Source organism: Pedobacter sp. AK013 (assembly GCF_014205835.1).
Classification (GTDB): Bacteria; Bacteroidota; Bacteroidia; order Sphingobacteriales; family Sphingobacteriaceae; genus Pedobacter.
In genome coordinates, this window is sequence record NZ_JACHCQ010000005.1 from 150,818 (window position 1) to 208,488 (window position 57,671).

At 38.6% G+C, this 57,671-nt stretch carries 46 protein-coding genes (1 of these 46 cut by a window edge); 26 read left to right on the forward strand and 20 right to left on the reverse strand.

Going from position 1 to position 57,671, the window contains the following annotated elements; translation table 11 throughout:
* From HDC90_RS25680 to HDC90_RS05525, 5 genes are all read right to left on the reverse strand, one after another.
* Positions 1-363, reverse strand: a 363-nt coding sequence (locus HDC90_RS25680) for a DUF4573 domain-containing protein (RefSeq protein ID WP_184464773.1), incomplete at its 3' end; no start/stop codon positions are given.
* A 470-nt stretch (positions 364-833) separates the two neighbouring features.
* The gene (locus HDC90_RS05510) at positions 834-1,217 is read right to left on the reverse strand and encodes a hypothetical protein (protein ID WP_184464657.1); all 384 of its coding nucleotides are present in this window, start codon (positions 1,215-1,217) and stop codon (positions 834-836) included.
* Between the two features lie 447 nt (positions 1,218-1,664).
* The gene (locus HDC90_RS05515; RefSeq protein ID WP_184464659.1) at positions 1,665-1,886 is read right to left on the reverse strand and encodes a hypothetical protein; all 222 of its coding nucleotides are present in this window, start codon (positions 1,884-1,886) and stop codon (positions 1,665-1,667) included.
* A gap of 196 nt (positions 1,887-2,082) precedes the next feature.
* On the reverse strand, positions 2,083-2,334 hold the full coding sequence (locus HDC90_RS05520) for a hypothetical protein (protein ID WP_184464661.1): 252 nt from the start codon (positions 2,332-2,334) through the stop codon (positions 2,083-2,085).
* Between the two features lie 2 nt (positions 2,335-2,336).
* A complete protein-coding gene (locus HDC90_RS05525; protein ID WP_184464663.1) occupies positions 2,337-2,888 on the reverse strand; it encodes a response regulator transcription factor in 552 nt (183 codons plus the stop codon).
* Between the two features lie 165 nt (positions 2,889-3,053).
* Here HDC90_RS05525 and HDC90_RS05530 point away from each other — a divergent pair, with 165 nt between their 5' ends.
* From HDC90_RS05530 to HDC90_RS05565, 8 genes are all read left to right on the forward strand, one after another.
* Entirely contained in the window at positions 3,054-3,800 is a 747-nt protein-coding gene (locus tag HDC90_RS05530) for a hypothetical protein (RefSeq protein ID WP_184464685.1), read from the forward strand.
* A 26-nt stretch (positions 3,801-3,826) separates the two neighbouring features.
* Positions 3,827-4,153: a hypothetical protein gene (locus HDC90_RS05535; RefSeq protein ID WP_184464687.1), complete on the forward strand. Its 327-nt coding sequence runs from the start codon at positions 3,827-3,829 to the stop codon at positions 4,151-4,153.
* 14 nt (positions 4,154-4,167) lie between these two features.
* A complete protein-coding gene (locus HDC90_RS05540; RefSeq protein ID WP_184464690.1) occupies positions 4,168-4,527 on the forward strand; it encodes a helix-turn-helix transcriptional regulator in 360 nt (119 codons plus the stop codon).
* Positions 4,528-4,686: 159 nt separating this feature from the next.
* Positions 4,687-5,253 (forward strand): UbiX family flavin prenyltransferase, encoded by a 567-nt coding sequence (locus tag HDC90_RS05545; RefSeq protein WP_184464692.1) that lies wholly within the window; start codon positions 4,687-4,689, stop codon positions 5,251-5,253.
* A gap of 49 nt (positions 5,254-5,302) precedes the next feature.
* Positions 5,303-5,851 (forward strand): hypothetical protein, encoded by a 549-nt coding sequence (locus HDC90_RS05550; protein ID WP_184464694.1) that lies wholly within the window; start codon positions 5,303-5,305, stop codon positions 5,849-5,851.
* Positions 5,852-6,074: 223 nt separating this feature from the next.
* Positions 6,075-7,397, forward strand: coding sequence for a tRNA (N(6)-L-threonylcarbamoyladenosine(37)-C(2))-methylthiotransferase MtaB (gene mtaB, locus HDC90_RS05555; protein ID WP_184464696.1), 1,323 nt, complete (start codon positions 6,075-6,077; stop codon positions 7,395-7,397).
* Positions 7,398-7,947: 550 nt separating this feature from the next.
* Positions 7,948-9,099 carry a prolipoprotein diacylglyceryl transferase gene (locus tag HDC90_RS05560; protein ID WP_184464698.1) on the forward strand — a complete coding sequence of 384 codons (1,152 nt, stop codon included), beginning with the start codon at positions 7,948-7,950 and terminating at the stop codon, positions 9,097-9,099.
* Positions 9,100-9,149: 50 nt separating this feature from the next.
* A complete protein-coding gene (locus tag HDC90_RS05565; protein ID WP_184464700.1) occupies positions 9,150-9,938 on the forward strand; it encodes an inositol monophosphatase family protein in 789 nt (262 codons plus the stop codon).
* A 183-nt stretch (positions 9,939-10,121) separates the two neighbouring features.
* On the opposite strand, the gene HDC90_RS05570 is transcribed toward HDC90_RS05565, so the two are convergent.
* The 6 genes from HDC90_RS05570 to HDC90_RS05595 all read right to left on the reverse strand — a co-directional run bounded on the left by HDC90_RS05570 (position 10,122) and on the right by HDC90_RS05595 (position 13,510).
* Entirely contained in the window at positions 10,122-10,673 is a 552-nt protein-coding gene (locus HDC90_RS05570; protein ID WP_184464702.1) for a NifU family protein, read from the reverse strand.
* A gap of 87 nt (positions 10,674-10,760) precedes the next feature.
* Positions 10,761-12,107 (reverse strand): adenylosuccinate lyase, encoded by a 1,347-nt coding sequence (gene purB, locus HDC90_RS05575; protein ID WP_184464704.1) that lies wholly within the window; start codon positions 12,105-12,107, stop codon positions 10,761-10,763.
* 126 nt (positions 12,108-12,233) lie between these two features.
* Positions 12,234-12,431 (reverse strand): hypothetical protein, encoded by a 198-nt coding sequence (locus HDC90_RS05580; protein WP_184464705.1) that lies wholly within the window; start codon positions 12,429-12,431, stop codon positions 12,234-12,236.
* A 140-nt stretch (positions 12,432-12,571) separates the two neighbouring features.
* Positions 12,572-12,793 carry a hypothetical protein gene (locus HDC90_RS05585; RefSeq protein ID WP_184464706.1) on the reverse strand — a complete coding sequence of 74 codons (222 nt, stop codon included), beginning with the start codon at positions 12,791-12,793 and terminating at the stop codon, positions 12,572-12,574.
* A gap of 132 nt (positions 12,794-12,925) precedes the next feature.
* Positions 12,926-13,144, reverse strand: a complete 219-nt coding sequence (locus HDC90_RS05590; RefSeq protein ID WP_184464707.1) for a hypothetical protein — start codon at positions 13,142-13,144, stop codon at positions 12,926-12,928.
* Positions 13,145-13,291: 147 nt separating this feature from the next.
* Positions 13,292-13,510: a hypothetical protein gene (locus HDC90_RS05595; protein ID WP_167293929.1), complete on the reverse strand. Its 219-nt coding sequence runs from the start codon at positions 13,508-13,510 to the stop codon at positions 13,292-13,294.
* 202 nt (positions 13,511-13,712) lie between these two features.
* Here HDC90_RS05595 and HDC90_RS05600 point away from each other — a divergent pair, with 202 nt between their 5' ends.
* The 4 genes from HDC90_RS05600 to HDC90_RS05615 all read left to right on the forward strand — a co-directional run bounded on the left by HDC90_RS05600 (position 13,713) and on the right by HDC90_RS05615 (position 16,588).
* The gene (locus HDC90_RS05600; RefSeq protein WP_057934273.1) at positions 13,713-14,279 is read left to right on the forward strand and encodes an RNA polymerase sigma factor; all 567 of its coding nucleotides are present in this window, start codon (positions 13,713-13,715) and stop codon (positions 14,277-14,279) included.
* A gap of 6 nt (positions 14,280-14,285) precedes the next feature.
* A complete protein-coding gene (locus tag HDC90_RS05605) occupies positions 14,286-15,383 on the forward strand; it encodes a S1C family serine protease (RefSeq protein WP_184464708.1) in 1,098 nt (365 codons plus the stop codon).
* 164 nt (positions 15,384-15,547) lie between these two features.
* Positions 15,548-16,183 carry a peroxiredoxin gene (locus HDC90_RS05610; RefSeq protein WP_169502136.1) on the forward strand — a complete coding sequence of 212 codons (636 nt, stop codon included), beginning with the start codon at positions 15,548-15,550 and terminating at the stop codon, positions 16,181-16,183.
* A gap of 207 nt (positions 16,184-16,390) precedes the next feature.
* Positions 16,391-16,588 carry a cold-shock protein gene (locus HDC90_RS05615; protein ID WP_029276380.1) on the forward strand — a complete coding sequence of 66 codons (198 nt, stop codon included), beginning with the start codon at positions 16,391-16,393 and terminating at the stop codon, positions 16,586-16,588.
* Positions 16,589-16,765: 177 nt separating this feature from the next.
* Here the strand turns inward: HDC90_RS05615 and HDC90_RS05620 are convergent, their stop codons facing one another.
* From HDC90_RS05620 to HDC90_RS05635, 4 genes are all read right to left on the reverse strand, one after another.
* Positions 16,766-17,953 carry a class I SAM-dependent methyltransferase gene (locus HDC90_RS05620; RefSeq protein WP_184464709.1) on the reverse strand — a complete coding sequence of 396 codons (1,188 nt, stop codon included), beginning with the start codon at positions 17,951-17,953 and terminating at the stop codon, positions 16,766-16,768.
* Positions 17,954-18,042: 89 nt separating this feature from the next.
* Positions 18,043-19,305: an aspartate kinase gene (locus HDC90_RS05625; RefSeq protein ID WP_184464710.1), complete on the reverse strand. Its 1,263-nt coding sequence runs from the start codon at positions 19,303-19,305 to the stop codon at positions 18,043-18,045.
* A gap of 1 nt (position 19,306) precedes the next feature.
* Positions 19,307-19,774 (reverse strand): GNAT family N-acetyltransferase, encoded by a 468-nt coding sequence (locus HDC90_RS05630; RefSeq protein ID WP_184464711.1) that lies wholly within the window; start codon positions 19,772-19,774, stop codon positions 19,307-19,309.
* Between the two features lies 1 nt (position 19,775).
* The gene (locus HDC90_RS05635; RefSeq protein WP_184464713.1) at positions 19,776-20,477 is read right to left on the reverse strand and encodes a YggS family pyridoxal phosphate-dependent enzyme; all 702 of its coding nucleotides are present in this window, start codon (positions 20,475-20,477) and stop codon (positions 19,776-19,778) included.
* 69 nt (positions 20,478-20,546) lie between these two features.
* Here HDC90_RS05635 and HDC90_RS05640 point away from each other — a divergent pair, with 69 nt between their 5' ends.
* From HDC90_RS05640 to HDC90_RS05665, 6 genes are all read left to right on the forward strand, one after another.
* Positions 20,547-21,104, forward strand: coding sequence for a DUF4296 domain-containing protein (locus HDC90_RS05640; RefSeq protein ID WP_184464715.1), 558 nt, complete (start codon positions 20,547-20,549; stop codon positions 21,102-21,104).
* Position 21,105: 1 nt separating this feature from the next.
* Positions 21,106-23,484, forward strand: a complete 2,379-nt coding sequence (locus tag HDC90_RS05645) for an endonuclease MutS2 (RefSeq protein WP_184464717.1) — start codon at positions 21,106-21,108, stop codon at positions 23,482-23,484.
* A gap of 235 nt (positions 23,485-23,719) precedes the next feature.
* Complete coding sequence (locus HDC90_RS05650; RefSeq protein ID WP_184464719.1) at positions 23,720-24,811, forward strand: sorbosone dehydrogenase family protein; 1,092 nt, start codon at positions 23,720-23,722, stop codon at positions 24,809-24,811.
* 298 nt (positions 24,812-25,109) lie between these two features.
* Complete coding sequence (locus HDC90_RS05655; RefSeq protein ID WP_184464720.1) at positions 25,110-25,811, forward strand: CoA transferase subunit A; 702 nt, start codon at positions 25,110-25,112, stop codon at positions 25,809-25,811.
* Positions 25,811-26,167, forward strand: a complete 357-nt coding sequence (locus HDC90_RS05660; protein WP_184464721.1) for a DUF4260 domain-containing protein — start codon at positions 25,811-25,813, stop codon at positions 26,165-26,167. Before HDC90_RS05655 ends, HDC90_RS05660 begins: the two co-directional genes overlap by 1 nt.
* On the forward strand, positions 26,167-26,829 hold the full coding sequence (locus HDC90_RS05665; RefSeq protein ID WP_184464724.1) for a CoA transferase subunit B: 663 nt from the start codon (positions 26,167-26,169) through the stop codon (positions 26,827-26,829). The genes HDC90_RS05660 and HDC90_RS05665 overlap by 1 nt, the downstream gene beginning before the upstream one ends.
* 140 nt (positions 26,830-26,969) lie before the next feature.
* On the opposite strand, the gene HDC90_RS05670 is transcribed toward HDC90_RS05665, so the two are convergent.
* Together HDC90_RS05670 and HDC90_RS05675 are read right to left on the reverse strand one after the other, a co-directional pair.
* Positions 26,970-27,620: a uridine kinase gene (locus HDC90_RS05670; protein WP_184464726.1), complete on the reverse strand. Its 651-nt coding sequence runs from the start codon at positions 27,618-27,620 to the stop codon at positions 26,970-26,972.
* Positions 27,617-29,131, reverse strand: a complete 1,515-nt coding sequence (locus tag HDC90_RS05675; protein ID WP_184464728.1) for a LysM peptidoglycan-binding domain-containing protein — start codon at positions 29,129-29,131, stop codon at positions 27,617-27,619. The genes HDC90_RS05670 and HDC90_RS05675 overlap by 4 nt, the downstream gene beginning before the upstream one ends.
* 286 nt (positions 29,132-29,417) lie before the next feature.
* Here HDC90_RS05675 and HDC90_RS05680 point away from each other — a divergent pair, with 286 nt between their 5' ends.
* Both HDC90_RS05680 and HDC90_RS05685 read left to right on the forward strand, forming a co-directional pair.
* Positions 29,418-29,897, forward strand: coding sequence for a Dps family protein (locus HDC90_RS05680; RefSeq protein WP_184464730.1), 480 nt, complete (start codon positions 29,418-29,420; stop codon positions 29,895-29,897).
* A gap of 105 nt (positions 29,898-30,002) precedes the next feature.
* A complete protein-coding gene (locus HDC90_RS05685) occupies positions 30,003-31,838 on the forward strand; it encodes a UbiD family decarboxylase (protein WP_184464732.1) in 1,836 nt (611 codons plus the stop codon).
* 99 nt (positions 31,839-31,937) lie between these two features.
* On the opposite strand, the gene HDC90_RS05690 is transcribed toward HDC90_RS05685, so the two are convergent.
* Positions 31,938-33,467, reverse strand: a complete 1,530-nt coding sequence (locus HDC90_RS05690; protein ID WP_184464734.1) for an OmpP1/FadL family transporter — start codon at positions 33,465-33,467, stop codon at positions 31,938-31,940.
* A 20-nt stretch (positions 33,468-33,487) separates the two neighbouring features.
* Positions 33,488-34,486, reverse strand: a complete 999-nt coding sequence (locus tag HDC90_RS05695; protein ID WP_184464736.1) for a hypothetical protein — start codon at positions 34,484-34,486, stop codon at positions 33,488-33,490.
* A gap of 198 nt (positions 34,487-34,684) precedes the next feature.
* Here HDC90_RS05695 and proS point away from each other — a divergent pair, with 198 nt between their 5' ends.
* The 5 genes from proS (at position 34,685) to HDC90_RS05720 (ending at position 40,415) form a co-directional block, all read left to right on the forward strand.
* The gene (proS, locus tag HDC90_RS05700; protein WP_184464738.1) at positions 34,685-36,157 is read left to right on the forward strand and encodes a proline--tRNA ligase; all 1,473 of its coding nucleotides are present in this window, start codon (positions 34,685-34,687) and stop codon (positions 36,155-36,157) included.
* 95 nt (positions 36,158-36,252) lie between these two features.
* Positions 36,253-37,392 carry a cystathionine gamma-synthase gene (locus HDC90_RS05705; RefSeq protein ID WP_057934296.1) on the forward strand — a complete coding sequence of 380 codons (1,140 nt, stop codon included), beginning with the start codon at positions 36,253-36,255 and terminating at the stop codon, positions 37,390-37,392.
* Between the two features lie 148 nt (positions 37,393-37,540).
* Entirely contained in the window at positions 37,541-38,392 is an 852-nt protein-coding gene (locus HDC90_RS05710; RefSeq protein WP_184464740.1) for a TIGR02757 family protein, read from the forward strand.
* A gap of 116 nt (positions 38,393-38,508) precedes the next feature.
* Positions 38,509-39,123: a Crp/Fnr family transcriptional regulator gene (locus HDC90_RS05715; RefSeq protein ID WP_184464742.1), complete on the forward strand. Its 615-nt coding sequence runs from the start codon at positions 38,509-38,511 to the stop codon at positions 39,121-39,123.
* Positions 39,124-39,767: 644 nt separating this feature from the next.
* Positions 39,768-40,415 carry a response regulator transcription factor gene (locus HDC90_RS05720; protein ID WP_184464744.1) on the forward strand — a complete coding sequence of 216 codons (648 nt, stop codon included), beginning with the start codon at positions 39,768-39,770 and terminating at the stop codon, positions 40,413-40,415.
* 28 nt (positions 40,416-40,443) lie between these two features.
* Here HDC90_RS05720 and HDC90_RS05725 read toward each other — a convergent pair whose 3' ends face one another.
* A complete protein-coding gene (locus HDC90_RS05725; protein WP_184464746.1) occupies positions 40,444-40,629 on the reverse strand; it encodes a hypothetical protein in 186 nt (61 codons plus the stop codon).
* 512 nt (positions 40,630-41,141) lie between these two features.
* Between HDC90_RS05725 and HDC90_RS05730 the strand changes: the two genes are divergently transcribed.
* The coding region annotated (locus tag HDC90_RS05730; RefSeq protein ID WP_184464748.1) for an S-layer family protein crosses the window boundary (this coding region is incomplete at its 3' end): on the forward strand, positions 41,142-57,671 show 16,530 of its 17,300 nt. 770 nt of the annotated region lie beyond the right edge of the window.

The following is a 57,671-nucleotide window of genomic DNA, read 5'->3' on the forward strand; positions in this document are numbered from 1 at the left end:
ATCCGGCTGTATTGGCGTGAGCTTCTGATCCGGCTGTATTGGCGTGAGCTTTGTATCCGGCTGTATTGGCGTGAGCTTTGTATCCGGCTGTATTGGCGTGAGCTTCTGATCCGGCTGTATTGGCGTGAGCATAGTTACCGGCTGTATTGGCGTGAGCTTTGTATCCGGCTGTATTGGCGTGAGCTTCTGATCCGGCTGTATTGGCGTGAGCTTCTGATCCGGCTGTATTGGCGTGAGCTTTGTATCCGGCTGTATTGGCGTGAGCTTTGTATCCGGCTGTATTGGCGTGAGCATAGTTACCGGCTGTATTGGCGTGAGCTTCTGATCCGGCTGTATTGGCGTGAGCTTCTGATCCGGCTGTATTGGCGTGAGCTTTGTATCCGGCTGTGGTTACCGTTTCCTCGGATGCCGCAACCTCCTTTTTCACTTTATCGTAAACGATATCAAAGTGTGCTTTAAACAAATTGCCTAAAGATATTTTGCCTTTAATGGAAAGCTTATTGGTACAGGTTTTATCTTCTTTTTTATCAATCGTGCCAACCGCAGCAACCTCGGTATATTCTGAACCAATTTTAGGAGGATAATAATTGAAAACATTTAAAGGTAATTCGCAAAAATGAAACCCCCGGTTACATGCTGATGGTGTAACTTCCTCTGAGAAGGTTTTGTTCACTTCAAATTTAAACCCTCTGCAGGTTAACCCCGCATCATATCCTTTAAACCCGGGGATTTCAGGTGTTTTTTCTTCTTTTTTCAAAGCAGGGGCTTTCTTCACCTTTGCAGGCGGCGTGGTAACTTTTTTAGTAGGCATAACAATATTGTTTTAAAGTTGGTTATATAAAAATGTTCATTTGCTGAACAGCTTTTTTAGGTGCGCTTTCACGCGTTCTCTTGTGTAGTTTTTCGTAGTTGCCGTAAATGTTGGCAACCCTGTTTAATTCCTGTAATATGAAATCTGCCTGCTCCTTAGCATCAACCGTTAACCAGTACCCATTACCAGACCTGCTCATTATAAATGCCGGGGCCAAAAGATCCTCTTTCCTGATGTGTGCAATCAAATGCCTAAGCAGTCTTTCGCTCATCTCATCAATATGGTAATTGCTGGCTAAATGGTTAAGTATATCAGGTACGCTCCCGGAGTTAAACTTTCCGTTAAACCTTTCTGTAAAGCATTTTTTTATTGCTTGTACATGTTCTGGGTTGATGGTAATTTCCATATTTCAGTTATTTCAATGTTTGAAATTAATTTCCTAATACACACCAGATAAATAAGATTAAAAACATTATCCAGGCGCAGAATAAACCCTTAGCAATTAAGGTTACAACCCGAAACTTTCTCGATCTTTTGATCTTTTGAATTGCCAGGTAGGATATTTTTGAATGTAATACCATAATACAAGATTAAAAAGGTTAAAATAAGAGCGAAAATCGCAGCTAATGTGTTTTTTACTTGTCGCATACGGGTTTGGTATGCTATTTCCATCTCCATTAAACGGAGCGACCTTCTGTAGTTAAGGTCTTTCTGGTTGTCATACATGACCCATCACCCTTTCCAAACAGACCAACACCGTGAAGGTGAGCAGCCCCATCAATCCTATAATGAGAACCTTGTTCCCTAAGGATAATTTTTTCCAGTCTTTTAACATTGTATTGTGGTTTTTAGGTTAAATTCTTTTGCCAGACCGTTTTTTAAGTGCTGCCAGCTCACTTTTCATTGCATTTAGTTCCGATATCTCATCAGCAAACATTTCGTCCGCCTCAATATCGTCCTTCGCCGTTCTGAATTCAATTAGGGATAACGCCGCCTCATGTATCAGATCCTTTTTGCTCGCTGCTTTTTGCTTACGAGTAGGCTCGCTGTTTACCGAGTAGGCAACCCTGAGCATAATAATCCAACTTTACGCAATGCCCTAAATGTGCTTTCGCTAGGGTTATTCATTAATAATTCGAATTTCGCATCAACAACAACCTTATATATAGCCTCCACAGCTGGCTTATAACCGCCGTAAACCTTATAGTTGCTTTTCATCTTTGAAACCATATCGTTCAAAGTGCTGTCCAATTCAATGATAGCCTTTAGTTTCATACCGCAGCAGTTTCTAATTGTTCAGAACCGTCATTTAGACAGGTAACCTCTAAAAATCTTTTGCCCTTACCATCTTTCATAACCTTTGTTGTGAAAGACATGCCCTCCTCAGTATACGCTAGCTTTCTACTGATGGCCTGCCTTACGGCATCCGCACACTCAAGCGATACAGGCATAGTTCCTCCGGCTTTCATCTCTTTAAGCCTGTCAACCCATGATTTACGTTTGTCGGTAGTTAAAATTTTCATTATTAGTTAAGATTAAATCCAGAGAAGTGCATTATAAGCTCCTTTTTGTTTCGCTTACCGGTAACTTTTTGGATGGATTGTATGTGTGTTTGTATAGTAAATACCGAAAGACAAAGTTTGTCGGCAATTTCCCTATTACTTAAGTGTATTAATGGTAATACCCTTTGTTGAGCAGGAGAAAGTTTTGCCGAATTATCAACCCTAGCTAAACAACCCTCTCCCTCGAACGAACATACTCCACGTTTATGGCATTCCACGAATTCCGGAACCAAACCCCCTTTCTCATCCACATCGGGAGTATTATCAAAAATAGCAAACATGCAGCTGATGCATTTGTATATCTTTGAATTTAAATCTTTTCCAACCATTTTTTCATAAGCATTATCCGCAGCAGGATTCATTTTGAAAAATGAAACAAACTTGTTTCTTAGGTAAGGAGGGAAGTTTTCAACTGAAAGGAATTCTCTTTGGTATAACGCCAAGTTTTCGTCTCCATTCGAGAAAAACTCAGCACCACGTCCGTTAATTCCAGCAGGCAAAATAGTCGCGTTCATTTTGGTACTTATTAAGTATTTGTTAACAGTAAATTTTAATTAACTTTGTTTGTGTAATACAAATATAATTCATTAATACTGAATTATACAAGTGTAAAATACAGTATTTATGTATTTTAACTGTAAATAATTGATGTTCAATTAATTAAATTTCAATAATACTGAATGATGACCGCAAAAGAAAGGTTGAAATTCATTGTGGAGCATACAGAAATGTCTTATAACTCTCTCGCAAAGCACATTGGTATGAAGAGAAGTCAGGCGCTTTATGATATTCGTGATGAAAAAATAAAAAGTATAAGCCTAGAGACTGCCTCGTTAATTAATCGAGCTTTTCCTGAAATAGATATCAACTGGATGCGAACAGGCACAGGTGTAGCGATTATTCCCGCTAGAAATTATACAGAAAAACATCAAATTGAGGGCGAACTAAATATACCTTTCAATTTTATGGCACAAATACTATCGCTCATTAATCCGAAGGACAGAGCCACGCTTAGAGTAACACCCGGATACAATCAACAACTTGAAACAGATAAAGTATCATCTCTTTCAGCAAAACAAATCACTCCCGACATTTTAGTTTTAAATGGGCCACTTAATGATTGCGACTTAGTGATCAAACAATCAGACCCGGCTATCCACGGGTACATAGAGCCTAAATCATTTATAGGCCTTAAGAGAATAGAGGAGGCTAAATATCGCAAGATGATTGTACCTGGCAAGTTATACGTTATAGTTATGGAAGATTACAACGTGGAAAGGTTTGTGTTTAACGGGATCAAAAAAGATTTTCTTTTAAGATCGGCAAACCCAGACAAACACCCAGACTTTGAAATATCATTTGATGATATCGTTGAAATGTGGCTGGTAAAAGCTTGGGTGAGATCATTTGAAGTAGAAACAGTATAAACAATTATAACCTAAAATTTAAATTAATGCAAAATCAGCAACAACCAACTAGAGGAAGCAAAACAGTAGCGGTAATTATTTCTGCAGTAGTAGTAATTGGACTTGTATGGTTCTTTTTTGGCGGAGGGGCTGAAAAACAAGCGGCAAACCAGATGGCGACAATTGAAAACCAGGTAGCGGAAGACGCTGTAAAACAATACGAAATAGCAAAATCTGGAGGCGATAAGACAGAAATATATGTTCACGCAGGACTAGTTTCTGCAGCGTATCTACAGGCGAAAGATTCGGTAAACTACAAAAAATGGAAAGAGATTGAAAAAGCCGACGCAAAAGCAGCTGGGGTAACAAAATAGCAAAAACAAATAAAATGAAAACATTAGCAGAAGAGGAGGGGCTTAGGCTCAAGGCTTTGCTCGACAGGCTTGATCTAACACAGACTGAGTTTGCCGAGCAGCTTGGTCGTAAGCTTAGTATAGTGAATAAATATTGTAAAGGAAAACTCCGGATACCAACAGAGGCAATCCGGTTCCTTTACGATAAATACGATATGAATATCAGTTGGTTTTATTTAGGGACTGGTAAAATGATTAATCATGAGAAAGCTCAGAAAACTACTGTGACTGACGTAAAGCAGCTTAAGCAAGATATGGAACACTTAAACCTTAAGCTGTTAAAATATATTGAAATAACCGATAAACTCGTTAGAAAGGTCTATTCTAAAGAATAATAGAGACACATTAGGGACACAAAAACGGTCTATTTTAAAACCGGCTCCCCGCAGCAAACCAATTTAAACACACTTTGATGAAAAATAAAAAAGAAAAAGCGGAAACATTGTTCTGGCCCTTTTTTGTTTTAATGGATTTAGAAAAACTATTTTTGTGTTATGATGAAAAAGAAAGTGATTGTTGCGGTTACTGGTGCCAGCGGTTCTATTTATGCAAAGGTTTTATTCGATCAGTTATTAAAATTAAAAGATCAGATCGAGACCGTTGGTATAGTGATGAGCGATAACGCAAAGGCAGTTTGGCAATTCGAACTGGGAAACCAGGACTATAATCATTTTAAAGATTTTACCTTTTACAGTAAAAACGATTTTAATGCCCCTTTTGCATCGGGGTCGGCAAAATATGATACGATGATTATCATCCCATGTTCTATGGGAACTTTGGGTAGGGTAGCGCATGGAATATCTAACGATTTGATTTCGAGGGCCGCAGATGTAGTGTTAAAGGAGCGTAGAAAATTAATAGCCGTAGTTAGGGATACCCCGTTTAACCTGATTCACATTAACAATATGAAAACGGTAACTGAAGCGGGAGGAATCATCTGTCCAGCCAATCCATCTTTTTACAGTTTACCCCAAACAATAGAAGAAGTTGCTGGAACAGTAATTAGCAGGGTATTGGATTTAGCAGGTTTCGGACAGGAAAGTTACCGGTGGAATGAATAATTGATATTTTGCTGAACTTTAAATATTTTTGCCGCAAATAAACCATTATATGAAACTATTTTTACGCTCCATTTTATGCAGTGCAGTACTATGCACTTTTTTTTCTCATGTTAACGCTCAACAGGATTTTCTGGTTAATTCAAAAAACGATACTTTAAAAGGTGAAATAAAAAAACAATTTATTGGTTTTTATCGGTTCAAGCCGGAAGGAAGCACCAGTTTTAATAAGATTCCACTCCGCGAGACGAAAGAATTTTATAAAGCAGAAAAAGAGATAAATTATCTTGTTAAAGTACGGCCAGATAAAAGGAGCCCGGATTTTTTACAAAGGTTAGTTAAAGGCAAAATAGATTTGTTCGAATACTATAGGCAAAGTGGTAATAATCAGGTTGATATTGTTTGGTATGCCAGTAAAGAAAATGGAGAACTGCTTGAAGTGAAAAGCAACCATATTTTTGGTTCCCGCAGTGATCGACAGGATAGATTGTACAGTTTAATCAGTGATAAGCCCGAACTGTTAGCGAAATTTAAGAAAGATGATAGTTATAGCTTCGAAGCTGTAAAGGAATGCATTAAATTATATAACTCAACTAAATAGTCAATTCTCATGCTGAAATTAAGCTTTTTCGTAGTTATTTTGTTGGTTTCAACTATATGTTTGTGTGGCTGTGAAAAAAAAGCCTGCCCTGAAGGAATGCACGAGTTGCGTTTAAAGGATGGCACTACCATATGCGTTCCAAACAATTTATAGTCTGTTATTTGTCAGTTCTCAAAACTCAAAACCAACAACTCCGAACAAATTTCCTATCTTTGCAGCCTCAATGAAAAAGGTCGCATTTTATACATTAGGTTGTAAACTCAATTTCTCCGAAACATCAACAATCGGTCGTTTATTTACCGATGCAGGCTATGCCGTAGTAGAATTTCAGGATCAGGCTGATGTTTATGTGATCAATACCTGCTCTGTTACTGAGCATGCTGATAAAAAATGCCGTAAAGTTGTTAAAGAAGCTTTAAAGTATTCTCCAAACGCCTTTGTAACCATTGTAGGCTGTTATGCCCAATTAAAACCACAGGAAATTGCCGAAATAGAAGGTGTTGATATGGTTTTAGGTGCTGCAGAAAAATTCAGAATCGTTGAATATATCACTGACTTAACGAAACAGCCAAAAGCACTCGTTCATCAGCAAAATATAGAGAAAGTTAATCATAACTTTATTGCTTCTTATTCAATTGGCGATAGAACACGTACTTTTTTGAAAGTACAGGATGGTTGCGATTACCCTTGTACTTACTGTACCATTCCTTTAGCGCGCGGTGCAAGCCGTAGCGATACCATTGAAAATGTGGTGAACCGTGCAAAAATGATTGCAGAAAGCGGTGTTAAAGAAATTGTATTAACTGGTGTAAACCTTGGCGATTTCGGAATCAGAAATGGCCAACGCGAAGACAAATTTTTTGACTTGGTTAAAGCTTTGGATAAAGTAGAAGGAATTGAAAGAATCCGTATTTCATCTATTGAGCCAAATCTGTTAAGCAATGAGATTATTCAGTTTGTATCCACTTCGAAAAGATTTGTTCCGCATTTTCATATTCCACTACAATCAGGTTCCGATAAAATTTTGGGTTTGATGCGCCGTCGTTACCGTAGCGATTTGTATGTAGAGCGTGTGGCCAAAATTAAGGAAGTAATGCCACACTGTTGTATAGGTGTGGATGTAATTGTGGGGTTCCCTGGCGAAACGAAAGAAGATTTTTTGGATACCTATCAGTTTTTAAACCAACTTGATATTTCTTATTTACACGTATTTACTTACTCTGAGCGCGAATTAACAGCCGCAGCCGAAATGAAGGGGGTTGTGGCAGGAAGTGAGCGTAATGAGCGTAGTAAGATGCTCCATATCTTATCTGATAAAAAACGTAGAGCTTTCTACGAATCTCAAATTGGTGCTGAAGCTGAAGTACTTTTCGAAGCTGATCAGAAATCGGGTTACATGCATGGTTTTACAAAAAACTATGTAAAAGTACGCGCCAAATACGATCCGGTTATGGTAAATGAATTGAAAGCAGTTAAGCTTTTAGAAATTACTGCCGATGGAGAAGTAGAAGTGGCCGAATTGGAAACCACTCCCATACATCATTAGTTTAGTCTGGAGTCTTCAGCCTGAAGTTTTCAGTCAAATTGCCTTTACTGTCATTCTGAATGTAGTGAAGAATCTTTTACCTATTAAAGGTTAAACCGTTGAAAGGGTTTATATAATAAAATATTTACCATCACAATATAGATCCTTCAGTGCGTTCAGGATGACAAATGGGTGAAAAAGGAATACTGGTTTTGGAATCTGTCATTTTAATACTTAATAATTCCCCAAGAACTTCTGCAATAAGTTAATTAAACCTGATCGGAGCGGGCACGAATCCCGATTTAAGCACTGCTTTTTGCTTTTTTATGGTGTGCTTGCTTGTTTCACAGGTTTTCAATCGGGAGAGTAAAGCGGAGAGCAGGGCTGAAATAACCGATGAAACATGGTACTATGCTTTTCAAAAACAAAAAAAGAGTTTTTTTTAACTTTCAATTATCTATTTTGGTTATTCAGCTGGGAGTTTGAAGCCTTTCCTCTTTAGTCTTTAAGCTTTGGTTTTAAATCTTTCAGCTTTGGTCTTTCTTTCCTATCTTCGCAACAAACTATTTGTATGTTTCCTACCGTTTCACATTTTTTAGAATACTTATTCGGTATTAATTTACCGCTTCCATTTAATACTTTTGGCGTTTTTGTAGCACTGGCATTTGTTGCTGGTTACTGGGCTTTTACCAAAGAGCTTAAGCGTAAGGAAGCTTTGGGCATACTCCACCCAATTAAAAAGACAATTGTGGTTGGTAAACCAGCTACTACATCAGAGTTGATCATGAATGGTCTTTTTGGTTTTGTTATTGGCTATAAATTGGTTTATGCACTATTAAACTATAAACTTTTTGTAAATGATGCACAGTCGATTTTAATGTCGACCAAAGGAAACATAATTGGTGGTTTATTGTTTGCCGGTTTGTTCGCCTATTGGGATTATACCGAAAAGAATAAACATAAATTAGATAAACCAAAAGAAACACAGGTAACCATTCACCCATACCAAACGATGAGTAATTTGATTGTTTGGGCGGCTATTTGGGGCTTTTTAGGGGCAAAATTCTTCGATAATTTAGAGTATTGGGATGATTTTGTTCAACACCCTATCGAGCGGTTATTATCGTTTAGTGGTTTAACTTTTTATGGTGGTTTAATTTGTGGCGGCGCGGCCGTATTAATTATCGCTAAAAGAAATGGAATTAAGCCTTTGCATATGCTTGACGTTGGTGGGCCTGGAATGATGCTGGCTTATGCGGTAGGTCGAATCGGTTGCCACTTAGCTGGCGATGGAGACTGGGGTATTGTAAATTCAAATCCAAAACCATTTTCCTGGCTTCCAGATTGGTTGTGGTCTTATAAATACCCGAACAACGTAGTAGGTGAAGGTATTCCGATTCCTGGTTGTACCGGTAAGTTTTGTAACGAATTGGCACAAGGCGTATACCCAACACCGATTTACGAAGTAATTATCTGTTTAATCCTTTTTGCCTTTTTATGGCGCATCAGAGATAAAATAAAAGCACCAGGTTTAATGTTTGGGATTTACATGATCTTAAACGGTATTGAGCGTTTCTGTATCGAATTAATCCGTGTAAACTCAAAATATCATGTTTTTGGCTTACCACCTTTTACGCAGGCAGAAATGATATCTACTTTTCTTGTTGTAGGTGGCATCGCACTAAGTGCCTATGCTTTAAGGAACAAGAATCAACTGGCTTAAACTTTAATAAGTTCATTTTTAATCCAATACGCCTCGTTTGTTAAATAGCTATGAATTACGAATTATTATGCAATAAGATAATCTCTATTGTTAAACTCACCGGAAATTTTATCCGCAAAGAGTCGATGCAATTCGATGCCCAAAAAATTGAATATAAAGGGTTAAATGATATGGTTTCTTATGTTGATAAAACAGCAGAACAGAAACTGGTTCAAAACCTCGAGAAATTAATTCCCGATGCAGGTTTTATAACTGAAGAGAAAACCATCAATAGAACAGGCAAAACTTATACCTGGATCATTGATCCCTTAGACGGTACCACTAATTTTATCCACGGTATTCCAACCTACGGCATTAGCGTGGCGCTTTATGAAGATGGATTACCTGTAATTGGTGTGGTTTACGAATTAAATAGGGGAGAAATGTTTTATTCGTATAAAGGAGGACCTGCGCTTATGAATAAAAAAGAAATTAGGGTTTCTATCAATCCTGATCTAAAGTCGAGTTTATTGGCTACAGGTTTTCCATATTATCAGTTTGATAAACAGCCTCAATATTTAAAATTATTGACGGAAATGATGCAGAAAAGCCATGGCGTGCGTAGAATTGGTGCGGCGGCAATAGATCTGGTATATACAGCCTGTGGACGTTTTGATGCCTTTTTTGAGTATAATCTGCAGCAATGGGATTTTGCAGCTGGATGCTTTATTGTTCAGCAGGCAGGTGGAGAAGTGTATGATTTTTCGGGTGGAAATGATTATTTTACGAAAAGGGAGATATTGGCCACCAATGGTAAACTAACTGCTGAAATGTTGGAAGCGATTAAAAAGTATTTTTGATAATCGTAACGTCACCCTGACCTGTAGCGAAGCGGAAAGCTACGAAGTAAATTTATTTCAGGGTCTAACCTATCAGAAGATGCTGAAATAAATTCAGCATGACGAGAAAAGAAGATCGAATAAAAAAGGTCCCGATTCTCATCAGGACCTTTTCACTATATATACTATGAAAAATGCACAATTTTAAAGCGCTTCTGAAACTACTTCTGTAACTTCGGGTACCATTCTCTGCAATAAGTTTTGGATTCCTGATTTAAGCGTAATAGTAGATGATGGACAGCCACTGCAAGAGCCACGTAGCTCTACCGTAACCACACCTTCATCAAAAGATTTGTATGTAATTGCACCACCATCCTGTTCAACAGCAGGGCGTACATAATCGTGCAGAATCTGTTGAATTTTGACTTCAGTTTCTGTGCCTTCAAAAGTAGGCGCTTCCTCGGCAGTTGCTTCTTTAATTTTTAATTCAGATTCTACAGCTCCCTTTACAAATTCTTTTAGAATGGCTTCAATATCAGTCCATTCTGCATCTTCTGTTTTGGTAATGGTAACAAAATTACTGGCGAAAAAAACACCAGAAACAAAGTTGAACTTAAATAACTCTTTAGCAAAAGGCGAATGTTCTGCACTCTCTTTAGTCGCAAAATCCTCACTGCCATTTATTAACAGCTTGTTTACCATAAATTTCATGGTAGCTGGATTTGGAGTCTGTTCTGTATATACGTTAATCGTCATGTCTTAATCAATTTGAATAAACAAAATTAACAATTAGTCACTAATAAAACCCTTATTAGCTGTCTGCTTAACGTCAATTTAATTTGACTAGAAAACGCCAGTATAATTAAATGGTGTAATGGTTCTCAATTGCACTTTTATAGCTTCCGAAACCGCTAACCCTTCAATAAATTCGGCAATGCTTGCTGCATTAATTTTTGTGTTTGTTCTGGTTAATTCTTTTAAGGCTTCGTAAGGGTTAGGATAATTCTCTCTTCTTAAAACCGTTTGAATAGCCTCGGCAACAACTGCCCAGTTTTCATCTAAATCGGCATGTAAGGCGGCTTCATTTAACAAAATCTTGTTTAATCCACGTAAAGTAGAATTTATAGCAATTAAAGTATGTCCAAAAGGAACACCTACATTTCTTAAAACAGTTGAGTCGGTTAAGTCTCGCTGTAATCGCGAGATTGGTAATTTAGCAGCGAAAAACTCGAACAAAGCATTGGCAATTCCAGCATTTCCTTCCGCATTTTCGAAATCGATTGGGTTAACCTTGTGTGGCATAGCTGATGAACCAATTTCTCCGGCTTTTATTTTCTGTTTGAAATAGTTTTTAGAAATATATGTCCATATATCTCTATCTAAATCTATAATAATGTTATTTATACGTTTTAAAGCATCGCATTGTGCTGCAAATTGATCGTAATGTTCAATCTGTGTAGTGTGTTGCGCACGGGTTAAACCCAAAGTTTCGTTAACAAACTGGTTAGAAAAATTAATCCAGTTTACTGCCGGATAAGCAATGAAGTGCGCATTGAAGTTTCCGGTAGCGCCACCAAATTTTGCGCTATTAGGGATGTTCTTTAAATTCTCTACCTGAATAGCCAAACGTTCGGCGAAAACCAAAAACTCTTTACCTAATTTGGTAGGAGAAGCCGGCTGTCCATGTGTATGCGCCAACATAGGAATATCCTTCCACTCGATTGCCAGCGCATTTATTTTTTCAATTAGACTGTTAATTGCTGGGTAATAGCTGTCATTCAAGGCCAATTTTATTGAATATGGAATGGCCGTGTTATTAATATCCTGAGAGGTTAAACCAAAATGGATAAACTCTTTATAGTTTTGAAGAGATAAGGTATCGAATTTATTTTTGATAAAATATTCAACAGCTTTAACATCATGATTGGTTACTTTTTCAGTTTCTTTAATTTCTAAAGCATCAGCTTCTGAGAAATTTTCGTGGATTTTGCGTAATTCAGCATAAAGATTTCGGTCAAAATTTTCTAAGCCGGGCAAGTTGATTTCGCAAAGTGCGATAAAGTATTCGATTTCTACAAAAACACGGTATTTGATCAAGGCTTCTTCGGAAAAGTAAGCAGCTAAACTTTCGGTAGTTTTTCTGTAACGACCATCAACCGGTGAAATAGCTTGTAGTGATGTTAAATTCATTATGCTGATTATATTTTTGCCGCAAATTTACTACAATTGGTGGATTTTAAGGTCTTGATCTCTATAAATTAGTATAAATAAAAAAGGCCTTAGAATTTCTAAGGCCTTTTGCAGTAATGATTGAAACTATTTTTTAGTTGTATCTTTTACTGTAGTGTCTTTAACGGTTGTATCTTTCACAGTAGTGTCTTTCACTGTAGTATCTACAACTGTAGAATCAACTTTAGATGAATCTGCTGCACCATCTTTTTTTTCTGATTTACATGCAACAACAGATAGAGATAAAGCTAGAGCTAAAAAGCCCAATTTAAATGCGTTTTTCATTTTTTTTAATTTTGTTTGGTTCTAAAAATTAATTATTTTACTAATTTATACAAAAAAGTTAGAAAAGTAACCCAATGCTATTAAATAAAAAAGGTCGCGAAATGAAATAGCGACCTTTTTTTTATAATTACTTAATTAAACTAGTGTTTTACTTCGGTTTTTTCTGTTTTAGTTTTAACAGTAGTGTCTTTTACTGTAGAATCTTTTACAAGTGTATCAACTTTCGTTGTATCGGTAACAATTGTAGAAGAATCTGTAACTGTTGTGTCGGCGCCATCAGCTTTTTTACCTGATTCACCACAAGCAGCCACTGTTAAAGATAAAGCTAGGGCTAAAAAGCCTAATTTGAATGCATTTTTCATGTTAATATATGTTTTAGGGTTAATATATACTATTAATACCCAAAATATAAAAAGGTAACCCCCATGTTTTTTATAAATAAAAAAGCCTTTGAAAAATAGATTTCCAAAGGCTTTTTTTATAAGTAAGTTAGACTAGTGTTTAACTTCAGTTTTTTCTGTAGTAGTTTTTACAGTTGTATCTTTTACTGTAGAATCTTTTACTACAGTATCTTTTTTAGTAGTATCAGTAATTACAGTTGAAGAATCAGTAGCTGTAGTATCAGCACCTTCTGCTTTTTTCTCTGAGTTACAAGCAACAACTGATAAAGATAAAGCTAAAGCTAAAAAGCCTAATTTGAATGCATTTTTCATTTTTGAGTATTTTTTAAGTAATTAATTAATTTACCTCTTAATACGGGTAAATGGAAAAGGTAACCCAACAAATTAAAAAAAAATGAAATAAAAATAAAAAAGGCCTTAAAACTTAATTTAAGGCCTTTTTTGTATGTTAAAGTTAGACTAGTGTTTAACTTCAGTTGTAGTAGTTGTAGTTTTTACAGCTGTATCTTTAACTGTAGAATCTTTAACTGTAGTATCTTTTTTAGTAGTATCAGTGATTACAGTTGAAGAATCAGTTAAAGTTGTATCAGCACCTTCAGCTTTTTTTTCTGATTTACAAGCAACAACTGATAAAGATAAAGCTAAAGCTAAAAAGCCTAATTTGAATGCATTTTTCATTTTTGAATTTTTTTAAGTAATTAATTTCTTATTAATGCCGCAAAGGTAAAAAGGTAACCCGACAATTTAGAAAAAAGTTAAAATATTTTTTTTTGAGATTTGGGTTACCGTTTGCTTTAAGTTTGTATTAAGCAATTATAGCAGCTATAAATATTTTTTTGTCTAATATTGGGTTACTATTTATAGAAAAATGTATTAACTAGTGAATAACAGTTTAAAGAGTTCAGTTCCAACAGATAGAGAGGTTATTTTAGGTATTCTAAATAACTCAGAAGATACACTTAACAAGTTATACAAAGCTTATTATGCAATGGTTTTGCAGTTTATCCTAAATAATAACGGTGATGAGGATGATGCAAAAGATGTTTACCAGGAAGGCATAATAATTTTATATAACAAAATTAAAGCTGGTAATTTTGAGCTCAGCAGCAAACTGAAAACCTATATTTATTCGGTTTGCAGGCGTATTTGGCTAAAGAAACTTAGCCTAAACAGTAAGAAAGCCGGTAATATTACCGATTATGAAGATGTATTTGCTGTTGAGGAAGATGTAGAGCACCACGAAGAGAAAGATGCTGCTTTTGTAAAAATGCAATCGGCACTCGATCACCTGGGTGAACCTTGTAAAACCATTATTCAGGATTTTTATATCCACAATTTATCCATGCAGGATATTTGCGAAAAGTTCGGTTATACCAATACCGATAATGCAAAAACGCAGAAATATAAGTGCCTGCAAAGGCTAAAGAAAATATTTTTTCAACCATAATTTGAAATGAGAAACGATTTGGAATTAGATGCAATTATTGAAGATTATCTTTTAGGTAAACTTAATGCACAGGAAACTGAAGCTTTTGAGCAGCTACGCCTTAATGATGCCACTGTAGATCACAGAGTAGTTTCGCATAAGTTCTTTTTAGCATCTATGGACGCATTTGCTGAACAGTTGCGCTTAAAAGAACAGTTAAATCATATTCATTCAGAAATTGATGTAGAAGGTTTGGCTGATACATTTAAACCTCATCCTTCAAAAATTATTCAGCTCTGGAGAAAAAACAAATCGGTTGTTGCGGTTGCAGCTTCTTTTATTGTTCTGTCGCTGGTATCTATTTACTCTATTCAACATAATAATAAACAGGAAGCCATTTATGAGAAAATGAGTAGAGAGATCTCGCGTGTAAAACAATCTCAAAATAATCTTGTTCTTGATGTTAAAGCAAGTACACTGCATAACTCACCTAAAAAACCTAATTCTGGTAATTTCGGGGGGACTGGTTTTGCTGTTTCTACAAATGGATATATATTAACCAATCTTCATGTTGTAAACGGTGCCGATTCTCTGTATGTGCAAAATAGTAGAGGAGAATCTTTCAAAGTAAAATCAGTGTATACTGATCCGCAAAACGATATTGCGATTCTTAAAATAAATGATAAACATTTTAGCGGCTTATCTACAATTCCTTATACAATTAAAAAGAGCATAAGTAATATAGGCGAAAACGTATACACTTTGGGTTATCCTAAAGACGATATTGTGCTAGGAGAAGGTTCTGTAAGCTCAAGGAGTGGCTTTATTGGTGATACTACCCAATATCAGGTTTCGATTTTGGTTAATCCGGGAAATAGTGGGGGACCGCTTTTAGATAACAACGGAAATCTGGTAGGTATTATCAGTGGTAAACAAGATCAAACAGAGGGGGCGGCTTTTGCGATTAAATCAAAATATATTTTAGAGGCTATGAGAGCAATTCCGCAAGATTCGCTAGGTGCAAACAGATTAAGTGCTAATAAGAAAAGTTTATTGTCGGGTTTGAAACGTACTAAACAGATTGAGAGACTTGAGGATTATGTTTTCATGATCAAGGTATACTAAGCCGAATACCCCCAAACAAATTAATATGCTTAAACCCTGAAGATTGTTTCTTCAGGGTTTTTTTATTGGAATTGTAATTTTGAGGTCTTAAAATAATATTAAATCTATGTATTTAGTATACTATTGTTTAGATTTGTTTTAGTCAAATTTAAATTAATAATATTATGAGTATAAGATTAGGCGATACCGCACCGAATTTTAAGGCCAACACATCTATTGGCGAAATAGATTTTTATGATTATTTAGGCGATAGCTGGGGCGTGTTATTTTCTCACCCTGCTGATTATACGCCTGTTTGTACAACAGAATTGGGTAGAACTGCAGCTTTAAAAGGTGAATTCGAAAAGAGAAACGTTAAAGTTCTTGCGCTAAGTGTTGATTCTGCCGAGTCGCACAAAGGATGGATTAACGATATCAACGAAACTCAAAATACTTCTGTAGAATTTCCAATCATAGCAGATCCAGATAAAACAGTGGCAAATCTTTATGATATGATCCATCCAAATGCTTCAGAAACTTTAACAGTTCGCTCATTGTTCGTAATCAGTCCCGATAAGAAAGTGAAATTAACCATTACTTATCCGGCATCAACCGGAAGAAATTTTAATGAAGTATTACGCGTAATCGATTCTTTACAACTTACGGCAAATTATAGCGTAGCTACACCAGCCGACTGGAAAGATGGGGAAGATGTAATTGTGGTAAACAGCATTAAAACTGAAGATATTCCGGCTAAATTTCCGAAAGGACACCGAGTAATTAAACCATATCTACGTACAACACCTCAGCCAAATAAATAATTCGTTTTTTTATGATAACGCAACATTCTTGTTGAATGGACAGAAATGACTTGCATTATATCCGTAAATTATTATATTTGGTAGTTTTGTTTCAGAATTAACGCTTAAACTGGTTGTTTTATTCAAATTAATAGTCAATTAGTTAAATTAAATGATGATCAAGACTTAAAAGGTTTATTTATTTCATATAATTTTTTATTTTTTTTTATGGCAACCGGAAAAGTTAAGTGGTTTAATACTCAAAAAGGCTTTGGATTTATTGTACAAGAAGACAATAAAGACTTATTTGTACATTTTAAGGATGTTTTAGGTGGGATCGAAAGCTTGAAAGAAAACGACACAGTAGAATTTGAAGTAGCTGAAGGCCGAAAAGGTTTACAAGCAGTAAACGTTAAGAAAGTTTAAGCAATAATATATTTGATTATTTCTTCGTCCCTACAAAAGCCTTTCAAATGGAGAGGCTTTTTGTATTAATTAAGTCGTCACTCTAAACCGAGCCTTAGCGCGTTCACCGAAGGTAATTTGTTTATGGTCTGTTACATAAGATGTTGAAACAAGTTTAGGACGGCGGATTGGCGGCAATTAATAATACTGTATAATAGAAGCCTTTAAAATTACATTTTCTCCATTTGCAATCTTTGTAAAAATTAAAAACTGATCCTGATCTGCTTTAATTTTGTATTTTTTAACCAGGTCTTCAGGCTTTGCCGGATAATTCCTGACAATTACATTTCCTTTTAAATTTGCCGTCTTTTTTAGCTCACCCGTGCTCAGTATGGCCTCAATTTTAAATATACGGCCAGGAAAATCTGTTTTTATAAAATCAGCACTAAATAGCTGCGTTTGGGGATGTAATTTTAAGAGACTGTAAGTTGTTCCAATTAAATTAAAAGCCCCTGATTTTAATAAAGCTGCATCTGGTTCGTACAAGTAATTACCTTGACTTAAATTGTTAGTAAATTGTACTGAAGCATTTGAAGATGATCTGTGAAAGGAAAAATCTTTTTCAATCCCTTTATTTAAAGTTACAGCTTTAATTTTAGTGTCATCTTGGTAACCTTTATCTATTATCCATAAAAGTTCTTTGCATTCGTTTTTTATACTTAAAATATGGATCTCGCTAACCTGTTTCAATTCTGATAATCCTGCTGAAATATCGAGTAAAGGAGCAGTTTTGACAATTATCCTTGACGATTTTTCTAATAAGGCATCCAGATTACTTACAATATCGGGGGTGCAATCTTTCAACATAAAAACTTTGCCTTTTTCTGCTCTTCGTGCCGGATCTACATAAATGGTATCGAATGTGCTATCACTATTTTGGATATAAGCAATGCCATCTTCAGCTTTAAATTCGATATTGGTTGCATGTAAAACCTGTGCATTATGTTGGGCTATTGCGGATAGTTCGGAATGGATTTCGCAATGTGTAACTGCTTTTATTTTTTGCGAAAAGTAATAACTGTCTATTCCGAAGCCTCCGGTAATATCAATCAATGTATCACCTTTAGCCAGTTTGGATTTATATTCTGCAGTAATTTCAGAAGAAGTTTGTTCAATAGATAATACTGGGGGGTAATAAATATCTTCAGTATTAAACCAGGTGGGCAATTTCTTTTCCGATTTCTTTTTGGAGATAATTTGCGTGGCCAGCTCGGCAGGAGTAATGCCTTCGAACGGACTTTTTGCTAAAGCAACCTGATTTACATCGGCATTTAAGTTGACGCTAATGTAATCCTGTATCGCTTTGGCTAAAAGTTTATTGTTCATTTTTTAGTATCAGGTATATAGTAGGAAGTATATGGTATCGAGTATCAAGATGGATATTTATGGTCCGACCTCGGACACCTGACTTCTAACTATTTATTCTTCATCACCATCTGGCAAGTGTGACGGCTCTTTACTTCTAATAAAATATCTTTATCAACTGTTACGCGATCAATAGTTTGTTGGTTGTAATAACGGATGGTAACCAGCTCAAGGCCCTTATTATATTTTACGGTAAATTCTTTCGACAGATCCGTGATCAGTTTTTCAATCTGAACAGGATGATCATCAACACTTACTGAAAAGCTAATAGCAGAGTTGAGCATGGTATTGATTTTGATCTTATGTGTATGGAAAAGCTCAAAAATATTGCTCAGATTTTCTTCTATAATAAAAGAATAGTCTTTTGGAAAAATAGAAATCAATGCCTGGTTTATCTTAAAAATAAAAGAGGGGATAGGCAATGGGTTATTTTCTTTGGTAATTGCTGTTCCTGAACCTTCTGGCTGTATAAATGATCTTACAAAAAGTGGAATACCTTTGTTTTGGAGTGGTTTTATTGTTTTTGGATGTATTACCGTAGCACCATAATAAGTAAGTTCTATCGCATCGTGATAAGAAAGCTGGGCAATCTTCTCTGTCTCATCAAACCATTTCGGATCTGCATTTAATACCCCTGGAACATCTTTCCAGATTGTTAATGCAGCAGCATCTAGGCAGGAAGCAAATATGGCTGCTGAATAATCAGAACCCTCCCGGCCCAAGGTTGTAGTATAGTTTTCGCTTGTACCGCCAATAAATCCTTGTGTTACAATAATATTTTCGCTTAAAAGGGGCAATAAGTCTTTTTGTATTATCTGATTAGTTTTGGCCCAATCTACTTTTCCTTCTTTGTAAGTATTATCGGTCTGGATGTAGTTACGTGCATCAGCCCAAAGGGTTTTATTACCTGTTTCATTTAACCACGCTGCTACAATTTTAGTCGAAACTACCTCACCGATAGATACAATCTGATCATAAATATAATCAGGATTGTTATCAGGTTCATCCTCAATCAACCAATCAATTTCGACAAAGGTATTGGCCACATCATCGTAAACCGGATGGTGTTTTCCCTGAAAGAGTTCGTCTATAATGCTGAAATGGAAATGTTTAATTTCTTCAAAAATTTCATGTGCCTCATCATTTTGCGAGAGGAAAGCATGGGTTAGGTCTTCTAATCTGTTGGTGATTTTGCCCATGGCAGAAATTACGATCAGTAGATTCCCTTTTTTATAATCGCGGACAATGTTGGCCAGATTTTTAACACCAGCAGCATCTTTTACCGAGGCCCCTCCAAACTTAAAAATATCCATATTAAAATGCCTTGATCTGTTCTTTAGAGAAAGCCGCATTCAACCAGCCGCTTTCCAAATGTGCTTTATATTTATTGTAGAAGTTGATTGCTGGTTCGTTCCAATCTAATACTTGCCAAACCATGCCATTATAGTTGCCGTTTTTGGCCTCTTCTATCACTTTTTCGAATAATACTTTTCCCAGGCCCTTTCCTCTAAATTCTTCTGTTACGATAAAATCTTCGAGATATAACCTGCATCCTTTCCATGTAGAGTAGCGTGTATAATATAATGCAAAACCTACAATAGTATTATTTACTTCGGCTACGTAAGCTTTCCATACTGGCATTTTGCCAAAACCAGCGTCAATAAAGTGCGCTAAAGTAACCGTTACTTCTTCAGGAGCCCGTTCATAAACAGCCAATTCATTAATTAATTCCAATATTCTTGGACAATCTTCAGCAGTAGCAAATCTGATGTTAAAATCCATATTAGTTAGCCGTAATGTTGTTTTTGAAATGTTTGATTACCCTTTTTCCGAAAATACTGCTACCAATGCGTACCATTGTACTGCCTTCTTCAATTGCAATTTTATAGTCGGCGCTCATTCCAGCCGATATTTCTTTAAATGCATCATCTTTACGGAAAAAACTCACTTTAATACCATCAAAAAATACTTTTAGCTCGTTAAACTCTATCGTAATCTGCTTTTCGTTTTTGGTATTGGTGGCAATTCCCATTAAACCTACAATACGGATATTTTTCAATTCGGCTAACTCTTCAGCCCGTAACAGTTCAACGACTTCGTCAAAACCAAGCCCGAATTTAGTATCTTCATCAGCAATATAAACCTGTAATAAACAATCAATTACGCGTTTGTTTTTAGCGGCCTGTTTATTGATTTCCTGCAGCAATTTCAGGCTATCTACCCCATGAATAAGTTTAACAAAAGGGGCTATATACTTTACCTTATTGCTTTGTAAATGGCCAATAAGATGCCATTCGATATCGTTTGGAAGTTGTGCCTGTTTATCTACCATTTCCTGCACATGGTTTTCCCCAAAAATGCGCTGTCCGGCATTGTAGGCTTCTAAAATTGATTCTACTGGTTGTGTTTTTGAAACTGCAATTAGTTTAACCCCGTTTGATTCAACTTCGCTTTTATATTGTTTAAGATTATCAGCTATGCTCATTTATAACTATTTTTGGTAAAATTAATAACCTTGCCGCAATTTGGGCAAAAAATAATATTTAAATTAAGCATGAAGAGATTAATATGGGTTTTAATAATAGCTTTATTATGGTTTGGCTGTAAGCCTGGCATACCTGATGGTATTATTAAACCAGATAAAATGGAGAAGATTTTATACGATATGCACATTGTAGACGGATACCTCTCTAGCATTTATGCAGTAGATTCGGCAAAGAAAGTGGCCGCGGCTTACTATAAGGGGATTTATAAAAAATTCGGTACAGATTCTGCTGAATATAACAGGAGTTTAATTTGGTATAACACCAACCCTGTAGCGCTAGAAGCGATGTATAAAAACATACAAAAAATGCTAAACAAGCAAAAAAAAGGAACGGAGTTAGCCGATTTAATGATTAAGAAAAAGGCATTTAAGGCCGATTCACTGGTGATAGCAAAGAAATTCAAGGCCGATTCTCTTGCGATCAGAAAAAAAATGAAACCAGATTCTCTATCAAAGGTTAAAGCTGTGGCGGAAATTGCCAAAAAGAAAAAACAGGCCGATTCACTTATAAATATAAAAAAAGCTGGAGTAGTGAGCGCAGTGCCTACACCAGCTGTAGTACAATAATATGTTATATCCCGAAAATTGTTTAGAACGTTTAGGTTTTGTTGAAATCAGGCAACTGATTAGCAAACATTGTTTGAGCCCAATGGGTCAAACGATGGTGGAAAAGATGCAGGTGATGAACCGTTTTGATCAGATTGATAAATTTTTAAGACAAACAAACGAATTTAAGAGCATCCTGCAAAACCAGGAACCTTTACAGATTAATACCTTTTTTGATATTAAATCGCTGGTTGAGAAAATTAGGGTTGAAGGCACTTATCTGTTGGAGGATGAATGGTTTCAGGTATATACCTCATTGCATACTGTTTTCTCTGTACTCCGTTTTTTTGAAGAGCGTGCAGAAGTATACCCCACACTAGAAGCTTTATTTGAGCACTTGCCGATCGAAAAAAACATTCTCCGTAAGATAGAAACCGTAATTGATGCCAAAGGAAAGATTAAACCCAACGCATCGAAAGAATTGCAGGAGATTACCGCCTCGATTTCGAAAACGGAGCAAGATGTGCGTAAGCGTATGGATTCCATCTATAAACAAGCTATTGCTAATAACTGGGTTGCCGATGGTAGTTTAACCATTCGTGATGGCAGGATGTGTATCCCGGTTTTGGCTGAGAATAAACGGAAACTAAAAGGCTTTGTGCACGACGAATCGGCTACAGGACAAACGGTTTATATTGAGCCAGAGGAAGTTTTTACGCTAAATAATAAGCTACGCGATTTAGAATTTGATAAACGCCGTGAAATTATTAAGATTTTAATTGCTTTAACAGATGATTTGCGGCCATATTCGCCATTATTGCTTTCTTACCATGGTTTCTTAACCAAACTTGATTTTGTGCGTGCTAAGGCACTGTTTGCTATGGATATTGAGGCAGAAATGCCAGGCTTGTTAAAAGAGCCTAAAACCAAACTGATTAATGCGAGGCATCCTTTGTTATCGATTTCATTTGCAGCAGAAAAGAAGACCGTTACCCCTTTAAATATTCATATAGATGCCGAAACTCGTGTAGTGCTGGTATCAGGGCCAAATGCGGGTGGTAAATCGGTTTGTATGAAAACGGTTGGCCTTTTGCAGATTATGTTACAAACCGGGCTGTTAATTCCGGTTGACGCCAATAGTGAAGTGGGGATTTTTGAAAACATTTTTGCCGATATCGGTGATGATCAATCGATTGAAAGTGATTTAAGTACTTACAGTGCACACCTGAAGAAGATGCGCTATTTTGTAGAGCATGCCTCGCCGAAAACGATGGTGCTGATTGATGAATTTGGTACCGGTACCGATCCACAGTTTGGCGGGCCAATGGCGGAAGCTGTTTTGGAGGTGTTGAACAATAAAAAGGTGAGGGGGGTAATTACCACCCACTATTCTAATTTAAAGCTTTTTGCAGGTAATACACCTGGTTTGGAAAATGCATCAATGCTTTTTGATAATGCCAAAATGAAACCGCTTTATGTTTTAGAAATGGGTAAACCTGGCAGTTCTTATGCATTCGAAATTGCACAGAACATTGGTTTACCAAAAGAAGTGATCGCATTGGCTAAAGAAAAAACTGGTTCTAACCAGAATAGGGTAGATACCATGCTGGTTGATCTGGAGCGCGAAAAGAAAAATGTTTACGATGCCAAAGTAAGCTTGGCCAACCAACAGAACAAAGCTAAAAACCTGGTTGCCGAAAATGAAAAGTTAAAAAGCTTTTTAGAAGAGAATAGAAAGGTATTGATTAAAGAGGCGAAACAAGAGGCGCAGAATATTATTAAAAACGCCAATAAACTGGTAGAAAATACCATTGCCGAAATTAAGGAAAGACAAGCTGATAAAGAAGTAACTAAAGAACTTCGCCAGAATTTGCAAAAAGAACTGATTAAAAATACTGTTCCGAAAGAGCGCCCTAAACCAGTGCAGGTGGTTGTTGGCGGTGAGATTGAAATTGGCGATTTAGTGAAATTTACCGATAGTGAAACCATTGGGCAGGTTTTAGAAATTAACCGCAATGAACTGGTTTTGGCTATTGGCGATTTACGATCAACGGTTAAAAAGAACCGCGTACAAAAAGTGAGTAACCGGGAGGCCAAAAAAGTAATTCAAAGTAGTGCCAATTCTTTTGCAGGGAGGATGAATGATGCCGTATCAGGTTTTAGGGCCGAACTTGATCTCCGCGGGAAACGTACAGAAGATGCGCTGTTCGAAGTAGAGAAATATTTAGATAAAGCCATTATGCTTGGTTTTCCATCTATTAAACTGATTCATGGTAAGGGAGATGGAATTTTGAGGAAAATGATCAGGGAATATCTACGTAAGTATAGTCAGGTAAATAGGATGGAAGATGAACATGCTGATAGAGGTGGAGATGGCATTACCTATGTGTATTTGAATTAATATTGTGAGACATGAGATTTGAGTTGACTTGGGCGTCATTTTGACAGGAGCAAAGTGGAATGTATAAATCTTTGTGTTTTGCCGAAGCTAATTATTTATAGTGCTGCCAGATGTTACCATCCGGTATTAAATCAATTTTTTAAATCCGTCAGATGGCAATACCTGACAGCACTTCAGATAATGATTTTCTAAAACTTTATAATCGTAACGTTGTTATTTTTAAAACGTTACGACTATGAAAGCAACATTACTTTGCTTATTTGTAATGCTATTCGTTACAAATTGCAAGAAAAACGGTGATGACAATAATGACGATCCAGGTACCTTACCTGATGTAGTATTAAAAGCAAAAGTAGTTGTATCCGGATTGAGCCTTCCATGGGAAATGGTTTATGGGCCTGATAATTTCATTTGGTTTACCGAAAAAGCAGGTAAAATTAATCGTTTAAATCCTGCCAACGGACAAGTAACACTTTTACTCACCATAGCCGAAGTAGGTAGCAATGGAGAAGGCGGTTTGCTAGGAATGACGCTCCATCCTGATTTTACCAGTAATCCTTACGTTTATGTGGTTTATGGCTATGGTAGTACCTATAGAGCCAAAATTGTACGTTATACTTACAATGGAGGAAATTTAACGAGTCCGCAGGTTTTATTGGATCAGATTCCTGCTGCTTCAATACATAACGGTTCTCGTTTACTGATCAGTGGTGGTAAACTATTTATCAGTACCGGCGATGCTGCTGATACCGGCAATCCTCAAAATGTGAATTCTTTAGCCGGGAAAATTTTAAGAATAAACTTAGATGGCTCTATCCCAGCTGATAATCCTTATCCGAATAATCCAGTTTGGTCTTTAGGCCATCGAAATGCACAGGGATTGATCCAGGTGGGCAATAAAATTTTCTCATCGGAACATGGCCCGGATTCTGATAATGAGATTAATATTATCGAAAAAGGAAGAAACTACGGATGGCCAAATATTAAAGGTTTTTGTAATGAAAGTGGAGAACAATCGTTTTGCAGTTCGAACAATGTGGTAGAGCCATTAATCAATTGGACACCAACCATTGCGCCCAGTGGTTTAGCTTATTACAATTCAGATTATATTTCACAATTTAAAAATTCGTTGCTAATGGCTGTATTAAAAGGGACTAAATTGATGCAGATTAAATTAAACGATGCTCAAACAAAAATTACTGGAACAAAAGATTTTTATGTTAATACCTATGGGAGGATCAGAGCTGTTTGCCAATCGCCAGAAGGGAAAATTTATATCTGTACCAGTAATGGAAGCGATGATAAAATTGTGGAAATAGCGAAGTAGGCTTATTTCTTTTTATTGCCCGGACACTTTTTACAGCGTTTACCTTTCTTAAATTTCTCGCAACACTTTTTGTGTTCAGCCGTACAGCTGAAAATAAAACCCATGCCTTTTTGAAATTCAGGATCGGTAGGTAATATGAATAGACTTTCTTCTCTCTCGTAAATCATTGCAGCACAAAGGTAATAGTTATTTAGATTAATTCCAATTAATTAATATTCCGCAAAGATTTAAAAAATTATAAATGCTACATTTTTGATGGCAATTTGTAATTTAGCGAACTAACCAAAAAATTCATAAGATGATAAATAAAGTGGTATCTGGAGCTGAAGAGGCTATTAAAGATATATCAGATGGTGCTACGCTCATGCTCGGTGGTTTCGGGCTTTGTGGTATTCCGGAGAATTGTATTAATGCTTTGGTAAACAAGCAGGTGAAAAATTTAACCTGTATCTCTAACAATGCAGGTGTTGATGATTTTGGTATTGGGTTAATGCTGAAACAACGCCAGGTAAAAAAAATGATCTCTTCGTATGTAGGCGAAAATGCTGAGTTTGAAAGGCAGTTGCTGAGTGGGGAACTCGAGGTAGACCTTATTCCACAGGGCACTTTGGCTACCCGTTGTTTGGCTGCCGGATACGGTATGCCTGCAATTTTTACGCCTGCAGGTGTAGGTACCGAAGTGGCAGAAGGTAAAGAAGTACGCAATTTTGATGGTAAGGATTATTTAATGGAATATGCATTTGATGCCGATTTTGCTATTGTTAAAGCCTGGAAAGGCGATACTGCGGGGAATTTAATCTTCAGATCTACAAGCCGGAATTTTAATCCAGTGATGGCTATGGCAGGTAAAATAACCATTGCGGAGGTAGAAGAATTGGTAGAAGCTGGCGAGCTAGATCCGGATTATATCCATACTCCTGGCATTTATGTCCACCGGATTTTTCAGGGCAAAGACTACGAGAAAAGAATTGAACAGCGTACTGTAAGAATAAAATCTTAATGAAGAAAATTATTGCAATTGAAGAAATGGGCATGTTTTTGCTGGCAGTATTTGCCTTTTCTAAACTATCGTTTCATTGGTGGGTATTCCCGGCACTTTTGCTTGTGCCAGATTTAAGTATGTTAGGATACCTCGCAGGCCCGAAAGTAGGTGCATGGTTTTATAACGTGTTTCATCATAAAACAATAGCAATAGTAATTTTCTTGATGGGATTTTATTATCAGTTACCCATATTGCAGTTATCTGGCATCGTCTTGTTTGCCCATTCTTGTATGGATAGGGCGCTTGGCTATGGTTTAAAATATAGCGATGCATTTAATCACACACACTTAGGCTTAATCGGAAAAAATAAATAATGGCATTTTCAAAAGAAGAGATCGCACAGCGTATTGCTAAAGAAATAAAAGATGGATACTATGTTAATCTTGGTATTGGTATACCAACATTGGTTGCTAATTATATTCCAAAGGGAATTAATGTAGTGTTACAGTCAGAAAACGGTTTATTGGGCATGGGGCCATTTCCTTTCGAGGGTGAGGAGGATGCCGATTTAATTAATGCAGGGAAGCAAACCATTACCACTTTACCAGGATCATCTATTTTTGATTCGGCGATGAGTTTTGGGATGATCCGCGCACAAAAAGTAGATTTAACCATTCTGGGAGCTATGGAGGTATCAGAAAATGGAGATATTGCCAACTGGAAAATTCCAGGTAAAATGGTAAAGGGAATGGGAGGAGCAATGGATTTAGTGGCATCGGCCAAAAATATTATTGTGGCAATGCAGCACATTAACAAAGCTGGAGAAAGCAAATTATTGCCGAAATGTACCTTGCCTTTAACCGGGGTAAGATGTATTAAAAAAATTGTAACTGAACTGGCTGTTTTGGATATTCTACCTGAAGGTGGTTTTAAGCTTTTAGAACGTGCGCCCGGTATAAGTGTGGATTTTATACAGCAATCTACAGCTGGAAGATTAATTGTAGAAGGAGAGATTCCGGAAATGAGGTTGGATTAAGTGACTTTCGGGGATAAAAACCACGCCAATTACGAAAGTTTGTCACGTTGAGCCTGTCGAAACGCCCTTCTTATTATGAAGTCCTTCGACAGGCTCATGGATGACAATACTATATCATGATGCAGTCTTTTTTCTTATACTTACTCTAGATCAACCAAAATACTATTCCTTAAATCATTCGAAATCGCTTCGGTTATGGCAATAATTTCGTCGGGCTCATTGGTGTTATTTATGATCACCTTGTTGCATTCGCCACGGTATGGCAATAAATATTCTTTATAGGCAGGAACGACGTGGTTGTGCCATTTGTACAATACATCTTCTTCTGGATAACCACGTTCTAAACCATCACGTTTTATACGGCGATCTAAAGCTACCTGTTCATCTGCGTCAACAAAAATGGTATGATCCAATAGTGCGGCAATTTCTTTGAAGTGGAGGATAAAAAGACCTTCTACAATAATGATCGGTGCCGATTTAATCTCCAGAATTTTAACTACGGCTAATGGGTTATTGAAGTTATATTCTTTTTTATAAACTACTTCACCACTGATTAATTGCTTAATGTCTCGCAAAAACTGCTCACTATCAATAGTAGACGGGAGGTCGAAGTTGTATAATTTGTTCTCTTCCTGTGTCATCTCGCCGGCAGGGATATAATAATCATCTTGCGATACGAGCGTTACTTCATCCTGTTTAAAATGATGAAGAAAGCAGTTTAAGAAAAATGTTTTACCCGATCCGCTACCACCGGCAATACCAATTATAAATGGTTTTTTGTTTGAACTCATTGAGCACTATATGTTAAATTGCAGAAAAAACGTTTGTCTAAAGCGCCTAATGAATCGGCTACAGCTTTAGTCATTACAATTATAACATCTTTTGTGGATTCGTTCTCCGTAAATTTACCAACAACTTTGGCAAAGGTAGTACGGTTAGTCATTGGGTTGGTAATCTTAATTACCCTACCAACAGGAGCCGTACGGTGTAAAACCAACATTTTTGTTCCATCCAGATCTTGGTCTGCAATCCAAACTGCGGTTCCTTTTTCTTCGATCTGACTTAAACCATATACGCTCGGATCGCGGCGAAGTTTAGGATCTTTAACCATAGTACTATCTGGTTCATTTTCTTGTTCTTCTTTCGATAGATCATTTACCGACTTAGGTTGCGGTGGTTTAGGAATAATCAGTTTCTGATCCACCTTAATGGCATTATCGTCCAGCTTGTTCGCTGTTCTGATCTGATAAGCGGTTAAATTATATTTTTTGGCAATGGTAAAAATGTTTTCTCCGGTAGCTACAGTATGTATAAAACTCTCTTCTTTTGCTGCTGGTACTTCTTTAACTTTAGCTTCTGCCTGCTTTTCTTTTGGAACCTGAACATCTGTAATAATACCACCCGGAACTTTTAAAACCTGACCAATGGTAATAGCATTATCAGGTAAGTCATTCAGTTTTCTAATCTGGTAAGCCGTAATGCCGTATTGTTTAGCAATGGTAAAGATCGTCTCGTTTCTTAAAACCGTATGTGTGCCGGCAGCATCTGTAGATTTGTTTTCCTGAATGGGTTTTTCTTCGGCAGCTACTGCTTTATTCTCATCTATATTTTTGGTTGCCGGAATTTTAAGTTTCTGACCAATGCGCAGATTGTTTCCCGAAAGGTTATTGGCTTTTTTTACCTCATCAACAGTAGTACCGTACTTCTCTGCAATTTTTCCTAAAAACTCTTTAGGTTGCACGGTATGTTCAATCATGGTCTGATCTGATGCTTGGTTGTTCTCAGCTGTCCGCTCGGTATTGTTTTTTGCAGGTGGCGTTACTGGTGCTGCTGTATTGGTTTGTTCTGCATTTTTTGCGGGAATTTTTAAAACCTGGCCAATACTTAAATTATTTCCGCTCAGGTTATTTAAAGTTTTAATCTCATTTATAGTTGTGCCATATTTTTCGGCCAACATGTTTAAATTTTCTTTTGGCTTTATAGTGTGTTCTATCACATTAGAGGTTGATACACTTTGTGCACTATTTGGTGAACCATTAGCTGTAAAAGGGATATTTGTAGGTACCTTAATAATTACCCCGATCTGAAGGTATTTGTTATCATTAAAGGCCATGATATCTTTTGGCGAAACATTATATCTTCTTCCTATGGAATAATAAGTGTCTTTAGCCACAGTTTGGTGTACAATCAGTTTTTTGCCTTTATTATTTTCTACACCGATAGAGTCTCTCGCTGTATTGGCTTTGGCATTTGCAATGTTTAAGGCAAATAACACTACAGCAGATAAATATATTTTATGCATTTATTTTTATGTAAATTTCTAAGTCAAAGGGAGCAATTATACGAATAATATTGTTAACCATCTTATGTTCTGTTGCCCGTTTTTAAGTAAAAATTAGATGACTTTAACAATGTAATATCGATATGCTGTTCATTAACAAATGTTTATAAAATTGTTATTTAGTACAATATTGAATATTAAACGATCTAATAAATAACGTATTGTTCAAAAGACAAAATTGGACAAAACTTTTCCAAATTTGGGTTGTTAGATAGACATTAAAATACATTCCTAAAAAGCAAAAAAAATGGACGCTAAAGAAATAAGCTTAAACGAAAAAGAGGTTAAACCAGTTGTAGATCTATTAAACGATTATTTGGCAAATTATCATATTCATTATCAAAAATTAAGAGGTTGCCACTGGAATATTAAAGGACAGAATTTTTTTACTTTACATGTTAAGTTTGAAGAATTATATACCAATGCGCAACTCACTATTGATGAGATAGCAGAGCGTGTATTAACCTTGGGCAAAGCACCGCATAGCCGTTTTGCCGACTATATTAAAGAATCTAAAATTAAAGAGATTGATACCATTGGACTAAAAGACCTTGATATGGTAGATGCTGTTTTAGATGATATGGCTGCATTGATCGAATTAGAAAGAGAACTTTTAGAAGCTACAGAGGCGGCCGGAGACGATGGTTCTAACGATATGGTTAACCGTTTTATGCAGTTTAAAGAGAAAAATACCTGGATGTTACGTTCTTTCGCAGGGAAAAAGTAATATCAAAATCTTAGGTTAAAAGCCTTGTGTAAGTAGCTTTATTGTAAAATCTGCTTATATGAGGCTTTTTTGTTTTGGAGAAAATCTAATTATTTATCTTTGGGCATGGCATACAAAAGTTTAGCAGAATGCGTATCCGATCTAGAAAAGCACGGTCATTTAATCAGGATAAAAGAGGAGGTAGATCCCTATTTAGAAATGGCAGCCATCCATTTAAGGGTTTACGAGAATAAAGGACCAGCTATTTTATTTGAAAAAGTTAAAGGAAGTCCTTTTCCTGCCGTTTCAAACTTGTTTGGGACTTTAGAACGATCGAAGTTTATTTTTAGAGATACTTTACCAAAAGTACAGCAGTTGGTAACATTACGCAACGATCCTATAAAAGCGCTGAAAAAACCTTTCAAGTATGTTGGTTCTGCGATGTCGGCCTTATCGGCCCTGCCGCTTAAAACACCTTCTGCAAAAAGCAAATTTTTAAAAACAAGTATTGGTCAGCTGCCTCAAATTGTAAACTGGCCTATGGATGGCGGCCCTTTTGTTACCATGCCGCAGGTTTACACCGAAGATATAGACAAACCAGGTGTTTTAAATGCAAATTTGGGCATGTATCGTATCCAATTAGGGGGAAATGATTATGTTCAGGATCAGGAGATAGGATTACACTATCAGATCCACAGGGGAATTGGCGTACATCAATCTAAAGCCAATGCACTAGGCCAACCCTTAAAAGTTAGCATTTTTGTTGGTGGGCCTCCATCGCATCCTTTAGCAGCAGTAATGCCTTTGCCTGAAGGATTATCGGAAATGACCTTTGCTGGAGCATTAGGCGATAGGCGTTTTCGTTATTTTTATGATGATGAAGGTTTTTGCATTTCTGCAGATGCCGATTTTATTATTACTGGAATGGTTTACCCAAATGAAAATAAACCAGAAGGGCCTTTTGGCGATCACCTGGGTTATTACAGTTTAACGCATCCTTTTCCTTTAATGAAGGTACGCAATGTATATCATAAAAAGGATGCCATTTGGTCGTTTACGGTTGTTGGCCGTCCGCCACAGGAGGATACCAGTTTTGGGGCCTTGATCCATGAGATTACAGGCTCGGCAATACCGCAGGAAATACATGGTTTAAAAGAAGTTCATGCGGTTGATGCGGCTGGCGTTCACCCTTTGCTTTTTGCTATCGGTAGCGAGCGCTACACCCCTTATTTAAAAGTGCGCAGACCTCAGGAAATTTTAACCATAGCCAATCACATCTTAGGAAAAAACCAATTGAGTTTGGCTAAATACCTGTTTATTGCAGCAAAAGAGGATGACCAGCATTTAAGTACACATCATATTGAAGCATTTCTAACCCATATTTTAGAACGGATCGATTTAACCAGAGATGTACATTTTTATACCAATACCACAATTGATACACTTGATTATAGTGGCGATGGATTAAACAGCGGATCGAAGGTTGTAATTGCTGCGGCAGGAGACAAGCAACGGGAACTATGGGATAAGCTTCCTGAAGGGCTGAAACTGAGCGATGGATTTCATCAAGCCAAAATCGCTATTCCAGGGGTTTTAGTTTTAGAAAGCCACCAATATTTAAACCCTGAGAAAACAGCTGCAGAAATTGCTTTGTTAAACATGGTTTTGATGGATCAGGATTTATCTGGCCTGCCTTTAATTATATTGGCAGATGATGCCACATTTACTGCTGAAACCATTGATAACCTGGTATGGGTAGCGTTTACCAGAAGCAACCCTGCGGCTGATATATATGGTATTAACGATTTTACCATCAATAAACACTGGGGATGTAAAGGTTCATTAATTATCGATGCAAGGAAAAAGCCCCATCACGCACCTGAATTGATCAAAGACCCTGAAATTGAAAAAAAACTGGATGCCTTGGCGCAAAAGGGCGGAAGCCTGTATGGAATAATTTAGTATTGAACAATTCAGATTTACTCCTGTTAATTTTAGTGATAAACAAAAAAAGGCTTCAGAAAATCGACTGAAGCCTTTTTTATACGGTCATATTAACACTTAAAATCTTACACCAAAAGTTAAGAATACATTATTTCTATTGCTTTTAACATCAGCAACAGGTTCTGTATAATCGTCTAATAAATAAGGGCTAGAGCTGAAGTTTGTTTTGTAATTCTGATAGGCTAAATCGAAGTAATAGTTGTCGATACGATAGCCAAGTCCGCCAGTATAATATTGGCCTTGGTAAAATTTATTATCGCCACCTTTAACGCCATTTCCATTTACGCCATAACCGGCGCGTAAGCTAAATTCGTTTGTTACTTTTACTTCCGCACCAACTCTGTAGTTAACCGCTTCTTTATAAGATGCTTTAATAAAAGCATTGTTGCTATTGATTGTTGAAATATCAGAACCATTAGAATCAGAAAAACGCATTGATGAATAATCTACATAATCCACATCAGCTGATATTAATGCAGTACCTGCAATTACATAACTGATACCAGCTGAAGCTTTTAAAGGTGTACGCAGATTATAAGTGAATGAATAGTACTGAGTTGGATTGTTCGATTTAGTTGGGGCAGTATTAGCATTTCCAGCTGTAGTGGCCTGCAAAGTCTCATTGGTATTGTCTTCAATATTCATCCAGGTTGGGGTCTGGAAATTTAAACCAATCCTTAACTCACTTACCGGTCTGAAAATTGCACCTAATTTTAAATTGAAACCGCCACCTTTAGTTTCCTGGTTTCTAAAGTGCGTAAGGTTATAATTTTCGTTTCCATTGTATGTAGGTAAGGCGTCACCATCATTATATGAGTTAACAATACCTGATTCCGTGAAAGTAGCATCGCTGGTATATTTCACATTTACAAAACTGGCTGTTGCACCAATGTAAACTTTGTTGCCAAAGTTCAATGCGCCTGCCACATTAAATTCAGAAGTAGAACCTAAGCGTGATTCATCCCAGTTTTGTTTGAAATTGGCATTGTTATAAGGTTCTGCAGAAAATTGATTTGGAAAAGTAGGTGTGTTTTTATTAATCAAATAACTTTTATAAGCATCACCAGCGATGGTGTTTGTTACACCAAAATTATTGGCTTGATCTACGTATGAATCCCTGATCGAGCTATTGTTATTTGTGCCATTATAACTGATATTATTTAAGAAATCGTTGTTACGGGTATAACTCAGGCCAAAAACGGTACTCACTAATCCTTTATTTACATCAGCACCTTTTATTTTTGCCGCTGGGCTGTAAAATACAACACCAATGTTATTCAGGTTAAGCTGGTTTTTATTTGCTTTTGTATTATTGCCTAAATAAGCACTGTTATTAGAAACTGAATTAAATTCTGGTGTAAGACTAAATTCTGATTTAGTAAACAGGCCTAATCCGGCAGGGTTCGCGTTAATTGAGCCGACATCACCACCAACGCCAACCTGAGCACCGCCCATACCTTTAAATCGGGCAGAGCTACCATAATTAGTTTGTGAGAATCGGAATGCATCTGGTGCATAACTTTGGGCATGCGACGTTCCTATAGCGGCTACTGTAGCTACTACTGAAGCTAAAATATATTTTTTCATGTTGTGTGTTTAAATTTAAGTTAACCTCTTCCTGCTCTAGATGGTCTTGAACCGCCACCACCGCCGCCGCCAGTTGAACCACCGCCTCCGCCATTTGATGGTGGAGGTGAATAACTTGGTCTGCTTTCGGTTCTTGCCGGAGGATTATAACTTTCGTTTCTGGTAGGTCTGCTACTTTGTGTACCTTGTTGAGGTGAATAGTTATCATTTCTGGTTGGTCTGCCAGCTTGAGTGCCCTGAGGTTGATACCCGCCATTAGTCTGGCTTCTGGTTGGTCTTCCGGCATTAATATTTGGAACATAACCTACACCATTTGGATTTGTAACACCAGATCTGCTTGGTCTGCCCGCGTTTCCGGCATTGCCATTTCCGTATCTTGGTATGCCTCTATCGTCACTTCCAGGTCTTGGTCTGCTATAACCCCTATTGGTATACACACCTCCACCATAGTATCCGCCGCCGATACCCCAGCCACCGCCGTAGTATCCACCGCCCCAACCGTAACGGTCATAGTAAGAGTAAGGACCCCATGAATTCCAACCGTAAGGGTTATTCCATCCGTAACCAAAGTTGCCATAATAAAATGGGTTGTTCCAGATACTGCCATAACCAAAGCTTCCGCCCCAGCCACCTAAACCGTATCCACTGTTCCAGCCTAAGCCGTAACCCAAATAGTTAGAAGGACCATAACTGCTTCCGTAATAGTAATTGTCAAAATAAGGGTCGTAGTAGCCTTGAAAGCTGTAACCATTGTAAAAACGGTTTATTCTAGATGAATAGTCCATATCGTAATAAGGATTACTGGTTCCATAATATTCATCATATTCTTCTTGTCCCTGCGCCTGGTTTTGTGCTTGTTGGCGTTGTGAAGGAAGGACCACTTCAACCTCCCTAGCTTTCGCTACAGAATTATAAACATCATCAGCTGGCTTAGTTTGAGCCAATTTTGATGTAGCGCATGATGCCACCAATCCTGCGGCGGCAATCATAACAATGGGTAAAAATTTAATTGGTTTCATTGTGTTTATATTTAGTTGTGTGTGTTCACGAATGTAATAAACAAGTTCCAAAAGTAGTTAATTCCTAACTATTTACTTAGTCTAAAAATGTTAAATCACAATTGATGTCAATTGTTGATCGTTTGTAGGCATAAATTTATAAATTTGCCGTCGGATTTTACACTTTTTAACATACAAATTACGTTCCAAATACATAAGATGAGCAAAGAAATTACAAGTAGAGAAGCAGATTATTCCCAGTGGTATAATGATATTGTGTTAAAAGCAGATTTAGCAGAGCACTCTGCAGTGCGTGGCTGTATGGTTATAAAGCCAAATGGCTATGCTATATGGGAAAAAATGCAGGCTGTTTTAGATAAAATGTTTAAGGATACGGGGCATCAGAATGCCTATTTTCCATTATTCATTCCAAAGTCATTTTTCTCTAAAGAAGCTTCTCATGTAGAGGGTTTTGCGACAGAATGTGCAGTAGTGACGCATTATCGGCTAAAAAATGATGGGAATGGAAATATTGTGGTTGATGAGACTGCAAAATTGGAAGAGGAATTAATTGTTCGTCCAACATCCGAAACCATTATTTGGAATACCTATAAAGGATGGATCCAATCGTACCGTGATTTGCCAATACTGATCAATCAGTGGGCGAATGTAGTAAGATGGGAAATGCGGACGAGGTTGTTTTTGCGTACAGCCGAATTTTTGTGGCAAGAAGGGCATACTGCGCATGCTACAGCAGAAGAGGCTATTGAGGAAACAGAACGTATGTTGCATATTTATGCCGATTTTGCCGAAAATTGGTTGGCAGTTCCGGTAATCAGAGGCCGTAAATCGCCGAATGAGCGTTTTGCCGGTGCTTTAGATACTTATTGCATTGAGGCCTTAATGCAGGATGGTAAAGCTTTACAGGCAGGTACATCTCACTTTTTAGGTCAGAATTTTGCCAAAGCTTTTGATGTGAAGTTTACGGGCAAAGATGGGAAATTAGATCATGTATGGGCTACTTCATGGGGTGTTTCTACCCGCTTGATGGGGGCTTTAATTATGGCGCACAGTGATGATTCGGGATTGGTTATTCCACCAAAATTAGCACCAATTCAGGTCGTGATTGTTCCAATTTACAAAGGAGAAGAAGATTTAGCCAAAATATCAACCTACGTAAACGAATTAACCATGCGCTTAAAGGGCATGGGTGTTTCTGTTAAATATGATGATAGAGATACACAGCGGCCTGGATTTAAGTTTGCTGATTATGAGATGAAAGGTGTGCCAATCCGTATCGCCATTGGTGGTCGCGATTTGGAAAATAAAACAGTCGAAATTGCCCGTAGAGATACAAAAGTGAAGCAGACTGTACCTCAGGAAGGCTTGGATATTTATATCATTAAATTACTGGAAGATATTCAGCAAAGTATGTTCAACAAGGCATTGGCTTATCGTGATGAGCATATTACTGAAGCCAACAGCTATGAAGAATTCCAGGAACTGTTAGATACCAAAGCTGGTTTTATTTCGGCACATTGGGATGGAACGCCAGAAACGGAGCAAAAAATAAAAGAAGAAACTAAAGCGACTATACGTTGTATTCCATTAAATAATAAATTGGAAGATGGTGTTTGTATTTATTCAGGAAAACCATCTACACAAAGAGTACTATTTGCAAGAGCGTATTAGCTAGATTTGAGATTGGAGACATAAGATGTGAGAGAAAATAAAACTCAAATCCCAAGTCTCCTGTCTCAAATCTATTATCCTAAATCTCAAGAAAAATGAAATTCGCAACTAAAGCTATACATGCAGGCCAAGAGCCTGATCCAACTACTGGTGCAGTAATGACACCGATATATCAAACCTCTACCTATTGGCAGAAATCTCCTGGAGATAACAAGGGCTACGAGTATTCAAGAGGAACAAACCCGACGCGTAAAGCTTTGGAAGATTGTTTAGCTGCTTTAGAAAATGCTAAATATGGTTTAGCCTTTTCGAGCGGAATGGGGGCAACAGATGCCGTGTTGAAACTGTTGCAGCCTGGCGATGAAGTGATTACCGGAAACGATCTGTATGGAGGCTCATACCGGATTTTTACCAAAATCTTCACTAAATACGGAATCAAGTTTCATTTTCTGGATCTTTCTAAGCCAGAGAACATATTGCCATACATTAATGATAAAACCAAATTGGTTTGGATAGAAACACCTACCAATCCTACCATGCAGATTATCGATATTGAAGGAGTAGCTAAAATTACAAAGGAGAAAAATTTAATCCTTACGGTTGATAATACGTTCGCATCGCCTTATTTACAAAACCCGATCGATCTGGGTGCTGATATTGTAATGCACTCGGTAACCAAGTATATCGGTGGCCACTCTGATGTGGTAATGGGTGCTTTGGTAACAAACGATGAGCAATTGTATAAAGATCTTTGGTTTATTTATAATGCCTGTGGTGCAACACCAGGTCCGCAAGATGCTTTTTTAGTGTTGAGGGGGATTAAAACGCTTCACCTTCGAATGAAAGCACACTGCGAAAATGGGGAGCGCATTGCGCATTATTTAAAAACACATCCAAAGGTTGATAAAATCTATTGGCCGGGTTTTGAAGACCATCCTAATCATGATGTAGCTAAAAAACAGATGCGTGGTTTTGGCGGTATGATTTCGATTACACTAAAAGGTGCTGATTTGGAAGAAACCTTTAGAATCTCTTCTAATTTTAAGGTATTTACACTAGCTGAATCATTGGGTGGTGTAGAATCATTAATTAACCATCCGGCAACGATGACACATGGTTCTATTCCGAAAGAAGAAAGAGAGAAAGTAGGTGTTACCGATAACTTGCTCCGTTTAAGTGTTGGAGTAGAAGATATTGATGATCTTTTAGAGGATCTAGCAAATGCACTGGCCTAAGGGTTATAAAATACATTGTCATTCTGAATGCAATGAAGAATCTTTTTTACTTATGTTATGGTCAGTATTTCATAATCTACAGATTATTCACTTCGTTCAGAATGACAGCTAATGAATATGAGGACTATTTCTGTCTAAAAAGCTAACGATGCAATTTTTGGAGTTAAAGAATTTTCTGGATAGTAAAGTTGAACAATATAATCAGCCAAATTTTATAGCAAACGATCCGGTCTGTATTCCCCATCTTTTCGAAAAAAAGCAAGACATAGAAATAGCTGGTTTTTTTGCAGCGGTTTTTGCCTGGGGGCAACGGAAAACGATTATCAATAAATGCAGGGAACTGCTTGGCCGGATGGATAATGCACCTTACGATTTTGTTATTAACCATAACGATGGTGATTTAAAACGCCTGTTGAATTTTAAACACCGTACATTTAACGATACCGATTTACTTTATTTTATTTCGTTTTTTAAACAGCATTATCAAAACTTCGACAGTTTGGAGCAGGCATTTGTACCAAAGCCAGATGTCTTTAGATCAGAATATTTAGAAGTATCAACAACAAAAGCTGAAATAAACTACACTTCTGAGCTGTGTTATGCTGCTGCGCTTAATTTCTCGATAGAACAAGCCTTGAACCATTTCAGACAGTATTTTTTCTCCTTGGAAGATTTTCCTCACCGGACGAAGAAACACATTTCCTCGCCAAAGCAAAAATCTACCTGTAAGCGCTTAAATATGTTTTTGCGATGGATGGTTAGGGTAGATCAAAATGGTGTCGATTTTGGTGTCTGGAATACGCTCCAGCCAAAAGATTTAATTTGTCCATGTGATGTACACGTAGATAGGGTAGGGCGACTGCTCGGACTGATTAACAGAAAGCAGACTGATTGGTTGACTGCAATTGAATTAACGGACAATCTGAAGCAGTTCGATCCTTCAGATCCGGTGAAGTATGATTTTGCATTATTTGGATTAGGTGTAGAAAAGTCATTTTAAAGTTTGTAAAATTTAGAAAAGTCAAAAAAAAGATCATTTTTCAATTCAATCTTCCTATACTTACATAATGATCCTGTTTAGATATAGCAGGATTGCGCCTATCCTAATGTTTTGTTATGATCGCAGTTAATTCATCTGATGGAGATAGGTGGAAGAAATACAATGATTTTTCTCCACTAATCTCAGTTTTTAAGAAATTCCATCCGCTTAATAATGAGATAGAAAAGCGGATTAACCAGCATACCTTTCCAATTAGCTACAAAAAAAATAAATATCTTGTTTCACCAGTAGACCGTAACAAGTTCCTTTTTTTGATTGTTAAAGGTGTAGTTAGGGGTTTTATTAAGGATGGGAATAACGAAATTACCACATGGATTGCCAAAGAGAATGAAGTTGTAGGTACCATACGTAATTTGTGGATAGAAGGCGATTCGGATGAGTATTTACAGGCATTAGAGGATGTAGATTTGGTCGCTATCCCACATGTATTATCAGAATACCTTTACGAAAATTTTCCTGAAGCCAATATTGTTGGTAGAAAAATGATGGAATTATATTACCGTTCGGCAGAAGAGCGTGCTTACCTTTGCCGGATTTCATCGGCCGAGAGAAGGTACAAACGTTTTTTAATCTCATTTCCCGATTTGATTAATCGCGTTTCTTTAAAATATATTGCTTCTTTTTTAGCCATCCGGCTCGAAACATTGAGTAGGATTAGGGCTAAGATTTAATTCCTTTAATTTGATTTTATTTCTTGTTTTTGCAATCTGGCTAACCTCAAAAATAAAGGGTTTAGGATTTTAACGGGGCTTAAGTTCTTTAGTGAAAAGGAAATGCACTGAACAAGTGATATTATATAGCCGAAATCTTATTATTACCGTGCCGACGGGCAATTTTTTCACTTCCTGAAGATTTTCAGGCTAACCTTCCTACCTGTTACTTCCTACCTGTTAAAAGACGTCTGGGAGGCCAGATGTGATTAGATTTGAATGCATTTTAGATGATCAAAGATTTTATCTGGATTGGCAGTTCGTGCCAGACAGGAGTAAAGCTGTATGATAAAAACTATTTGCAACATGATCTTACATCTTAGCACAATGTTGTAGCGGCGGTACAGATTTTTCTATCATAAAACTCAGAATTGCTTATGGTAAGGTTTTTCAATTGATCTACTAGAGGACAATAACAGTGGTAAACATGAGATTTTCTTTTCATATCGTTCATTAAACCAAAGATCAGATTGGTAGCTCTCAGGGTGTTTTAAACAAAACTGTGGACTTGTGTATAATAATATTTACACATTTAAACGAAAAATTAACTACAATTGCGTACAAAAAAATAACTTTTTATTAACTTGCAGAATATTCTTAAAATAATGAAAACAAAAAATGCCGTAAGTACTTTTACTGTGCTCATCGCTGATGATCACGAGATCATTCGTCGTGGATTAAAAGGTTTAATATCAGATTTTTGGCCTGGTGTTGAAATCATTCATGCATCTAACTTAGAGCAGGCGCTTGTCGAAACAGAAAAATCACCAAGTTTAATCATCATTGACGTGAATTTGCCAGGAGGTAACAACCTTAAGGTAATCGATCAAATTAAATTGGTTCAGCCAAATGCAAAAATCTTGGTATTTTCATCTTTGAATGAGAATATTTATGCTGTTCCATATTTAAAGTCTGGCGCGTCGGGTTACTTAACCAAAAATGCAGAAGAATCAGAAATTGTAACTGCTATTACAACCATTTTAGCAGGCAGTCGCTATTCGAGCAGAAATGTTAAAGAAAACATGTTTAACAGCATTTTGGGTAATGATGCCGATAATCCTTTTACCAAACTTTCGGGTAGAGAATTAGAAGTAGCAGAATTACTAACAAAGGGGATTGGAGTATTAGAAATTTCTAACCAGCTAAATCTTCAAATGGGAACAGTAAGTACTTATAAATTGAGGCTTTTTCAAAAGCTGAAAATAAAAAGTATTATAGAGCTGGCTGAAAAGATGAGTATCTATGAAAGATAAAAAGAGTATTTTACTCTTTTTATCTTTTCTAAGCCTTTCTGTTTTTATTTACCGTACCAAGCCCACTCGCTCCTGATTCGTTAGGGGTGGAACCAGCCTGACCAAATTTATCTGAAGAACCCTTTCCGTTTTGATCGAAGGAGGCCTTTCCCTTTGAGCTTCCTTTACTTTTATGTTCTTTTTGAGCTGTTTTTTTATCGTTTTTAGTTTTCATAACATAAATGTTTATTACTCATTCAACATTTTAAAACAATCAAAGTTTTATTTAATTATTTTCATTCGAACTACCTTCTAATTAAACTAATTTCCAGATTATTTAAAATAAACGGCCCTTATAACAGTTGTATTTGATATGGTTTAGTACAGGTATAGCTTTAGGTTGTATTTATTTGTTTGATTAAGATCAAAATATCTGAATAATAGGTGTTTATAAAATAGGTCAGTATATGCTTTAAAAGGATATTTTACTTGATAAATATCAAATTGTTTAGTTTTTGTATAATTAGTTATACTTATTTTACACCTGTAGTAAAAAAAGTGGTGCTTAATAATATATCTTTGCGCAATAAATAAAATAATAATTGCGCCGCTAAAAATTAATGCTTGTAAAATTTTCAGTTTTTTGAAACCGTAGGTTTTAAGATTACGTAAGTACTTCTGAAATCAAACAGCATTATAGAAAGGTATCATTCCCCCTAATGATACAAGCGCATGTTGTCTCAGCCTATGAATAAAAATTTACACTCTCCGTCTCGCTATTTGCGCATTTTTTTTGGTAAAAAAAATAATTTAAGGAAACAATCCATTTATTGTTTTGGAAGGTTGGTGCTTTTTTCGCTGTTACTTTTCCTTGCAAATTTCGGAACTGCACTTGCACAAACTTACCGAACACATTATATCGCTCCTGCCCCCTGGCAGTATTGGAGTAATGCTAATGAAATTATTATATCTACCAATACGACAGGTACCTCGGTTAAGGTAAAAAAGAGTGACGGTACACTGATTACTACTTTAACACCTACTCCAGGTACGCCCGTTGTATACAGGTTTACAGGAAGCCCTACTTCTCTTGCGCGTAATCCACTAAACACCGTGGTTAATGACCGTGGAATCATTTTCGAAGGCAACAATCCAATCGCAGTGAATGTTCGTAACGTAGCTTCTGATGCAATTGGTGGGGCAGGAGATGCTAATATCAAGGGTAATGCGGCTTTATTTAGTTTTGGAGACGCAGCTATAGGTACGTCTTTTCGAGTGGGTTATTATAGAGATTTGGATTTGGGTGGTCCTGCTGCAAACAGTACCTCCAGACCGGTTTATAGCATTATGGCTATAGAAAATAATACCACCGTTAAAATTAACGGTGTTGCAACTACCACATTAAATGCCGGACAAAGTTATCTTTTTCAGGCAACATTGGGAAGTCTGGTAGAATCATCAGGACCGGCGGTAATGAACTCTGGGGTCAATGTAGATGCACCTGGGGGGTGTGGAGATGGTGTATATAATCCTGTTCCACCGGTTTCCTCGCTGAGTAATGAGTACGTAGTTGTTAGGGGTGCAGGAAATGATATTGCCGAGCAAACCACAGTTGTAGCATCTGAAGCAAATACAACCGTTACAGTTTCGAATTTTAATGTTAACGGAACTTTGGCAAGTACCACTACTCATAATTTAATTGCTGCCGGAAGTTTTGTTACTTTCGCTAATGGTGTATCACCCAACCAGTATTCCGGTTCCCGTATTGTATCAAATAAAAATATTGTGGCTTATTCCGGAACAGCAAATAACTGTGAAGTTGATATGGCTACTTTGGCTCCAACAAGTGCTTGCGGTGGAGGGTTACGGGCGCAGACCTATAAGTTTAAAGGATATACAGGTAATGATCTGCCTTATTTTGGTTATATCATTACAAAAAGCGCTACAGATAAGGTTTACATTACAACAACAGGTAGTGCCACCGCTAATTATACGAATACTGATATAGAAACTATCCCAGGTGTTTCGGCAAGAAAACAGCTAGGGAGTTCCGGAAATTATTTAATTACATTCAGTGATACGAATGTAAGTTCGCCTGAATTTATTACCCTAAACAGTGCCTCGAGGATAACCATTGCCATAATTCAAACGGGTGGTGGTTTTTCCATGTCTAATTTTATATCGCCGTTTCCTGAAAAAGCATTAAAGCCTCTTTTCTCACAGGTAGATTGTGCATCGGCCACATTAACTGCTGATCCGCTGGGTAAAGCTCCTTTTCAGTGGTACTTAGGGGGCAATCCAATAGCTGGGGCAACAAATAATACATATACCGCTGTTCAATCCGGAACTTACACAATGACATCTACTTTAGATTGCGGTGTAAGTGCACAATCACTTCCTATTTCTGTTGCAATCTGTAATATCGATAGGTCTATTGTTAAAACGGTTGATAATGCTAATCCGGCTGTTGGTTCTACCGTAAAATTTACACTTACAGCGTCTAACTTGGGTGTTGGTGATGCGATTGGCGTTTCGGTTACAGATCAGTTGCTTTCAGGGTATACTTACTTGAGCAATACATCATCATCTGGTACTTTGTATAATAGTAGTACAGGATTATGGTCAATTGGAACTTTGGGGCCAAATGCTACAGCAACGCTTGTCATTTCGGCAAGGGTAAATGCTACGGGTAATTACAACAATACTGCCACAATTACCGGTACACAGAGCGATGCCAATACGGCCAACGATGTGAGTTCGGTAACAACCGTACCAATTACCACTATTAGTTTAACCTCTGCACCTTCAACTGATGCGCAGGTAAAGTGCTTAAATCCAAGCTCTGCAATTACGCCGATAACTTATTCTATTGGTGGGTCTGCTACCGGAGCAGTTGTTTCAGTGTTGCCTGCGGGTATAACAGGTACATATAATGGAACAAATAAGACATTTACTATTTCAGGTACGCCTACTGCTGCCACAAATGGACCCTTAGAATATACGGTTACCACAACTGGAGGATCTCCCAATGTTTCTGCGAAAGGAACCATTCAAATACTTGGGGTTGTTGCTACTCCTGTGTTTTCGGCTTCCAACGTTAATTTGCGCTGCCAGGGAGCTGGTACAAATACTTATGTTGCTACGGCTACTAATGCCACAACAATTACGTATTCCTTATCTCCTTCAACTGCCGGGGTAATTAATTCTACTACAGGAGAAGTAACCTGGTCTTCTTTATTTAGTGGTACGGCTACCGTTACTGCTTCAGCAACAAACGGATGTAATACTACAACTGCAGATTACACCGTTACAGTTACTTCGACCGGAACAATAAGCGGAACCTCTACCGTATGTTCTGGCTCAAACGGTACTTTAACCTTAAATAATGGACCGGGTACCGTAGTGCGTTGGGAGTTTTCGTTAGATAATAATACGTGGACACCTATTAACAATCAAACCACAAGCCTAACCTATACCAATATTTCTCAAACTACTTCCTACCGTGCAATTGTAAGTGGAGGAGCTTGTTTAAATGCTATTTCTGCACCTTTTACTGTTAATGTTACGCCTAAGCCAGTGGTTGCAGATCAAAATTATAATTTCTGTGGAAGCGGCAGTTTTGTTTTTGCCCCGGTTGATCAGGCATCAGGTACAACCTACACCTGGCCGGCTCCGGTTCTTACAGGTGGTACGATTACTGGTCAGTCGGCAAGCACTGGTAGCCCAAATTCGGTTACCCAAAATAATTTAACCAATACAGGTACAACAACAGCTACACTGGTGTATACGGTTACACCAACTTATTCAGGATGTTCTGGCAATACCTTTAAAATTACTGTTGTAATTACGCCAACTATTACGGCTACCGCTGCAAATCCAGCCCCTATATGTGCATCAGGAACATTTAGTGTAACGCCAACCAGCAACGTAAGCGGAACACAGTATACCTGGACGGCTGCCTTGATATCGGGAACAAATACTACCGGATTCAGCAACCAGAATGTTCCGGCATCTGCACCAATCAGTCAGACTTTAACCAATAATTCTGCAACAGGTGCTACAGTTCGTTATACAGTAACCCCAACCTTGAATGGTTGTTCTGGAAATACTTTTACTTTTGATGTATTTGTTCAAAGTGCAACGACAGCTGGATCAATAGGCACCAACCAAACCATTTGTACCGGTACTGTACCTGCACAATTAACTTCGGTATCTGCTGGTACAGGTAGCGGCAACATAACTTATCGTTGGGAAAGCTCAGCTAACGGATCAACATGGACAACTATAAGCGGACAGACAGGGCCTAGCTACCAGCCACCTGCTTTAACAACTACAACTTCTTACAGGAGAATTACGATTTCTACGGTTACTACTCCAGCTTCTACTTGCGAATCGGCACCTACAACGCCTGTTACCATAACGGTGAATGCATTGCCAACAACTGCCAATGCAGGTGCCGATCAAACACAATACAATTCCGGAACATTTACTTTACAGGGAAATGCGCCAACTTCAGGTACCGGCGTTTGGACAGTTATTAATGGATCGGCTACAATTACTACACCAACAGACCGAAATACTACGGTAACGATTGCAAAAAATACTTCTGCAACCTTACGTTGGACAATTACAAGTTCTCCTTGTGCATCGTCTGCCGATGATGTTGTAATTACTTATACTGAAAGTACCGACTTGCAAATTACAAAAACAGTAAATAAAACAAACCCTACAGTTGGCGAAAATGTAACTTTTACGATTACTGCAACCAATAATGGACCAAGTAATGCAACAGGCGTACAGGTAAATGATTTATTAAAATCAGGTTATACCTTTGTTAGTGCAACACCAGGAACCTACAATGCGACTACGGGTGTTTGGACTATTGGAGCGCTAAATAGCACATCTTCACAAACATTAAGTATAGTAGCTACGGTTAACGCCAATGCAACAGCAGCGAATTATGGTAACGATGCAAATATTACAGGAACAGAAACAGACCCAACACCTGCAAATAATTCGACCTCTATTACCAATATCGTTCCGGTTCCTTCAATTGATTTATCCTTAACTAAAACAGCATCGCCAAAACCAGCTGTTGCAGGTAATGCTTTAACCTATACCATTACTTTAACCAATAACGGCCCGAGTACCTTAAAATCAACAGATGTTGTAAAGATTACCGATAATCTTCCAGCCGGGTTTACTGCAAATACTTTTACAGCATCAACAGGCACTTTTACCAGCGCAAATGGGAACTGGACGGGCTTAACTTTAGCAACTGGCCAATCTGCAACTTTAACTATTGCAGGTACACTTGCTGCAACAGCAACTGGTACCATTAGTAACACGGCGAGTGTAACTGCACCAACCGGCACGGTTGATCCGAATCTGACTAATAACAGCCAAACAGATAATACAAGCATTAACAGACAGGTTGATTTAGTGCTTGCGAAAACGGCGTCACCAAAACCAGTTGTAGCTGGTGGGGCATTAACCTATACCATTACTTTAACGAATAACGGAAGCAGCGCACTACTTTCAACTGATGTTGTAAATGTAGTAGATAATCTTCCGGCAGGATTTACTGCAACAACTTTTACTGCTGCTACAGGTACCTATAACCAAACCAACGGAAATTGGACAGGTTTAACCTTAAGCAACGGTCAATCTACTACATTAACCATTACCGGAACCGTTGCGGCTAATGCAAGCGGGACTTTAAATAACTCGGCAACAGTTACTGCGCCGTCAGGAACAACCGATACCAATACTGGTAATAATACAGCAACAGATGCAACAACAATAAACCGTTCGATAGATTTTGCCATTGCAAAAACCTCAACACCAAACCCGGTAATTGCAGGCGAAGCCTTAACCTATACCATTACGCTTACCAATAACGGTACCAGCCAGTTATTAAACACCGATATTGTTAAAGTAGTAGATGTTTTACCTGCTGGTTTTACGGCAACTGGTTACAACACCTCATCAGGGGCCTATACCAGCACGAATGGAAACTGGACCGGTTTAACTTTAAGCAACGGACAATCGGCAACTCTAACCATAGCCGGAACAGTAGCTGCTGCCGCAACGGGAAGTTTAAGCAACACAGTAACGTTAACCCCTCCAACCGGTATAACCGATCCGAATACGACAAACAATACCGCTACCAATAATACCACTATAAATGCTAAGCCAGTACTTGCCATTACCAAAACAGGATCTTCAGGTTTAACAGCTGGTTCGGCAGTAACTTATACTTTAAGGATTGTAAACAACGGAAGCAGCAATGCTGTAAATGCAGATATTACTGATGCCGTACCTGCGGCCATACAAGGCGTAACCTGGACCAGTACTGCTGAAGGTACGGCTGCCGTTACTACAGGAGCATCAGGTAGCGGAAATACCATTAATTTAAAAGTTAATATTCCGGCAGGAAGTGCAAATGCCATAAATGTAACCATCCAGGGTACGGTAAATCCAGGTGCAACAGGTAGCATAACCAATACTGCAACCGTAACCCCGGCAGAACCACAGGGAACAGGAAGTACCTCAAGTGTAAATTCGAATATTACCAGTACATCAGGTGTAACGATCTCAAAAACTGCGGTATCATCAGCAACTGCTGGAAATACACTTACCTACCAGATCCAGCTTGCAAACAATGGCCCAAGTAATGCAACGGGTGTACAATTGGCTGATGTTGTTCCTGCATCTTTAACGAATGTAACCTATACAAGCCAGGTATTGGGTGCAGCTGTTGTAACTGCAGGTGCAACCGGTACCGGAAATAATATTAACCTTACCGGTAATATTCCGGCAGGGGCAGCCAATAAAATCATCATCAATGTTACGGGTACCATCAAACCAGATTTTGAAGGAACCATTACCAATACTGCTACAGCAACACCACAGGAAAGTGGAAGTACACCTGTAAATGCACAGGCCATAACTGCAGTAAGTAGAAACCCGGTATTTGCCATTACGAAGAATGGCCCAAGTACTGCCATTGCTGGTAATAATATTGTTTATTCGATAACCGTAAAAAACACAGGACCATCGAATAGCTTAAATACAGTAATTACAGATGTCATACCGGCATCGATAACGAATACCAGTTGGACAAGCGCTGTAACTGGCGGGGCGGCAACAATATCTGCCGGAGCTACTGGTACGGGTAACAACCTGAGTTTAACGGGAAGTTTCCAGACCAATAGTACCGTTCAAATTACTGTATCCGGAAAGATAGCGAGCAATGCATCGGGTAATATTACCAATACTGCAACAGTTACCCCAGCAGAAAGCGGTGTATCTCCAATTACCTCGAGTCCGGTTAACACTTCGTTAACGACTCAATCGGGTTTAACGGTATTAAAAAGTGCACCTTCTGCGCTCATCTCCGGAGCAAATATCAGCTATACCATAGAAATTGGAAATAACGGACCAAGTGATGCCATCAATGCAACTTTAAATGATGCCATTTCTGCCCAGGTTTTAAACCCGATTTGGACATCAACCGCTCAAGGGGCTGCGGTAATTAATGCTGGTGCAACAGGCAGTGGCAATAACTTGCAAACAGGGGTAACCATTCCGGCAGGTGCAGCAAATAAAGTAATTGTAACGGTTACCGGAAAGGTAAATCCGGCATTTAACGGTACTTTAAGCAATACAGCAACAGTAACCGCTACAGAGACAGGAAGTCCTTCTCCATCATCAACAACAAATACAACGGTTAATAGAACACCTACTGTAGCGATTACTAAAAATGGTCCTACTGCATTAACAGCAGGAGAGAACATTACTTACACGCTTGATGTATTTAATACCAGTACGGCCGATGCACAAAATCTAAGCATAGGCGACGTGGTTTCCAACCAGGTGAGTAATGTAACCTGGACGGCCACCGCCTCGGGTACTGCACAGGTATTAACGGGGGCAAGCGGAACGGGAAATACTGTGGCAATTACAGGTAACTTACCTGCCGGAAATGCAAACCACATTACCGTGACCATTACAGGTAAGGTAAGTGCAGCATTAAACGGTAGTTTAGCGAATACTGCAACTGCAACGCCATCAGAAAGCGGAACAACACCTGCAACATCAACTATTAACACTAATGTTAGTAAAATACCAGTTTTAGCTATACAGAAAAGTGGACCAGCATCTATTAATGCAGGCGAACAGATCAGCTATAACATTACCGTTACCAACCAAGGTACAGCAAATGCAAACGCATCTGTAATTACAGATGCCATTCCGGCAAGTATTTTTAACCCATCATGGACTACTGCAGTTTCTGGAACTGCTGTTGTTACGGCGGGTGCCTCGGGAAGTACAAATGCATTAAGTGTAACAGGTGATATCCCTGCAGGAGCAGCAAATAAAATTGTAATTACCGTAACTGGAACTGTAGATGCGGGTACTGCAGCCACAAGTATTGCAAATAGTGCTACAGTTACACCTGCAGAGAGTGGTGCTACAGCTAAAACATCCAATACGGTAACTACCTCGGTAGGTAAATTACCATCTATCAGCTTAACTAAAACCGGACCTGCAACAGCTAAGGCGGGCGAAACGGTTACTTACATCATAGAAGCGGTTAATAACGGCCCTTCAAATGCGAGCAATTTAAGTATTACCGATGCCATACCAACACAGTTAACGGGCGTAACCTGGACAGCGGTGGCAGCAGGAACATCGACCGTAAGTACAGCTTCTGGTACTGGAAACGTTAGTTTAACCAGCAACTTAAAGGTAGGTACTGCAAATAAAGTAACAATAACGGCAACAGGAACTATTTCTGCTGCTCAAAGTAACGTCACTATTACGAATCAGGCAGTGGCAACACCAACTGAAGCTGGTATAGCGCCTGTTAACTCAAATGCAGTAAACACAGCTATTTCTAATAAAAGCGGACTTTCTATAGTTAAAACGGGCCCTTCTTCAATAAATGCAGGAGAGAATGTAGCCTATACTTTAACTATTAAAAACTCGGGGCCAAGTAATGCGCTTGCAGCGGTAATTGCGGATAATATTCCAAGTGGCATTACTAATGTAAGTTGGTCGGCCACGAGTGCGGGGGCAGCAACTATAACATCTGGTGCTTCTGGTACGGGCAACAATTTAAGCGTTACCGCAAATATACCATCGGGCACTTCAAATATTATTAATATTAATATCACTGGTAAATTAAGTGCTGGTTTTACAGGTACTTCTATCAATAATACAGCAACTGTTACACCTTCTGAAGCGGGTAATCCACCGGTTAGTTCAAATACGCTTACCAGCACAGTTACTAAACAGGCTGATTTAAGGATAACAAAAGCTGGTCCGGCTACTGCCATTGCAGGTGAGCAAATTACTTATACGCTTACGGTAACCAATGCAGGACCAAGTGATGTAACTGCGGCACAAATTGTAGATAACTTTAGCGCTGATTTACTGAATCCAACCTGGACTGTTGCCACACAGGGAACGGCTACAGCAAGTGTGGCAAATGGAACCGGAAATATTAATATTACCGGAAACTTAAAGGCTTCCGATACTGATCAGATTATTATAACTGTAACAGGAACAATTAATCCATCATTTCTTGGAACGCTTTCTAATACGGCAACAGCTACTCCGCCTGCTGGTACGACAGATCCAAGTTTGGCCACAAGTACAATAAATACTTCGGTTACTAAAAAAGCCAATGTCAGGATTATAAAATCAGGCCCAGCGAATGTTGGGGCAGGCGAAACAATTCAGTATACTTTAAGGGTTTATAATAGTGGACCAAGTGCAGCAGTAAATACGGTTATTAAAGATAATATTCCTACAGAAATAATAAGCAATATAACCTGGACAGTTGCTACAAGCGGAGCTGCTAGCGCATCGGTTAGCAGTGGTACCGATCGAAATATTAATTTTGTAGCAACCATTCCTCCAACACTTACAGATTATATTGAAGTAACGATAAGGGGTAAAGTAGATCCGGCCATCTTTAATGGATCCAGCCTGATCAATACTGCTACAGCAACAGTTGCTAATGACACTACTGATCCTGATTTATCTGATAATACCTCTACCAAGATTACTACTGTAGATAATGACCCGGTATTCAGGGTTTCAAAATCCGGACCAGCAAATGCAAATATTGGTGATCCGATTTTCTACACCATTGTGGTGAACAACACAGGACCAGGAAACATTACAAATGCACTTATTGTAGATAATGTGCCGAGCGATATCCAGGTAACAAAATGGACTGCCACAACTACAACCGGAGCTACAATTACAGGAACGAATTCAGGTACTGCAAACTCAATTTCAACTTCTGGTAATATTAACAGCGGACCCGGAACAATAACCATTAATGTTGAAGGTGTTATCCTTCAAACTGCCAGATCTTCTTTTACCAATACCGTAAACGTAACTTCCGGAAACGTTAAAGAGAGTTCAGTAACAACAACTATCAATAAATCAACAGATATTGCGATCAGTAAAACAGGTCCTCAGACTGTTTCGGCGGGAGAAAATGTTTCCTATTCGATTAAAATAGTAAATAACGGGCCTGTTAACGTAGCGGGATTAACTGTTACTGATTTAGTGCCAGCTACACTTACCAATGTAAGCTGGGCAGCAACAACCAGTGGAACTGCAACAATTACAGGTAACACCAACGGAACAGGCAATTCTATTTCAATACTTGGAAATATCGATGCTGGCTCAGCAAATTATATAACTGTTGTAGTTAATGGAAAAATTCCTTCAAATAGTACAGCCACTTCGCTGTCTAATGTTGCCTCAGTTACGCTACCTGATGGTATTACAGATTTTAACACGGCAAATAATACAGCTACTGCAAATACAACAATATTAAATACACCAAGCCTCGTAGTCCAGAAAAGCGCTCCTGGCACTGCCGCTTCTGGAACACAGATTAATTATACCCTTACAGTTAGTAATAACGGGCCAAGTGATGCAACAGCAGTAAATATTGCTGATGTAATCCCAGCAGATATTACCAATGTAAGCTGGACAGCTGTAGCAAATGGTACAACTTCCATTACCTCAGGTGCAAGTGGCAGCGGAAACACCGTAGCAGTAGTTGGAAATATTCCTTTTGCTTCTGGCAACTCTATTACCATCAATGTTGTTGGAACTATAAATCCTGCTTTTGCTGGAAATATATTGAATACTGCATCGGCAAAAATTGGTACAGGTGGAACTCCGGTAAATTCGCCAACCGTTACCACAGTAGTGTCTAAACAGACCAATTTAAGTGTCATTAAATCAGGTCCAGCGTCTTTAAGTGCTGGTTTACCGATAAGCTATACCATAGAAGTAACCAATGCTGGCCCAAGCAATGCCAGTAGTACTGTGATAACTGATGCAATTCCTGCAGCTATACAAAATGTTACCTGGAGTACAACAGCTACCAATGGTGCAACTGTAAGTGCAGGGGCCACCGGAACCGGAAATGCATTGTCGGTAACCGGAAATATTTTAGCCGGTGGTAACTCCAAAATATTGATTACAATAAATGGAGTTGTGGCCTCTAATGCAACTGCAAATATTGTAAATAGTGCCACAGCTACTCCTGCGGAGCCAGGCAACCCGCCTGTGGTTTCTACACCGGTAACTACGGTACTACAAAAAACACCAGGTTTGGCGCTTTCTAAATCGGCACCAGGTACAGCATCAAGTGGGCAGCAGATTACCTACACTTTAAAATTAACCAATACAGGGCCATCTGATGCAGTAAATACTACTATTGCAGACGTGGTTCCTGCTGATATTAGCAATGTACAATGGACAGCTACGGCTAGCAATGGAGCGGTAGTTAATGGAACGGCTTCAGGCACAACCAATAATGTTTCAGCTTTGGTAAATGTTCCGGTAAATGGTGTAATCAACATTGTTATAACTGGTACCATTAATCCAACCTATGTTGGCACCCTTGTAAATAATGCTTCAGCAACTCCTTCAGAACCTGGTGTTACGGCTAAAACAGCCAGTGCTACAACTACGGTTTCGGCTATGGTTAGTCCGGTAATTACCAAAAGCGGCCCAACTACAGCTTTAGCTGGAGAGGAAATCAACTACCAGATCCGTGTTCGGAATAATGGTCCAAGTACTGCCTTAAATGCGGTAATTACAGATGCGGTTTCGAACAACTTAACCAATGTTCAATGGACAGCTACGGCTCAGGGTAATGCAATCATCAACTCAGGGAATTCAGGAAATACCAGTTCAATCAGTGTAAATGCCAACATCCCGGCAGGTACAAATGATGTGGTCATCATAAATATTAAAGGAACAATAGCCAGTTCATTCTCTGGTACGATTTCGAATTCTGCTACCATTACGCCATCGGAAGCTGGAAGTACACCGGTTACTTCTGCCGCAGTGGTAACCACAGTAAGCAGAAAACCAATATTAAAAATTAGTAAAGTTGGCCCTGCAACCTTAACAGCAGGTAATAACATTAATTACCTGATTAACGTAAGCAACGAAGGAACGGGTAATGCTGTAAATTTAAGTGTAACTGATGTTGTACCAGCTGCGATTACAAACGTTGCAATTACAGTAAGCAGTACGGGGAATGCTACTATTGCCAATAGCAGTATTACCGGAAATACCGTTTCGGTAACGGGCGATATTAACGCAGGTAATGGCAATGGTTTTACCATTTCGGTAAGTGGAAAAGTTCCGGCAAATTATACCGGCACATTGGCGAATACAGCAACAGCTACACCTTCAGAGGCGGGAGCTGCGGCGTCATCAGCTACTGCAAATACAGTGGTTAGCAGATTACCAGTACTCGAGATTATTAAAACCGGACCAGCTACTGTAAACGCAGGTGCTGCGATAGAATATATTATTACTGTACGAAATACCAGTACCAGCGATGCCCTGGCATCGGTAATTACAGATGCTGTACCGTCAGGAATCCAAAATGTAAGTTGGACGACAAGTGTTACCGGAGCTGCAACTGTATCTTCTGGCAGTACGGGAACAGGTAATTCGGTTTCATTAACGGCTAATATTCCTGCCGGATCAGGCAATACGGTAAGTATTTCTATAAAAGGTGTTATCCCTTCAGGTGCAACAGGAAGTTTAACCAATGCGGCGGTAGCTACACCTGTTGAAGCAGGAACCAGTGTCGCAACGTCGGCAACGGTAACAACCACAATCCAAACCAGTACCGACCTCTATGTAACCAACACGGTTGCTAATGCTTTCTTAAAAGTTGGCCAAAGTGCAGTATTTACCATAACTGCAGGTAACAATGGTCCAAGTGATGCAACAGGAGTAAGCGTTGCAGATTTATTACCGGCAGGATATCAGTTTGTATCTGCTTCGGCAACACAAGGAACCTATAATCAATCTACAGGTGTATGGACTGTTGGTAATTTAAACAGTGGCGCAAATAGTGTGCTAACCATTACTGCAACAATAAAATTAGGAACCGATTATAACACAACCGCCACTATTTCTGGGGCGCAAAATGACCCTGTTACTAGTAACAACAAAGCATCTGCCGGAATAACCGCTGTAAATAGCGATCCGGTTTTAGTTGCCGATACTAAATCAACCAACGAGGATGTAACATTAACCGTTAGTGCTGCAAATGGCGTATTGAGCAATGATAGTGATATCGACAATAATACCTTAACCATAACTAAATACAGCATTGCTGGAGTCGATTATGCGCCGGGTTCTTCAAACCTGATTACGGGGGTTGGTACCATTACGCTTAATGCAGATGGAAGTTATGTGTTTGTACCTGTAGCCAATTATAATGGTATAGTTCCAGCTATTACCTATACGGTAAGTGATGGAAATGGGGGGGCGGCAAACAGTACTTTAACCATCACTGTGAATCCAATAAATGATGCACCTTCATTTGTGAAAGGCGCTGATCAGCTCGTAAATGCAAACGCTGGTGCGCAAACAGTAAGCAGCTGGGCTACAGCTATTTCGGCTGGTCCGGCTGATGAAGTTGCAAGCCAAACGGTAAATTTTGTGGTGAGTAATAACAGCAACACGTCGTTTACAGTACAACCTGCTATTGATGCCTCAGGAAAGCTAACTTACACACCTTCAGGAAACTTTGCAGGCAAGGTGACTGTAACTGTAGTATTAAATGACAATGGAGGTACAGCAAATGGAGGCGTAGACCAAAGTGCAGCACAAACTTTTATCATTTCTATTAAGCCTGTAGGTTTAACAGATAACGTAAATACTTTGGTTAATACCCCTGTAACTACCGATGTTAAAGCCAATGATGGGGCAACCGCTAGTAATACAACTGTATTAGCAGGAAATGGCGCTCACGGTACAACCACTGTTGATGCAACCGGAAAAGTTACCTATACACCAAATGCAGGTTATACCGGAACAGATAGTTATACCTATACCTTAACAACAGCTGATGGAGTAGTAAGTGATCCGATTACGGTTAATGTGAATATCTATCCAACGGTGGTATTATCAGGACCGACATCAGTTAACGAAAATGCAGGTGTAGTTAATTATACCGTTACCCTTACTGGAACAGCCGGAACAACCCTGGCATCGCCAGTAACTGTGATCACGGGAATAACGCCAAATACCGCAAATGCTGCTGATTACAACTTTAACAGTTCAACTATTACCTTCCCGGCAGGATCGGTTGTTGGAACAGCAAGTGGTACCATCACTTTCCCTGTGACCATAGTTGATGATAATATTCTGGAGAATACAGAAGATTATACGGTTTCTATCGGATCGATTACTGGCCCGGCATCTTTAGGTAATGCCAGTGTAAGCACATCTATTATTGATAACGATAATGCTTCTGTTGCCATCAATGATATTTCAGTTGCAGAAGATATAACCGGTGGTTTAGCTACTTTCACGGTAACCTTAACAGGAGCGGTGCAAAACAGCTTCACCGTTAATTTTGCTACTGCCAATGGTACAGCTGTTCAACCTGGTGATTATACTGCAACCAGTGGAACCATTACCTTCCCGGCAGGGTCGGTAAGTGGTGCTACGCAAACTTTTACCGTTCCGATAATAGACGATAATATTGCTGAAACAACCGAAACCTTTACGGCCACACTTTCAGGAATAACAGGGCTGGTGACCATTTCTACGGCAACAGGAACAGCCACTATCACTGATAACGATGTTGCTACTGTTAGTATTTCTGCAAGGCCAGCCAGTTATGATGAAGCCGCTGGTAATGCAACATTTACTGTTACATTAAGTACAGCGGTGCAAAATGCATTTACAGTTGATTATACTACCGTAGATGGTACAGCAAAAGCTGGATCGGACTATACGGCTAAAAATGGAACATTAACTTTCCCTGCAGGTTCTGCAGCAGGTTCAACTTTAACCTTTACAGTTCCGATTATTAACGATAATGTAGTAGAGCCAACTGAAACCTTTTCTGCAACCTTAAGTAATGTAACAGGCAATTTGGTAACCATCGCTACCGGAACAGCCACAGCAACCATTACCGATAACGATACTTCGGTAGCCAGCATCACCGCCGGTATACCGGGTAATGAAAACGGTCCTGTTAACGGAAGCTTTACAGTAACCTTAAGCAACCCTTCATCAACTGATACGCAGCTTACCTATACTTTGGGCGGAACGGCAACAGAGGGCAGTGATTATAGTACTATTGTGACCAAGACCATTACCATCCCTGCAGGTCAGACCACCGGAACGATCACCATTCCTGTATTGACCGACAATATTGTTGAAGGCACTGAAACGGTTGTGGCAACACTGGTTTCTTCTAACAATCCGTTGGTAAGCGTAAACAATACCCCTGCAACGATCAACATTACGGATAATACCACTGCCACGGTAACCGTTGCGGCCACTAAAGATGGTGCAGAACCGGGCACAGCTGGTGAGTTCACCTTTAGCTTAAGCAATGTATCTACAAGCGATACGCAGATTACCTATTCGGTAAGCGGAACAGCTACCAGCGGATCGGATTATACATCGATCGGTACTACGGTTACGATCCCTGCCGGGCAGACCACCGTAAGGGTATCCGTACCTGTACTGGATGATAATATTGCTGAAGGCACGGAAACGGTGATTTTAACGATGGCTGCTGCAACCAGCAATCCATCAATTACGGCAAGTACAGTACCGGCTACGGTCAACATTACCGATAACGATACTTCGGTAGCCAGCATTACCGCCGGTACACCGGGCAGTGAGAACGGTCCTGTTAACGGAACCTTTACGGTAACGTTGAGCAACCCTTCATCACAGCCTACCACCATTACCTATACTTTGGGCGGAACGGCCACCGAGGGCAGCGATTACTCGGCCATTGTGACCAAGACCATTACCATCCCTGCAGGTCAGACCACCGGAACGATCACCATCCCGGTATTAACTGATAATATTGTTGAAGGTACCGAAACGGTTATTGCTACTTTAACCAATTCTGGTAATCCGTTGGTAAGCGTAAGTAATACCCCTGCAACGATCAACATTACGGATAATACCACCGCAACGGTAACCGTTGCTGCCACTAAAGATGGTGCAGAACCAGGTACAGCTGGTGAGTTCACCTTTACCTTAAGCAATGTATCTACTACCGATACCCAGATTACCTATAGTGTTGGAGGTACCGCTACCAGCGGATCGGATTATACATCGATCGGTACAACGGTAACTATCCCTGCAGGGCAGACTTCTGTAAGGGTAAGTGTACCAGTACTGGATGATAACATTGCTGAAGGCACAGAAACGGTGATCTTAACGATGGCTGCTGCAACCAGCAATCCATCAATTACGGCAAGTACAGTACCTGCAACGGTTAATATTACTGATAACGATACTTCGGTAGCCAGCATCACCGCCGGTACACCGGGCAGTGAGAATGGTCCTGTTAACGGAACCTTTACGGTGACGTTGAGCAATCCATCCTCACAGCCTACCACCATTACCTATACTTTGGGCGGAACGGCAACAGAAGGAAGCGATTATAGTACTATTGTGACCAGGACCATTACCATCCCGGCGGGTCAGACCACCGGAACGATTACCATCCCGGTATTGACGGACAATATTGTTGAAGGTACCGAAACGGTTGTGGCTACCCTTGTTTCTTCTAACAGTCCATTGGTAACCATTACAACAGTACCTGCCGATAAAACTGCAACGATCAACATCCTTGACAATACCACTGCCACGGTAACCGTTGCGGCCACTAAAGATGGTGCAGAACCGGGCACAGCTGGCGAGTTCACCTTTACCTTAAGTAATGTA

Coding starts and splice junctions, on each gene's coding strand:
- HDC90_RS05510 (WP_184464657.1), bottom strand. CDS start 1,217: ATGGAAATTACCATCAACCCAGAACATGTACAAGCAATAAAAAAATGC.
- HDC90_RS05515 (WP_184464659.1), bottom strand. CDS start 1,886: ATGCTCAGGGTTGCCTACTCGGTAAACAGCGAGCCTACTCGTAAGCAA.
- HDC90_RS05520 (WP_184464661.1), bottom strand. CDS start 2,334: ATGAAAATTTTAACTACCGACAAACGTAAATCATGGGTTGACAGGCTT.
- HDC90_RS05525 (WP_184464663.1), bottom strand. CDS start 2,888: ATGAACGCGACTATTTTGCCTGCTGGAATTAACGGACGTGGTGCTGAG.
- HDC90_RS05530 (WP_184464685.1), top strand. CDS start 3,054: ATGATGACCGCAAAAGAAAGGTTGAAATTCATTGTGGAGCATACAGAA.
- HDC90_RS05535 (WP_184464687.1), top strand. CDS start 3,827: ATGCAAAATCAGCAACAACCAACTAGAGGAAGCAAAACAGTAGCGGTA.
- HDC90_RS05540 (WP_184464690.1), top strand. CDS start 4,168: ATGAAAACATTAGCAGAAGAGGAGGGGCTTAGGCTCAAGGCTTTGCTC.
- HDC90_RS05545 (WP_184464692.1), top strand. CDS start 4,687: ATGATGAAAAAGAAAGTGATTGTTGCGGTTACTGGTGCCAGCGGTTCT.
- HDC90_RS05550 (WP_184464694.1), top strand. CDS start 5,303: ATGAAACTATTTTTACGCTCCATTTTATGCAGTGCAGTACTATGCACT.
- mtaB (WP_184464696.1), top strand. CDS start 6,075: ATGAAAAAGGTCGCATTTTATACATTAGGTTGTAAACTCAATTTCTCC.
- HDC90_RS05560 (WP_184464698.1), top strand. CDS start 7,948: ATGTTTCCTACCGTTTCACATTTTTTAGAATACTTATTCGGTATTAAT.
- HDC90_RS05565 (WP_184464700.1), top strand. CDS start 9,150: ATGAATTACGAATTATTATGCAATAAGATAATCTCTATTGTTAAACTC.
- HDC90_RS05570 (WP_184464702.1), bottom strand. CDS start 10,673: ATGACGATTAACGTATATACAGAACAGACTCCAAATCCAGCTACCATG.
- purB (WP_184464704.1), bottom strand. CDS start 12,107: ATGAATTTAACATCACTACAAGCTATTTCACCGGTTGATGGTCGTTAC.
- HDC90_RS05580 (WP_184464705.1), bottom strand. CDS start 12,431: ATGAAAAACGCATTTAAATTGGGCTTTTTAGCTCTAGCTTTATCTCTA.
- HDC90_RS05585 (WP_184464706.1), bottom strand. CDS start 12,793: ATGAAAAATGCATTCAAATTAGGCTTTTTAGCCCTAGCTTTATCTTTA.
- HDC90_RS05590 (WP_184464707.1), bottom strand. CDS start 13,144: ATGAAAAATGCATTCAAATTAGGCTTTTTAGCTTTAGCTTTATCTTTA.
- HDC90_RS05595 (WP_167293929.1), bottom strand. CDS start 13,510: ATGAAAAATGCATTCAAATTAGGCTTTTTAGCTTTAGCTTTATCTTTA.
- HDC90_RS05605 (WP_184464708.1), top strand. CDS start 14,286: ATGAGAAACGATTTGGAATTAGATGCAATTATTGAAGATTATCTTTTA.
- HDC90_RS05610 (WP_169502136.1), top strand. CDS start 15,548: ATGAGTATAAGATTAGGCGATACCGCACCGAATTTTAAGGCCAACACA.
- HDC90_RS05615 (WP_029276380.1), top strand. CDS start 16,391: ATGGCAACCGGAAAAGTTAAGTGGTTTAATACTCAAAAAGGCTTTGGA.
- HDC90_RS05620 (WP_184464709.1), bottom strand. CDS start 17,953: ATGAACAATAAACTTTTAGCCAAAGCGATACAGGATTACATTAGCGTC.
- HDC90_RS05625 (WP_184464710.1), bottom strand. CDS start 19,305: ATGGATATTTTTAAGTTTGGAGGGGCCTCGGTAAAAGATGCTGCTGGT.
- HDC90_RS05630 (WP_184464711.1), bottom strand. CDS start 19,774: ATGGATTTTAACATCAGATTTGCTACTGCTGAAGATTGTCCAAGAATA.
- HDC90_RS05635 (WP_184464713.1), bottom strand. CDS start 20,477: ATGAGCATAGCTGATAATCTTAAACAATATAAAAGCGAAGTTGAATCA.
- HDC90_RS05640 (WP_184464715.1), top strand. CDS start 20,547: ATGAAGAGATTAATATGGGTTTTAATAATAGCTTTATTATGGTTTGGC.
- HDC90_RS05645 (WP_184464717.1), top strand. CDS start 21,106: ATGTTATATCCCGAAAATTGTTTAGAACGTTTAGGTTTTGTTGAAATC.
- HDC90_RS05650 (WP_184464719.1), top strand. CDS start 23,720: ATGAAAGCAACATTACTTTGCTTATTTGTAATGCTATTCGTTACAAAT.
- HDC90_RS05655 (WP_184464720.1), top strand. CDS start 25,110: ATGATAAATAAAGTGGTATCTGGAGCTGAAGAGGCTATTAAAGATATA.
- HDC90_RS05660 (WP_184464721.1), top strand. CDS start 25,811: ATGAAGAAAATTATTGCAATTGAAGAAATGGGCATGTTTTTGCTGGCA.
- HDC90_RS05665 (WP_184464724.1), top strand. CDS start 26,167: ATGGCATTTTCAAAAGAAGAGATCGCACAGCGTATTGCTAAAGAAATA.
- HDC90_RS05670 (WP_184464726.1), bottom strand. CDS start 27,620: ATGAGTTCAAACAAAAAACCATTTATAATTGGTATTGCCGGTGGTAGC.
- HDC90_RS05675 (WP_184464728.1), bottom strand. CDS start 29,131: ATGCATAAAATATATTTATCTGCTGTAGTGTTATTTGCCTTAAACATT.
- HDC90_RS05680 (WP_184464730.1), top strand. CDS start 29,418: ATGGACGCTAAAGAAATAAGCTTAAACGAAAAAGAGGTTAAACCAGTT.
- HDC90_RS05685 (WP_184464732.1), top strand. CDS start 30,003: ATGGCATACAAAAGTTTAGCAGAATGCGTATCCGATCTAGAAAAGCAC.
- HDC90_RS05690 (WP_184464734.1), bottom strand. CDS start 33,467: ATGAAAAAATATATTTTAGCTTCAGTAGTAGCTACAGTAGCCGCTATA.
- HDC90_RS05695 (WP_184464736.1), bottom strand. CDS start 34,486: ATGAAACCAATTAAATTTTTACCCATTGTTATGATTGCCGCCGCAGGA.
- proS (WP_184464738.1), top strand. CDS start 34,685: ATGAGCAAAGAAATTACAAGTAGAGAAGCAGATTATTCCCAGTGGTAT.
- HDC90_RS05705 (WP_057934296.1), top strand. CDS start 36,253: ATGAAATTCGCAACTAAAGCTATACATGCAGGCCAAGAGCCTGATCCA.
- HDC90_RS05710 (WP_184464740.1), top strand. CDS start 37,541: ATGCAATTTTTGGAGTTAAAGAATTTTCTGGATAGTAAAGTTGAACAA.
- HDC90_RS05715 (WP_184464742.1), top strand. CDS start 38,509: ATGATCGCAGTTAATTCATCTGATGGAGATAGGTGGAAGAAATACAAT.
- HDC90_RS05720 (WP_184464744.1), top strand. CDS start 39,768: ATGAAAACAAAAAATGCCGTAAGTACTTTTACTGTGCTCATCGCTGAT.
- HDC90_RS05725 (WP_184464746.1), bottom strand. CDS start 40,629: ATGAAAACTAAAAACGATAAAAAAACAGCTCAAAAAGAACATAAAAGT.